50 protein-coding genes and 5 pseudogenes (2 of these 55 running past the window's edge) are annotated in these 57,671 nt (G+C 59.4%); 26 read left to right on the top strand and 29 right to left on the bottom strand.

Features of this window, described 5'->3' with window-relative positions; genetic code table 11:
• A protein-coding gene (locus tag ACZ1HN_RS12060) for a lytic murein transglycosylase (protein ID WP_472727677.1) crosses the window boundary here: on the top strand, positions 1–598 show its 3' portion. 212 nt of this gene lie to the left of the window's left edge; 598 of the gene's 810 nt are visible here — the last part of the coding sequence; its start codon lies beyond the left edge, outside the window; the stop codon is at positions 596–598.
• Positions 599–830: 232 nt separating this feature from the next.
• On the top strand, positions 831–1,274 hold the full coding sequence (locus ACZ1HN_RS12055) for a glyoxalase superfamily protein (protein WP_472727676.1): 444 nt from the start codon (positions 831–833) through the stop codon (positions 1,272–1,274).
• 25 nt (positions 1,275–1,299) lie between these two features.
• Here ACZ1HN_RS12055 and ACZ1HN_RS12050 read toward each other — a convergent pair whose 3' ends face one another.
• The gene (locus ACZ1HN_RS12050) at positions 1,300–2,046 is read right to left on the bottom strand and encodes a heme-dependent oxidative N-demethylase family protein (protein WP_472727675.1); all 747 of its coding nucleotides are present in this window, start codon (positions 2,044–2,046) and stop codon (positions 1,300–1,302) included.
• A gap of 121 nt (positions 2,047–2,167) precedes the next feature.
• Here ACZ1HN_RS12050 and dddP point away from each other — a divergent pair, with 121 nt between their 5' ends.
• The 6 genes from dddP (at position 2,168) to ACZ1HN_RS12020 (ending at position 11,707) form a co-directional block, all read left to right on the top strand.
• Positions 2,168–3,508: a dimethylsulfonioproprionate lyase DddP gene (gene dddP / locus ACZ1HN_RS12045; RefSeq protein WP_472727674.1), complete on the top strand. Its 1,341-nt coding sequence runs from the start codon at positions 2,168–2,170 to the stop codon at positions 3,506–3,508.
• Positions 3,509–3,816: 308 nt separating this feature from the next.
• Positions 3,817–5,766, top strand: coding sequence for a LodA/GoxA family CTQ-dependent oxidase (locus ACZ1HN_RS12040; protein ID WP_472727673.1), 1,950 nt, complete (start codon positions 3,817–3,819; stop codon positions 5,764–5,766).
• Positions 5,766–6,842 carry an NAD(P)/FAD-dependent oxidoreductase gene (locus tag ACZ1HN_RS12035; RefSeq protein WP_472727672.1) on the top strand — a complete coding sequence of 359 codons (1,077 nt, stop codon included), beginning with the start codon at positions 5,766–5,768 and terminating at the stop codon, positions 6,840–6,842. The genes ACZ1HN_RS12040 and ACZ1HN_RS12035 overlap by 1 nt, the downstream gene beginning before the upstream one ends.
• A 93-nt stretch (positions 6,843–6,935) precedes the next feature.
• A complete protein-coding gene (gene lodA / locus ACZ1HN_RS12030; protein WP_472727671.1) occupies positions 6,936–8,984 on the top strand; it encodes a CTQ-dependent lysine 6-oxidase LodA in 2,049 nt (682 codons plus the stop codon).
• A gap of 2 nt (positions 8,985–8,986) precedes the next feature.
• Positions 8,987–10,294, top strand: a complete 1,308-nt coding sequence (locus ACZ1HN_RS12025; protein ID WP_472727670.1) for a tryptophan 7-halogenase — start codon at positions 8,987–8,989, stop codon at positions 10,292–10,294.
• A gap of 177 nt (positions 10,295–10,471) precedes the next feature.
• Entirely contained in the window at positions 10,472–11,707 is a 1,236-nt protein-coding gene (locus ACZ1HN_RS12020; RefSeq protein ID WP_472727669.1) for a bifunctional alpha/beta hydrolase/OsmC family protein, read from the top strand.
• 95 nt (positions 11,708–11,802) lie between these two features.
• Here the strand turns inward: ACZ1HN_RS12020 and ACZ1HN_RS12015 are convergent, their stop codons facing one another.
• The 3 genes from ACZ1HN_RS12015 to ACZ1HN_RS12005 all read right to left on the bottom strand — a co-directional run bounded on the left by ACZ1HN_RS12015 (position 11,803) and on the right by ACZ1HN_RS12005 (position 13,223).
• On the bottom strand, positions 11,803–12,402 hold the full coding sequence (locus tag ACZ1HN_RS12015; RefSeq protein WP_472727668.1) for a biotin transporter BioY: 600 nt from the start codon (positions 12,400–12,402) through the stop codon (positions 11,803–11,805).
• A gap of 91 nt (positions 12,403–12,493) precedes the next feature.
• The gene (locus ACZ1HN_RS12010) at positions 12,494–12,901 is read right to left on the bottom strand and encodes a DUF6314 family protein (protein WP_472727667.1); all 408 of its coding nucleotides are present in this window, start codon (positions 12,899–12,901) and stop codon (positions 12,494–12,496) included.
• The gene (locus ACZ1HN_RS12005) at positions 12,891–13,223 is read right to left on the bottom strand and encodes a hypothetical protein (RefSeq protein WP_472727666.1); all 333 of its coding nucleotides are present in this window, start codon (positions 13,221–13,223) and stop codon (positions 12,891–12,893) included. Before ACZ1HN_RS12005 ends, ACZ1HN_RS12010 begins: the two co-directional genes overlap by 11 nt.
• Positions 13,224–13,304: 81 nt before the next feature.
• Between ACZ1HN_RS12005 and purB the strand changes: the two genes are divergently transcribed.
• The 6 genes and pseudogenes from purB (at position 13,305) to ACZ1HN_RS11975 (ending at position 18,687) form a co-directional block, all read left to right on the top strand.
• Positions 13,305–14,612: an adenylosuccinate lyase gene (purB, locus tag ACZ1HN_RS12000; RefSeq protein ID WP_472727665.1), complete on the top strand. Its 1,308-nt coding sequence runs from the start codon at positions 13,305–13,307 to the stop codon at positions 14,610–14,612.
• A gap of 149 nt (positions 14,613–14,761) precedes the next feature.
• On the top strand, positions 14,762–14,926 hold the full coding sequence (locus ACZ1HN_RS11995) for a carbohydrate-binding module family 14 protein (protein ID WP_299206715.1): 165 nt from the start codon (positions 14,762–14,764) through the stop codon (positions 14,924–14,926).
• 86 nt (positions 14,927–15,012) lie between these two features.
• Entirely contained in the window at positions 15,013–15,618 is a 606-nt protein-coding gene (locus ACZ1HN_RS11990) for a tetratricopeptide repeat protein (RefSeq protein WP_472727664.1), read from the top strand.
• 71 nt (positions 15,619–15,689) lie between these two features.
• A complete protein-coding gene (locus tag ACZ1HN_RS11985) occupies positions 15,690–16,769 on the top strand; it encodes a flagellar motor switch protein FliG (protein WP_299206719.1) in 1,080 nt (359 codons plus the stop codon).
• 122 nt (positions 16,770–16,891) lie between these two features.
• Positions 16,892–17,749, top strand: coding sequence for a DMT family transporter (locus tag ACZ1HN_RS11980; protein ID WP_472727663.1), 858 nt, complete (start codon positions 16,892–16,894; stop codon positions 17,747–17,749).
• Positions 17,750–17,774: 25 nt separating this feature from the next.
• Positions 17,775–18,687 (top strand): annotated as a pseudogene (locus ACZ1HN_RS11975) (lysophospholipid acyltransferase family protein).
• Here ACZ1HN_RS11975 and ACZ1HN_RS11970 read toward each other — a convergent pair.
• Positions 18,680–19,261 (bottom strand): DUF1223 domain-containing protein, encoded by a 582-nt coding sequence (locus tag ACZ1HN_RS11970; protein ID WP_472727662.1) that lies wholly within the window; start codon positions 19,259–19,261, stop codon positions 18,680–18,682. The pseudogene ACZ1HN_RS11975 and the gene ACZ1HN_RS11970 sit on opposite strands and share 8 nt — an antisense overlap.
• A 361-nt stretch (positions 19,262–19,622) precedes the next feature.
• Here ACZ1HN_RS11970 and acnA point away from each other — a divergent pair, with 361 nt between their 5' ends.
• The 3 genes from acnA (at position 19,623) to ACZ1HN_RS11955 (ending at position 23,946) form a co-directional block, all read left to right on the top strand.
• On the top strand, positions 19,623–22,310 hold the full coding sequence (gene acnA / locus ACZ1HN_RS11965; protein ID WP_472727661.1) for an aconitate hydratase AcnA: 2,688 nt from the start codon (positions 19,623–19,625) through the stop codon (positions 22,308–22,310).
• A gap of 62 nt (positions 22,311–22,372) precedes the next feature.
• Positions 22,373–23,074 carry an SDR family NAD(P)-dependent oxidoreductase gene (locus ACZ1HN_RS11960; RefSeq protein WP_472727660.1) on the top strand — a complete coding sequence of 234 codons (702 nt, stop codon included), beginning with the start codon at positions 22,373–22,375 and terminating at the stop codon, positions 23,072–23,074.
• Between the two features lie 197 nt (positions 23,075–23,271).
• Positions 23,272–23,946 (top strand): VPLPA-CTERM sorting domain-containing protein, encoded by a 675-nt coding sequence (locus ACZ1HN_RS11955; RefSeq protein WP_299206729.1) that lies wholly within the window; start codon positions 23,272–23,274, stop codon positions 23,944–23,946.
• Between the two features lie 59 nt (positions 23,947–24,005).
• Here the strand turns inward: ACZ1HN_RS11955 and ACZ1HN_RS11950 are convergent, their stop codons facing one another.
• The 10 genes and pseudogenes from ACZ1HN_RS11950 to yajC form a co-directional block, all read right to left on the bottom strand.
• Positions 24,006–24,545 carry a DsbE family thiol:disulfide interchange protein gene (locus ACZ1HN_RS11950; protein WP_299206731.1) on the bottom strand — a complete coding sequence of 180 codons (540 nt, stop codon included), beginning with the start codon at positions 24,543–24,545 and terminating at the stop codon, positions 24,006–24,008.
• Complete coding sequence (ccmD, locus tag ACZ1HN_RS11945; RefSeq protein ID WP_299206732.1) at positions 24,538–24,693, bottom strand: heme exporter protein CcmD; 156 nt, start codon at positions 24,691–24,693, stop codon at positions 24,538–24,540. The genes ACZ1HN_RS11950 and ccmD overlap by 8 nt, the downstream gene beginning before the upstream one ends.
• Positions 24,693–25,445, bottom strand: coding sequence for a heme ABC transporter permease (locus ACZ1HN_RS11940; RefSeq protein ID WP_472727659.1), 753 nt, complete (start codon positions 25,443–25,445; stop codon positions 24,693–24,695). Before ACZ1HN_RS11940 ends, ccmD begins: the two co-directional genes overlap by 1 nt.
• Before the next feature lie 47 nt (positions 25,446–25,492).
• The gene (gene ccmB / locus ACZ1HN_RS11935) at positions 25,493–26,149 is read right to left on the bottom strand and encodes a heme exporter protein CcmB (RefSeq protein ID WP_472727658.1); all 657 of its coding nucleotides are present in this window, start codon (positions 26,147–26,149) and stop codon (positions 25,493–25,495) included.
• Positions 26,146–26,759: pseudogene (ccmA, locus tag ACZ1HN_RS11930) on the bottom strand (heme ABC exporter ATP-binding protein CcmA). Before ccmA ends, ccmB begins: the two are co-directional and overlap by 4 nt.
• Before the next feature lie 115 nt (positions 26,760–26,874).
• On the bottom strand, positions 26,875–27,228 hold the full coding sequence (locus ACZ1HN_RS11925) for an Mth938-like domain-containing protein (RefSeq protein ID WP_472727657.1): 354 nt from the start codon (positions 27,226–27,228) through the stop codon (positions 26,875–26,877).
• The gene (locus tag ACZ1HN_RS11920; RefSeq protein WP_472727656.1) at positions 27,218–27,988 is read right to left on the bottom strand and encodes a TSUP family transporter; all 771 of its coding nucleotides are present in this window, start codon (positions 27,986–27,988) and stop codon (positions 27,218–27,220) included. The genes ACZ1HN_RS11925 and ACZ1HN_RS11920 overlap by 11 nt, the downstream gene beginning before the upstream one ends.
• A gap of 70 nt (positions 27,989–28,058) precedes the next feature.
• Positions 28,059–29,237: a protein translocase subunit SecF gene (gene secF / locus ACZ1HN_RS11915; RefSeq protein ID WP_472727655.1), complete on the bottom strand. Its 1,179-nt coding sequence runs from the start codon at positions 29,235–29,237 to the stop codon at positions 28,059–28,061.
• A gap of 1 nt (position 29,238) precedes the next feature.
• A complete protein-coding gene (secD, locus tag ACZ1HN_RS11910) occupies positions 29,239–30,903 on the bottom strand; it encodes a protein translocase subunit SecD (RefSeq protein ID WP_472727654.1) in 1,665 nt (554 codons plus the stop codon).
• Positions 30,903–31,181, bottom strand: coding sequence for a preprotein translocase subunit YajC (gene yajC, locus ACZ1HN_RS11905; protein WP_299206748.1), 279 nt, complete (start codon positions 31,179–31,181; stop codon positions 30,903–30,905). The genes secD and yajC overlap by 1 nt, the downstream gene beginning before the upstream one ends.
• A 153-nt stretch (positions 31,182–31,334) precedes the next feature.
• Here yajC and ACZ1HN_RS11900 point away from each other — a divergent pair, with 153 nt between their 5' ends.
• The gene (locus ACZ1HN_RS11900) at positions 31,335–32,057 is read left to right on the top strand and encodes a trypsin-like serine peptidase (RefSeq protein ID WP_472727653.1); all 723 of its coding nucleotides are present in this window, start codon (positions 31,335–31,337) and stop codon (positions 32,055–32,057) included.
• 178 nt (positions 32,058–32,235) lie between these two features.
• Positions 32,236–33,528, top strand: a complete 1,293-nt coding sequence (gene serS / locus ACZ1HN_RS11895) for a serine--tRNA ligase (RefSeq protein ID WP_472727652.1) — start codon at positions 32,236–32,238, stop codon at positions 33,526–33,528.
• Here the strand turns inward: serS and ACZ1HN_RS11890 are convergent.
• Positions 33,525–34,598 carry a DUF2235 domain-containing protein gene (locus ACZ1HN_RS11890; RefSeq protein WP_472727651.1) on the bottom strand — a complete coding sequence of 358 codons (1,074 nt, stop codon included), beginning with the start codon at positions 34,596–34,598 and terminating at the stop codon, positions 33,525–33,527. The genes serS and ACZ1HN_RS11890 overlap by 4 nt on opposite strands.
• Positions 34,599–34,688: 90 nt before the next feature.
• On the opposite strand from ACZ1HN_RS11890, the gene ACZ1HN_RS11885 reads away from it, so the two are divergent.
• Positions 34,689–35,384, top strand: a complete 696-nt coding sequence (locus tag ACZ1HN_RS11885) for a hypothetical protein (protein ID WP_472727650.1) — start codon at positions 34,689–34,691, stop codon at positions 35,382–35,384.
• A 60-nt stretch (positions 35,385–35,444) separates the two neighbouring features.
• On the opposite strand, the gene der is transcribed toward ACZ1HN_RS11885, so the two are convergent.
• From der to ACZ1HN_RS11870, 3 genes are all read right to left on the bottom strand, one after another.
• On the bottom strand, positions 35,445–36,902 hold the full coding sequence (der, locus tag ACZ1HN_RS11880) for a ribosome biogenesis GTPase Der (RefSeq protein ID WP_472727649.1): 1,458 nt from the start codon (positions 36,900–36,902) through the stop codon (positions 35,445–35,447).
• Between the two features lie 74 nt (positions 36,903–36,976).
• Positions 36,977–38,305, bottom strand: a complete 1,329-nt coding sequence (locus ACZ1HN_RS11875; RefSeq protein ID WP_472727648.1) for an outer membrane protein assembly factor BamB family protein — start codon at positions 38,303–38,305, stop codon at positions 36,977–36,979.
• Positions 38,306–38,337: 32 nt separating this feature from the next.
• A complete protein-coding gene (locus ACZ1HN_RS11870) occupies positions 38,338–39,009 on the bottom strand; it encodes a hypothetical protein (RefSeq protein ID WP_299206761.1) in 672 nt (223 codons plus the stop codon).
• A gap of 246 nt (positions 39,010–39,255) precedes the next feature.
• Here ACZ1HN_RS11870 and ACZ1HN_RS11865 point away from each other — a divergent pair, with 246 nt between their 5' ends.
• The 3 genes from ACZ1HN_RS11865 (at position 39,256) to ACZ1HN_RS11855 (ending at position 44,828) form a co-directional block, all read left to right on the top strand.
• On the top strand, positions 39,256–40,557 hold the full coding sequence (locus ACZ1HN_RS11865) for an efflux RND transporter periplasmic adaptor subunit (protein WP_472727647.1): 1,302 nt from the start codon (positions 39,256–39,258) through the stop codon (positions 40,555–40,557).
• The gene (locus tag ACZ1HN_RS11860) at positions 40,554–44,444 is read left to right on the top strand and encodes an efflux RND transporter permease subunit (protein WP_472727646.1); all 3,891 of its coding nucleotides are present in this window, start codon (positions 40,554–40,556) and stop codon (positions 44,442–44,444) included. Before ACZ1HN_RS11865 ends, ACZ1HN_RS11860 begins: the two co-directional genes overlap by 4 nt.
• Before the next feature lie 165 nt (positions 44,445–44,609).
• Positions 44,610–44,828: a hypothetical protein gene (locus tag ACZ1HN_RS11855; protein WP_472727645.1), complete on the top strand. Its 219-nt coding sequence runs from the start codon at positions 44,610–44,612 to the stop codon at positions 44,826–44,828.
• A gap of 8 nt (positions 44,829–44,836) precedes the next feature.
• Here ACZ1HN_RS11855 and ACZ1HN_RS11850 read toward each other — a convergent pair whose 3' ends face one another.
• Together ACZ1HN_RS11850 and ACZ1HN_RS11845 are read right to left on the bottom strand one after the other, a co-directional pair.
• Positions 44,837–46,696, bottom strand: a complete 1,860-nt coding sequence (locus tag ACZ1HN_RS11850; RefSeq protein WP_472727643.1) for an ABCB family ABC transporter ATP-binding protein/permease — start codon at positions 46,694–46,696, stop codon at positions 44,837–44,839.
• A gap of 80 nt (positions 46,697–46,776) precedes the next feature.
• Complete coding sequence (locus ACZ1HN_RS11845; RefSeq protein WP_472727642.1) at positions 46,777–48,114, bottom strand: LysM peptidoglycan-binding domain-containing protein; 1,338 nt, start codon at positions 48,112–48,114, stop codon at positions 46,777–46,779.
• A gap of 126 nt (positions 48,115–48,240) precedes the next feature.
• Between ACZ1HN_RS11845 and ACZ1HN_RS11840 the strand changes: the two genes are divergently transcribed.
• Positions 48,241–48,792, top strand: a complete 552-nt coding sequence (locus ACZ1HN_RS11840) for an LOG family protein (RefSeq protein WP_472727641.1) — start codon at positions 48,241–48,243, stop codon at positions 48,790–48,792.
• A gap of 56 nt (positions 48,793–48,848) precedes the next feature.
• On the opposite strand, the gene ACZ1HN_RS11835 is transcribed toward ACZ1HN_RS11840, so the two are convergent.
• From ACZ1HN_RS11835 to ACZ1HN_RS11805, 7 genes and pseudogenes are all read right to left on the bottom strand, one after another.
• Entirely contained in the window at positions 48,849–49,448 is a 600-nt protein-coding gene (locus tag ACZ1HN_RS11835; RefSeq protein WP_472727640.1) for a superoxide dismutase, read from the bottom strand.
• A gap of 96 nt (positions 49,449–49,544) precedes the next feature.
• Entirely contained in the window at positions 49,545–49,976 is a 432-nt protein-coding gene (locus tag ACZ1HN_RS11830) for a hypothetical protein (protein WP_472727639.1), read from the bottom strand.
• Between the two features lie 146 nt (positions 49,977–50,122).
• Complete coding sequence (locus ACZ1HN_RS11825; RefSeq protein WP_472727638.1) at positions 50,123–50,539, bottom strand: hypothetical protein; 417 nt, start codon at positions 50,537–50,539, stop codon at positions 50,123–50,125.
• A 39-nt stretch (positions 50,540–50,578) separates the two neighbouring features.
• Positions 50,579–51,127 carry a sarcosine oxidase subunit gamma gene (locus ACZ1HN_RS11820; protein ID WP_472727637.1) on the bottom strand — a complete coding sequence of 183 codons (549 nt, stop codon included), beginning with the start codon at positions 51,125–51,127 and terminating at the stop codon, positions 50,579–50,581.
• 13 nt (positions 51,128–51,140) lie between these two features.
• Positions 51,141–54,154, bottom strand: a pseudogene (locus tag ACZ1HN_RS11815) (sarcosine oxidase subunit alpha family protein).
• Between the two features lie 70 nt (positions 54,155–54,224).
• Positions 54,225–54,555, bottom strand: a pseudogene (locus ACZ1HN_RS11810) (sarcosine oxidase subunit delta).
• A gap of 87 nt (positions 54,556–54,642) precedes the next feature.
• The gene (locus ACZ1HN_RS11805) at positions 54,643–54,861 is read right to left on the bottom strand and encodes a hypothetical protein (RefSeq protein WP_472727636.1); all 219 of its coding nucleotides are present in this window, start codon (positions 54,859–54,861) and stop codon (positions 54,643–54,645) included.
• 200 nt (positions 54,862–55,061) lie between these two features.
• Between ACZ1HN_RS11805 and ACZ1HN_RS11800 the strand changes: the two genes are divergently transcribed.
• The gene (locus ACZ1HN_RS11800) at positions 55,062–55,247 is read left to right on the top strand and encodes a hypothetical protein (protein ID WP_299206784.1); all 186 of its coding nucleotides are present in this window, start codon (positions 55,062–55,064) and stop codon (positions 55,245–55,247) included.
• Positions 55,248–55,312: 65 nt separating this feature from the next.
• On the opposite strand, the pseudogene ACZ1HN_RS11795 reads toward ACZ1HN_RS11800, so the two are convergent.
• Positions 55,313–56,555 (bottom strand): annotated as a pseudogene (locus ACZ1HN_RS11795) (sarcosine oxidase subunit beta family protein).
• 204 nt (positions 56,556–56,759) lie between these two features.
• On the opposite strand from ACZ1HN_RS11795, the gene ccmI reads away from it, so the two are divergent.
• A protein-coding gene (gene ccmI, locus ACZ1HN_RS11790; protein ID WP_472727635.1) for a c-type cytochrome biogenesis protein CcmI crosses the window boundary here: on the top strand, positions 56,760–57,671 show its 5' portion. 306 nt of this gene lie beyond the right edge of the window; 912 of the gene's 1,218 nt are visible here — the first part of the coding sequence; the start codon lies at positions 56,760–56,762; its stop codon lies beyond the right edge, outside the window.

Here is a 57,671-nt window from a genome sequence, read left to right as displayed (position 1 = left end):
AGATCGCAATCAAAAGTCGTTCCGCTACTCGCTTGATAAATTCATGCAGGTCCGTGGCGCGGATACAATCGTTGCGCAAGGACGCAAGCGCAAAGCCCGCAACCCCGATTTCTATGCAGCGCTTGAACGTCAATACGGTGTGCCATCCGGTGTGCTGATTGCCATCCACGGGATGGAGACCGCGTTTGGCGGATTCATGGGCGACAGCTCTGTCGTGTCAGCCATTGTGACGCTGACCTATGATTGCCGCCGTTCGGACTTTTTCGCACCGCACGCCATCGGCGCGTTGAAACTGGTAGATCAAGGGTCGATCACCGGCGCAACCAAAGGGGCGAAACATGGCGAGTTGGGGCACACACAGTTCCTGCCCGGCAACGCGCTGACATACGGTGTGGATGCAAATGGCGATGGGCGTGTCGATCTGTACAATCAGACCGATGCCTTGGCCTCGACCGCCAACTTCCTCCGGCAGAAGGGCTGGAAACCCGGACAGGGTTATCAGCAAGGGCAGCCAAATTTTGCCGTCATAAAGCAGTGGAACGCGGCAACGGTCTATCAACAAGCCATCGCCATCATGGGCGCGCGCATCGACGGGTGACCTGCGCGCAGGCCGTCGCGCTTGGCCACCTTTGCGATGCTCTGTGGATGCAAAACCAGCTCAACGCGCTTGTCATTGAGGCAGCCTCATCATAGATGGTCGGCCATAGGGTTCAGGCCCCTGCCCTCCGCATTTTGGTGAAGCCTGACGATCCGACCTAAATTTCGGTCGCGGGCATGGCAACGCGGAGACCCAGCTGCCCAGATCACGCGACCGGAGAACGGAGACGGATATGGACATCCCACTTCCCTCACGCGCAGCGCTCAAAGCGCAAGCCAAGCGATTGCGTGCGGCCATGAACGATGCTGGCACCCCTTGCACCCATTCTCAGGCGCTGGAAACGGTGGCACGGCAATGGGGTGCGCGCGATTGGAACACCCTGCATGCACGGGCGCAGGACGACAGCCAACACGGGTATCATCCCGGACAACGCGTGTCCGGTCGCTACCTGGGGCATCGCTTTGCGGGTTTCGTGAAATCCGCGCGGCTCATGCCGAACGGGCGTCACGCCCTGACCCTGCGCTTTGACAATGCAATTGACGTTGTCGCGTCGCGGCACTTCTCGGCGTGGCGCAAGCAGGTGAACTGTGTCGTGGATCAGCGCGGGCGCACGTTGCGCACCACGTCAAACGGGCAACCGCATGTGGTTATCCACGATGCCTGGTGCGGCAGATGATTGGGTAAGGCGGTCCTTGGCCCGCCTAACTCAGCCCTGACACGTCTTCGCGCGCCAGCACATAGGTGTGAATGGCAAACACCACCGCACGACTTTGCGGCAGACACAGCAGCGTTTGCCGTTCGCTCCTATAATATGGCCCCTCGGTCAGGCCCGCCCCCACCCGTCGCGGTTCTGACTGAGACCGGGGCTGGAACAGTTCTGGGTCCTGATACCAAAGCTGGTTGAACCGCCACAGCGGACGCCCGACCTGAATCCCGTCAAACAGGCGCTGCACGCGGCGTGCAAGGTCACCGGTGTATTCCGAGACGGGTATGTGAATGTCGACCAGAGGCCGGCCAGCTTTCTCGCTCAGCCGCCACGAGGCCGGAAAACACAACACAGCGCCAGTCAACACATGTTCGTCGCCACGCTTCTGCATCAATACAAAGTCGTTCTGGCACAGCCGCCCCAATGTCTTCATCGGCGCGGAATGATCCAACGATACAATGCGCCCATCCGGACAGGTGACGTCATTGCCGTCCCGCCGGAACCCTTGCGCAGGCAGGATGTCGAGAACGGCATTCAGCAATTCCTTTGCAGCGTCACACGCCAACGGGTCGAGGTACAAAACATCAGCCGTGCGTTCGGCCAACAAGACCTCGCGCCGGGCCATCTGTTCGGCATAGGCATCATCAACGCGCAGCCACGGCCCGCCCTCGGGCTGGATACCCGGCAAGGCGCGGCTGACGCGCATGTCTTCGGGCAATTCACGCTGCAAAATCACGGTCATGGCGCACATTTGCACGGGGTTCGATCAACACGCCACAGCAAAAAAACGCCGGTTCCCTGTCGGAAACGGGCAACTGCACCGCACGAATCCACGGCACCCTGCCCTCAGGGAAGGACGCACCATGAACCAGCATTACCGTGACACACGCAAAATCGACCCCAATCGCGGCGCCGCGTTGGGCGATGGCACACCGAATGATGCCGACCGTATCGAGATCGGCCCAACGCAACTAGCCTTTGCCGAATGGGAGGCCGCGGGCCTGCAGCTGCCCAACCTCGCTAAGATGCGCGAATACCGCTGGCGCAGGCTGACCCAGCACATCGTTGATCGCGGCTATGCCGGCCTCTTGATGTTTGACCCGCTCAACATTCGCTACGCCACCGACTCGACCAACATGCAGCTTTGGAACACGCACAACCCGTTCAGGGCCGTATTGCTGTGCGCGGATGGTTACATGGTGATCTGGGATTACAAGAACGCCCCCTTCCTGTCCTCCTTCAATCCGCTGGTCAAAGAGGTGCGGCACGGGGCTGATCTGTTCTACTTCGACCGAGGTGACAAGATCGACATCGCCGCCGATGCCTTTGCCAATGCCGTGCGCGAGATTTGCGCGGAGCACGCCCCCGGCCATACGCGCCTCGCTGTCGACAAACCGATGGTGCATGGGCTCCGCGCGCTTGAGGCGCAGGGGTTCACCGTCATGGATGGCGAGGAAGTCACTGAGAAATCCCGCTCCATCAAAGGCCCGGACGAAATCAAGGCAATGCGCTGCGCGGTCAACGCCTGCGAAGCGTCGATCAAAGCGATGGAGGATTTCGCGCGGGCCAATGTCGGCGATGGCAAGACATGTGAGGATGATATCTGGGCTATCCTGCATGCCGAAAACGTCAGACGCGGCGGCGAATGGATCGAAACCCGGTTGCTGTCCTCCGGGCCACGCACCAATCCATGGTTTCAGGAATGCGGCCCACGCATCTGCCAACCAAACGAGATCATCTCTTTCGACACCGATCTTGTCGGCTCCTACGGCATCTGTGTCGACATCTCGCGCAGCTGGTGGATCGGTCCCGACAAACCGCGCCCCGACATGGTCTATGCGATGCAGCACGCGCACGAACACATCATGCAGAACATGCAGATGATCAAACCCGGCGTCACGATCCCCGAATTGACGGCCAACACACATGTGCTGGATGACAAGTTCCAGGCCCAGAAATACGGCTGCCTCATGCATGGCGTTGGCCTGTGCGATGAATGGCCATTGGTCGCCTATCCCGACAAGGCGGTGCCGGGCGCATTCGACTACGCGCTTCAGCCGGGCATGGTGCTGTGCGTCGAAGCTGCAGTGGGTGAAGTCGGTGGGGACTTTAGCATCAAGCTGGAGGATCAGGTGCTGGTTACGGAAGACGGGTTCGAAAACCTGATTGGATACGAGTTTGATCCCGCGTTGATGGGTCTCTGATTTTTGAGGACGAGCGGGCCACCCAGGCGCGCCTCTTGGCCCCCACCTCTGCCGTGCGTGGTGTGGGCAGACCGCAGGTCGTCCTGCATCCATGCCACCCCCGACAACCTGGAAAAGCGTTTCTGCCCGGCCCCAACTTGCCCAGTCTCGATACAGGCAGGTCCGTTTCAGTCTTCACCCAAGACAAACATGAAAACTGTATGCGGAACCGTATTTCTCGCATAACGTGAATGTATCAACCGAATCTACGTTGGGTTGAAACTGCATTTTTTTCGCTCATACGCGAGCAAAGTTATTTTGGGGACCACATGAACGCCGACGATATTGAAAGCATCGCAATCCATCCGGCAATCGGTGTCGCCCGTGTCGGGAATGCGAAAGACGCATATTTCCTTGCCCCCGAGGTGATTGGGGAAACACCGAAAGACACAGATGGTTTTCGCGACGCCCATGGTCACCTCAAACGCCAGGTGGCGCGTTTCCGAGTGTACGCGACCCTCAAATCCGGGGAAGTGCGCGAAATCACGGCGTCCGAAGCCCAGATCAACTGGCGGGTGGAAGTGGCCAATCTCAAGGCCGGGTGGTACGAATTCCAGCACGCGATGGACCTGCCGCCTGATCAGGTGTTTGAACCGCCCAAACGCAATGCAGATTTCAATGGCGATGACCGCGAACGGCTGAGCATTCGGCCCAGCGCACGCCATGTCAGCGGTCCCAACACAACGTCCGACGCCTTCGACGACGGGACCTTTTTCGGCAAGCCCGTGTATCTGGGTGAACTGCGCACCGACGACCAAGGGCGGCTTTTGTTTTTCGGTGGGCACGGCAAGTCCGAGCCACTGGTGCCCGGCATCGCGCCCACCACCTTTGCCAACAATGATGGCTGGCACGACGACACATGCGACGGCCCGGTGCGCGCGACAATCACCATCGGTGGCCGCGATTTCGAAGCGCAGCCCGCCCACGTGATCGTCGCGCCCCCGAACTTTGGCCCGGGTCTGTTCGGTGTTGTGACGATGGACGACGTGGTACGCGATCTGTTCTTCGGGCTTGGCATTCTGGACGCCCCGGACCACACCAGTTTCACCCGCGACATCTGGCCCATCTTCGACAGGATGACCGGGCATCAATGGGTGTGCGACGGCATCTTGCTTCTTGCTGGTCAAGGGACACCGCTGGATGCACGCGACCCGGCGATCATTGCGCAGATGGGGGACTCTTCGGACGCCAGCGCCGCGTACCGTCAGGCTGTGTTCAATCTGTTCCGCGACAGCAAGACAGAAGCCCTGAAACATGCAGGCCTGCCGCCCTTCTATGGGGACACATACGGCGATCGGTATCTTGATGGCCCTCGCGAGGGCGAGCTGGTCAATCCGGCGCGGGAGGACCTGTTCCTGACCAAGACCCAGTATCAGCACCTCGAAAACTGGGCGAATGGCGACTTTGAAGCCGACTGGGATGGTATCCCCGCAATCCCGGATTTTGACAACATCGCCGTTGCGGATCAGCCTCGGGAACTGGATCGCGCTGCGTTGCACGAATGTCTGGGTGGCCCGTTTCACCCGGGCATCGAACTGACCTGGCCCATGCGCCTCGCCTCAATGTGGGACCCCGAAAGACCCTATCGGTTGCGTCCCCTGCCCGAGGGTGAGCCAGTGCGCCAGAACTACGGCGTGACGCTCAGCCGTGAACAGGCGCTGGCATCAGATGGCCCCTGGGGACCAACCGGCGCAGGCAGCCTGACGCGCTGGATGGGTGTGCCATGGCAAACAGACGAGGCATCGTGCAACTCGGGCCTCGTCTATACACCAAGCCTGTATCTTAGTTCGCCCAGTTTCTGGGGCGCGCGCGTCCCGAACCAAGTGCTGCCCATTGAAGCTTACAACATAGCCACCACTCCGGACCTCGCCCCGCTTCAGGTACAGCGCCACTTCAGCAACCGCCGCTTCTGGCTGCGCGATCTGCAGGGTACAGGCTATGCAGCACGCATCAACAACATGGTGCACAAATGGTGGATGACTGGACTGGTCGAAGCCCACACGCCACCAGAGGGCGCGGGGCTGCCCGACACATGCTTCGTCGAAACCGGGCGCTCACCCAGTTTCACCAAGGGTGATCCCAGCCTGAGGTTGGCAAAGGGTGTCGTGGCGCTTCAAGCGCAAGAGGACAAGTCCGCTGAGCCATTGGGCGCTGCGCCAGGCACCGAGGACACCTTCGAAGAACAGACCTTCGAACGGCTGGGCCGCGGCGAGGTCTAGTGCCTGCCGTTCTCATTGCCGGTGGCGGGCCCGCGGGGCTTGCCGCTGCTATTGCGCTTGCGGAACGCAAAGTGCCCGTCACTGCTGTCGACCCATCAGGAACAACAGCCGAAACACGCGGCGAGCTGCTGGCCCACGGTGCGGCGCAGATTGTGCAGCGTTTGGGCTTAGGCCACGTTCTGACGGACGCGCTGTTGATCAGCGATGTTGTCAGCCATTGGGGTGCCGCTGGCCTGCAATCCCACGGCGCGCATCCGGGTCTCGGCCTGCACGGCTGGGGTATCGACCGCCGCGCGCTCGCCAATGCAATGCGGGAGCGGGCGCTTGATCTGGGCGTGACACTGCAAAAGGCGCGCGTCGCCCAAAGCCACCCATCTGAAACAGGGTGGCAGGTCGTGGTGAAATCACCCGTAGGCACGGGCACTCGGTATGCAGACTACGTGATTGATGCAACGGGCCGCCCGGCCCATATCGCCAGACGTCAGCAGGCCACTGTTTTGCATGGGCCCGCACTGGTCGCCGTTCTTTGGCAAACAGGCGCACCGCAACATGCAACAATGAAGGCCGAAGCCGCGCCGAATGGATGGTGGTACACGGTTCCGCACAAAACCGGCGGGACTGTCGGGTTTGTCACAGACGCCGCCACCGCCAAACGCATCAGTGCCAGACCAACCGCCTTCCTGGACAGCGTGAAGGACACACTGTCGCTTGTATCGCTTAACGGAATATCCACTCCGCCCTGGTCGATGGATTGCCGCAGCGCGGTTCTGGATCACACCTCTGGCCCCAGATGGCTTGCAACGGGCGATGCTGCAGCCGCCTTTGACCCGATCACATCCCAAGGGCTTTTCAATGCGTTATCCGCAGGTTTCTTTGCAGGCAACGCTGCCGCAGATGCGGTTTCGGGCGATGCAGAGGCCCCCAAAGTATACGATGCCCTACTGACCCGGACGGTCGAACGCACGCATGCCACAACCCATCTGCAATATGCCGCTTTACCCTTTGACACGCCGTTTTGGCGACACCACGCACGGGCCGGTCTGGAAAAGAGCAAAACGTCAGCAGTTCCCGCTTGAGTAGAATCTGCCGCATATGCAAGCTGGCCCTATTCAGGTGCCGCATTCACGAATGGTTATTCAGATCATTCCACATTTCTGGGAGGAACGCAGTTGCCCACATTTGAAATTCACCCCCGTATCGGAGTTGCACGGCTTGGGAACAGCTTGACGGACTTCTACCTGTCGCCGACCGAAACCGGTGGCCTGCCCGTTGCCTGCGATGAATGGGGCAATGAAACGCCGGACGCCGGGCCTGTCACCGTGTTCAAGGACGCAACCGGCGCGATCAAGCGGCAAGCCGCGAAATTCCATGTTTTTCAAAAGGATGACGATGGAGCTGAACGTAAGGTGTCATTGGACGACGCAGAGATCGACAAGATCGAATGGGTGGCCCATGTCGCGAACAAGAAGCCGATCTGGTACACGTTCTCTGAACTTCTGGGGGACCTCGAATTCGGCGAAAGCAACAGCTACGACAACAACCACGTCCCGTGGAACAACCCGGATGTGACCAGCAGGAAAAAGCGGCAAAAGCTGATCATCGACCCCGGCCCTCGCCACATCTCAACCCCGCAAACCAACATTGGTTTTTCGCGCTACAATATCCCCGAAAACTACAAGCACGGGTCCTTCCCCGACCCATCAAATGGTGGCCAGCAGATTGACACGCTGGGCGAGTTGAAGATGGATGCGCAGGGCAACCTGATTGCATTGGGTGGCTTTGGTCGCGTCACGGGCAGCGCAGAAATCTCCAGCTTCCGTGGGGCCGCAGGCTATTGGGACGACATCGCGGATGGTTATGTTTTTGCCCGCGTCACCATGGCCGATGGCACGGTGCACGACACATCATCGGCCTGGCTGGTCGTGGGAAGCCCGAAATACGCGCCCGAAATCGTGAACATCACAACGCTCGCCGACACGATGGACGACGTGGCAATCCGCAAACGGAATGCACGGCCTGATATCTTCCCCGGTGGGGATACCTCCTCGGATTGGCCCCGCGACCCACGCAATGGCTATACACCCCTGCAAGGCTTCAACCCGGACTATGTCGTGAACTTCGAACGGGATGTGCAGCCCATCGTCGACCGCATGGGCCTCTACAAATACGTAGCCAACGTCCCCACCATGGATGATTTCGCCAATCCGAAATTCGATATGCGGGATGCCAGCGACGGCAACGCCGATCACCGCATGCGTTATTTCGAACTGTTCCGCATGCCCCTTCTGCCCAAGGATTATGCCGAGTTCTATGCTACGATGTCCAAAGGCCCCGGCCAGCTTTACGCGCTCAAGGACAATGATCCCGACACCTTGTCGGGCCTACCAATGATGCCGCTCAATTCCGGCGACAACTCGGTCACCAATACTGGCCCCATCTACAAGTTCGAAACGCTGTCACCAACGCAGTATTTCTATCTGTACCAATGGGCATGCGGGCGGTTCACGACCGACAAGCCCGACCCGCTGTCACTGACCGAACATATGGACCGGGTGGACGCCAGCAACTGCGTGGGTGCCCCGTTCAGTCCCGGCATCGAGGTCACGTGGAGCGTTCGTAGCCCACTGATCTATGACGCCCCCCTGCATCTGAAGCTGGCCCATGACAAACGCGGCTACGCCAAGATGTCCAAGCATTATGAGAAAGAGGGCCTGAGCGTCGATCACAACGAATGTGCCGGCGGCGGGTGTGAACCCGGCGACCTGACCAAACGTATGGCGATCCCGTGGATGGCCGATTTCCACGAATGCACGGTCCAGACGCCGAACCTGACCAACATCCATGTCAACCAGCTGGCAGACGGATCGGGGATCGAGGTGCCACCGGCCTTCTATGTCTACTGGTGGCCGCCACAAAGCCCGTTCAACGTGACCACTGGCACGCAATTGCCGCAGGATCAGGTGCTCGACGCCTTTGTCAGCGACATTGACGGGCAGACCATCGTGCCACAGGGCCAGAATGTCGAATTCCAACGCGGTATTGATTCCGCACAAAAGATGATCGACTCGTGGTTCATGCTGGGCTTCCTGCTGAACCGCGGCACCGAAGAGGTCCCGTATATCGTTGAAACCGAACGAAACTTCGGACAACTGGCGCAGGCGCACATCACCGAAATCGCGTCAGCGGCGGCCGCGGCCTCTACAGCGGCCAAGGGCTGATTGTGGATCAGCATGTCGATGTCGCAATCATCGGCGGCGGGCCTGCGGGCACTGCCGCCGCACTGACACTGTGCAAACGCAACGACATCTCTGTCACCGTCCTTGAACGGGGTGCCTATGCGCAGCCGAAAGTCGGCGAATCCCTGTCACCGGGCGTCCGTGGGTTGCTGCAATATCTCGACCTGTGGGACCGGTTCGAACAGGAACAGAGACTCAGCTTGCTGGGAAGCGAGGCGGCGTGGGGCAGCGACAAGCTTGGCACCATGGACTTTATCCTGACCTTGCATGGTGCGGGCTGGGCGCTCGACCGCCAGCGCTTTGAACAAATGATGGCGGACGAGGTTGACCGGCGGGGAGTGCCCCTGCAAACCGAAACAAGCGTTGTAGCCTGCCATCACGATGGCACGGTCTGGCACCTGGACTTGGGTGAGCGCGTGATCACGGCGCGTTACGTGATCGATGCGGCCGGACGAACATCGCGGTTTTCATTGCGCGACGGGGCGCATCGACAACGCAACGACACGCTGACGGCCATTAGCACACGCTTGCCACGCGCGGACGATGCCCGACAGATGACACGCGTCGAAGCCTTCGAAGATGGCTGGTGGTATGCTGCCCCAGTGCCCACTGGGGACACCATTCTGTGCCTGTTCTCGGACGCCGAACGCATACATGCCTTGCGACTGTCGGACCCGCAGGTGTGGGCAGACCACCTGTCACAAACACAGCATATCAAGCCGCTGATCAAAGCGGGTCAGACACAGCCATCACGGCTCGAAACCCTGCCCGCCTTCTCCAGCCTGCTGAGCCGCAGCGATCCAAACATCCCCATGGTGGCCGCTGGGGATGCAATCGCCGCGCGTGACCCGCTATCGTCCTCCGGCATACCCAACGCGATCGGCAGCGGCATCCAGGCGGCCCGCGTAGCCGCCGACTGGCTCTTTGGAACCGGCGCATTGAAACCCGCCTATCTGGACGGTGTGGCGCAGGATCACGCGGCGTATCTGAAAACACATTGGCGGACCTACCGGACCGAAGACAGGTGGGCGGACGCACCGTTCTGGCGGTTCCGGTTGGCGCAGGTGACAAGAGGACCCGGTGCAAGAGTTTGCGCCGCTCCCAATGGGGATGCCTCGCTTTTTGTGCCGGGCCATGTTGCCCGCTGGATTGCAGGCGAAGCGCAACGGCCGACATCACAGCTTGATCTTGTCAGACAGGCCCGCCAGACCTTTCCCGACATCCCGGACGAACGACTGCTGCTTGCCATCGAAGACCTGACAATCGTTGCTGGTACAGCCCCGTCAGCCTGACATTATCCCGGCAAACCCCGTGTTGTCCGTTCCCGTTTGCGCGCAGTTTCTCACCCGCGCGGCTCGGGTTCCGGATGGCACACCATATGTCACGGCAACACCTGTGCGTGAGAACTATGTCACGCCCCTTCTTTCCAAAGGCATCCTGTACCATTCTCCCAGTCAAGGAGACAGCATATGCCCACTGAACGCATCACATTCCCCGGTCATGCCGGAACCCTCGACGCCCGGCTCGACATGCCCGATGGGCCACATCTGGCCACAGCCGTCTTTGCTCACTGTTTTACCTGCGGCAAGGATATCCCGGCCGCACGTCGGATTGCGGCGCGGTTGACCACGATGGGCATCGCCGTGCTGCGCTTTGATTTTACCGGTTTGGGCCACAGCGAAGGTGAGTTTGCCAACACATCCTTCACCTCGAATGTCGAAGATCTTGTGCAAGCCGTCGCATATCTTGAGGGGCGCGGTCTGCCACCCACTCTGATGATCGGCCATTCTCTTGGCGGCGCTGCCGTGCTCAAGGCAACCGCACGGCTGGACCAGATCAAAGCTGTCGCAACCCTTGGTGCGCCTTTCGACCCCGAACATGTGACGCACAACTTCTCTGACGCCCTGCCCGAGATCATCGCGCAAGGGGAAGCCGAGGTGAACCTGGGTGGCCGTCCCTTCCGCATCGGCAAAGGCTTTGTCGAGGACGTGACCGACGAAGCCCTGCAGCCTGCCATCGCACGGCTCAACGCCGCCCTTCTGGTTCTGCACGCCCCGCGGGACACCATCGTCAGCATCGACAACGCGAGCGAGATATTCCTCGCCGCCAAACATCCCAAAAGTTTCGTGACGCTGGACGACGCGGATCACTTGGTGACAAAGTCTGAGCATGCGGAGTACGCCGCCGACATCATCGCCACATGGGCCAAGAAGTACCTGCAGCTCAAACCACCCGCCCCGCCCATCGGCGCACCCGAAGGCATCGTGCGCAGCTCGGAAGCCGATCCAAAGGGGTTCCTGCAGGACATCACCCACGGCACGCGCCACCACATACTCGCGGATGAACCCCGCGCCTATGGCGGCACCAATCAGGGTCTGTCGCCCTATGGCCTGCTGTCGGCCGGTCTGGCAGCCTGTACGTCCATGACCATCCGCATGTATGCGCGACGTAAGGAATGGCCGCTAGATCATGTCCATGTTGATGTCAGCCACAACAAAGTGCATGCGCAGGACGCGGGAACAGGTTCGGGCGACAAGATCGACGAGTGGAAACGCAGGATCAGCCTGACCGGCCGCCTCGATAATGCACAGCGGCAACGACTGCTCGAAATCGCCGATAAATGCCCTGTTCACAGGACATTAGAGAGAACTTCTAAGGTTTTGACTGAGCTCGCACCCGTGGGTGAGGTCTTGGAGGTCACCTAACCCTTTACGGGCTCAGACCGGCAATCCGACCCCAAGAATGAAATGAGGCGCGGACCCGTCAGGGACCGCGCCTCTCATTTGGATCAGGAGAGTGATCAGCCGCGTGCGCGGCCCACCAGTTTCCATGCTGCCGGCAGAACCAGAGCGGCCAGCGCCAGCTTCAGCGCATCACCGATCAGGAACGGTGTCAGACCCCACTCGAGGATCGGCTTGTCCCAGCCGTAAAGCTGACCCAGCCACGCAAGGCCCGGAACGTAGATCAGCACGTTGCCGATCAGCATCGCCAGCGCCATCCACAGCACCGACCGGTCCCAACCGCGTTGGGCCAGTGCGCCCAGCGCAACGGTCGCCATCACATATCCAACCAGGTAGCCGCCTGTGCCGCCCATCATGTAGGTCAGACCGAATTTCTCGGCCGACGATCCGGCAAAGACGTCAAAGCCAAGCGCGCCGACAATCATGTAGCCGAGGATCGTAACCAGACCCAGGCGCGCGCCATAGGCCGCGCCAATGGTCAGAACGGCAAAGGTCCCCATCGTGATCGGAACGGGCCACATGGGCACCTTGATCTTTGCTGCAACTGCAAGAAAGGCAATGCCCAGCACCACTAGGGCCGCCTGCTTGACGCGCAGCGCCGTGCCCTCTGTCGCGCCGAACATATCGCTCAGCACCTTGTTATTCCACGTCGATTCCATGAGGCCTCACCTGTCAGGACAAAAAGAAGTGCGCGTGTTGTGCCAAGGGGTCGCGGTTTCTGCAAGTGCAAAGCGGATGTTTGCGATCACATCAGCCTATGCGGCTATATCGGGTCACGCTCAAATAGCCCTTGCGTGGTCCACTCACGTCCCACGTCACATTGAAGGAAGGCCAGGCCGTGAAATCATAGGTTCCGACATAAGTGTCCGGATCGCAAAAGTGCTCGGTGCGACCGCCCGAGCACGGCACTCTGTGAAAGAAACGCCCATCGTCAAAGAATACGGACAGATCTGTTTTCCAGTGGTACTTGCGTTCCGCCTGCATCGGGGCGGCACCTTCCATCTGCAAAACACCTCTTTCGAAATAGTCCAACCCATCTGACACAGGCACCCATCGGGCGGTTCCTTCAAGGCGGGCCACAGGCCCGACGGTGGGAGTGATCGTGCGTTCGATGGCCCACGCACCGGCAAAACCTGCCAACGTACGATCAGTTGGCATAGCTGGCTTCCTTGAAGTCCCCGCCCTGCCCCATAAAGCGCAACATGTCCCCCTTGCGATCCATCGTGTAGCAGGCCCACATGTCATTCGGCGGCCATTGACTGCAGTACCGATCATCTTCGATGCGCCAATAGCCCCAGCTTTCACGCCCTTTGAATATATATAGGGTTCGACCTGAATCGCAAAAATCCTGCGTGGTGTCAGGATAGGCCAGCGTCCGCCCGGTCAGGGCGTCGCGAATCTGCTCGCCCGTCATAACCTCCCAATCCTCGGCAGCAGCAGGACTGCCCATCAGGGTCAAGATCAGGGCAAAGCGTCTCATATGGGGGCCTTCGTCTTGTCGTTCGTCGGGCCTCAGTCTAAGGACGCGGCACGATATCCGACAGTCACAAAAAGGTGCCCCATGATCCCACGTTATTCCCGCCCCGACATGGTTGCGATCTGGGACCCGGCCACCAAGTTCCGCATCTGGTACGAGATCGAGGCGCATGCCTGTGACGCGATGGCCGATCTGGGTGTGATCCCCCGCGAAAATGCCGAGGCCGTTTGGAAAGCCAAGGATGTCGAGTTCGACGTCGCCCGCATTGACGAGATCGAAGCGGTGACCAAGCACGACGTGATCGCCTTCCTCACGCACTTGGCCGAACATGTGGGCAGCGACGAGGCGCGGTTCGTCCACCAGGGCATGACCAGCTCGGACGTACTTGATACCTGTTTCAACGTGCAGCTCACCCGCGCCGCAGACATTCTGATTGCCGATCTCGAAGGGCTGCTGGCCGCCCTCAAACGCCGCGCGTTCGAGCACAAGGACACGCCACGCATCGGGCGCAGCCACGGCATCCACGCCGAACCCACCACAATGGGCCTGACCTTTGCCCGCTTCTATGCAGAAATGGACCGCAACCTCAGCCGCATGCGCGACGCGCGGGCCGAGATTGCGACGGGCGCCATCAGCGGTGCCGTTGGCACCTTTGCCAATATCGACCCTGCTGTCGAAGAACATGTCTGCGACAAGCTGGGTCTCGTCCCCGAACCTATCAGCACGCAAGTCATCCCACGCGACCGTCACGCAGCCTTCTTTGCGACGCTCGGCGTTGTGGCCAGTTCGATCGAGAACGTCGCCGTCGAAATCCGCCATATGCAGCGGACCGAGGTGCTGGAAGGGGCCGAGTTCTTCTCGATGGGCCAAAAGGGTTCATCAGCCATGCCGCACAAGAAGAACCCGGTTCTGACCGAAAACCTGACAGGCTTGGCACGCATGGTCCGGTCCGCCGTGATCCCGGCGATGGAGAACGTGGCTCTTTGGCACGAGCGGGACATCAGCCACTCCTCGGTCGAGCGCATGATCGGCCCCGATGCCACCATCACGCTCGACTTCGCCCTTGCCCGTCTGACCAGCGTTGTCGACAAGATGCTGATCTTCCCCGAGAACATGCTGGACAACATGAACAAGTTCCCCGGCCTGATGATGAGCCAGCGTGTGCTGCTTGCCCTGACCCAAGCCGGTGTCAGCCGCGAGGATGCCTATACCCTGGTGCAGCGCAACGCTTTGAAGGTCTGGGAACATCGTACAGATTTCAAAGAGGAATTGCTGGGCGACGCAGACGTGACCGCCGCACTGAGCAAGGAAGAGATCGAAGAGAAATTCGACCTTGGCTATCACACCAAGCATGTCGACACGATCTTTGCCCGGGTGTTTGCCGAAGGTTGACCTGCGGGGCGGACGACACGTCCGCCTTACTCATTTTTGATCACACAGCATGCAATAAGGCGCATCAGGATGCGCCTTACCTCGTTTTTGTTTTGCGGAACGGCATCTGTGCCCTACCCTTTGCCCACCCAAGACAAAGGAGAGGACAGATGAAGACCAAGACCCTTGTGGTGGCACTGGCGTTCACCCTCGCCCCCACGCTCACACTCGCCATGGGCTGCAACTATGGCAAACACGAACAGCAAGCGATGTCCTGCGCGTCTGGCACTGTCTACGATGCGGACACCAACAGCTGCGTGGCCACGACCGGATAACGCTCACGATTTCGTGATCGCATAAAAATCGGAGGCGCCGGGTTGTCTCTGCATCATACCCGACGCATCCAATACGGAGACTTCCAATGCTGCGCACCTTGATCCTGACCACGGCCATCGCCCTTCCGCTGGCCTTGCCCACAAGCAGCTTTGCCGCCGGCGGCAACGACAATGCAAAGCCCAAGAAAACCGAAACCACACAGAACTGTCTGCAGGCGCGCCAATGGGATCCCGACAAGAAAGCCTATGTTCGCTTTTCGCAGCCCGTGAACGGTGTGTGGGACGCGGCGATCGGCAAATGCGTGCGCCCCGACAAGACATCCTATCTGGATGCGGATGAGCTCTACAAAGCTGTGCGTGAACTGGCCTATGCCGGGCGCTACAACGAAGCCAACACCGTGCTCGACCAGATGCCCGACCAAGCGGAAGACCGGGTGCTGACCTATCGCGGCTTCACGGCGCGCAAGACTGGCCAGCTTGAACTGGCGAACGTCTACTACCAGCAAGCCATCGATGCGAACCCCGACAACATCCTGGCCCGGTCCTATATGGGCCAAGGCAAGGTCGCCGAAGGGGACAAGGTCGCGGCGCTGACCCAATTGCGCGAAATCCAGGCGCGCGGCGGTGCCGGCACCTGGGCCGAGCAAAGCCTGCGCGACGCCATCGAAAGCGGGACAACCTACAACTACTGATCCCGGATCGGGGTTGAGGGATTCTCAACCTTTGCCTGCCACAACGAGATCAAATCGTTTCGAGGCAGGACATGACCGATCTGGTACCCGTGTCCGCCACCCCTGCCCCGGTGCAGCAGGGTGGCGGTTTCTCTTCTACCCGCACGCCCCCCTCGCTGTCTCGTCGAGCCAAGGCCGCCATCGTTGTGCGCCTGCTTCTAAACGAAGGGGCTGACATCCCTCTCGAAGAACTGCCAGAAGACCTGCAGGCCCACCTGACCAAAGCGATGGGGTCCATGCGTGTGGTCGATCGCGACACGTTGCAGCTGGTGGCGGCCGAATTTGCCGAAGAGGTTGAGCGGATTGGCCTCAGCCTGCCGGGCAGCATGGCGGGCGCGCTGGATGCGCTCGATGGCAAGATCAGCGCACAAACAGCGGCACGCCTGCGCAAGGAGGCTGGTGTGAAACGCGGCGGCGATCCCTGGCAGCGCATCCGCGAGATGGGGCCAGACACCTTGTTGCCTGTGCTGGAAGAAGAAGCCGTCGAAATCGCAGCTGTCATGCTGTCGAAGCTGGATGTGACCAAGGCGGCGCAGCTTCTGGGTCTTCTGCCCGGTCCGCGCGCACGCCAGATTACCTACGCCGTGTCACAGACCGGGGCAGTGACGCCCGAGGCGGTAGAACGGATTGGCCTGTCGCTGGCCACGCAAATGGAGGCACAGCCGCTACGCGCCTTTGACAACGGGCCGGTCGAACGTGTCGGCGCGATCCTGAACTCCTCGACCTCGACCACACGGGACGAGATGCTGGCCGGGCTGGAGGAAACGGATGAAGGGTTTGCGACAGCCGTTCGCAAGGCCATCTTCACCTTCGAAAACATCCCGACCCGGATTGAGCCACGCGATGTGCCGCGCATCCTGCGCAATGTCGAACAGGACGATCTGATCATGGCCTTTGCCGGCGCACCGGCCATGGGGCTCGACACATCGGTCGAGTTTGTCCTGACCAACATGTCCGCCCGCATGGCGGATCAGATGCGCGAAGAAGTGGAGGAAGCAGGTACGCCAAAACCGGCCGATGTTGAAACGGCAATGGGCAATGTTGTCAAAGCGATCCGCGATATGGAAGCCAGCGGCGACCTGATGCTGATCACTCAAGAGGAAGAGGAATAGGGTCAATACAAGGCCTTATCATAACGCCCCGCCTGATCGCCTGAAGCGATGCTCGACCAAGGCAAGCCTTGTCGCGAAGCGACGCACTCGACACCAATCATGGCACCGCGTAAGCGGCACGAATGCAATCGCCAAATCCATCCCGTGCCATCCTCCTGACCATCACCGCCATCCTGTGCTTTGGCGTTATGGACGTGGCGGTCAAGACGGTCTCCCCCGCCACAGGCACCCTACCTGCCTTGTGGGCGCGTTATGCCGGTCAGATGCTGATTGTGCTGATCCTGATCGCACCCCGACTACGACAGGTGGTGCGCAGCAGGTATCCAAAGCTGCAAATCGCGCGGTCTGTCCTGCTGATGCTGGCCACTTTCTTTTTCTTTTCGGCCCTTGGCCATATCGGTCTGGCCGAAGCAACCGCAGTCATGGCCCTGAACCCGGTGTTGATCACGCTGGGCGGCGCCCTGTTTCTGGGTGAAGCACTGGGACCGCGCCGGATCGGCGCGATTGCCGCCGCACTTGTCGGCGCGCTGATCATCATCCGTCCGGGAACGGATGTGTTTCAACCCGCCGCCCTTCTTCCGCTTGTCGCCGCCTTCTGCTTTGCCAGCTACACACTGATCACGCGACGTGTCGGCCCGGATGAAGATGTCTGGACCTCCCTGTTCTATACTGGGCTGATCGGGTCACTGATCATCAGCGGTCTTGTCCCCTTTCACATGACGGTGCCGACGTTCCAATCCATCGCCCTACTCAGCGTGATCGGCATCTTTGGAACGATGGGACAGTTGATGCTGATCCGCGCCCTGTCGCAGGCCGAGGCCGGACTGCTGGCACCATTCAACTACGTTGGCCTGATCACAGCGGTGATCTGGGGACTGCTCCTGTTCAATGAGTGGCCAGACGCGCCGACGCTTATTGGCGCGCTTGTGATCGCGGGGGCCGGGATTTATGTCTGGCATCGGGAAACGCGGGCCAACTGACGGCACGCCCAGAACAGGGACCTCAATGCGATACGATCCCGAAGACCTGCCCTGGCGCGTCAAGCTTGCCTACCTCGCCACCAACGCGGTGGCGCGCACCTGTATCGGCGCGGCTCTGGCATTGCCCTATCGCTGGCGCGTGCCCTTCATGGGATGGATCATGTCGCGCGTGGTGGGACCTCCGGCAGGTTTCAATCGGCGTGCTTTTGAACATGTTGCATTTGCGATGCCGCATCTCTCACCTGCCGAGCAACGGCGTATTGCACGCGACAGCCTTGAAAATGTCGGGCGCACCCTGATCGAAAACTATTCGACGCGCATTCTGCTGGAACGTCAGAAAGACACCCCCATAACCGGCTCTGGATTTGACGCGATGGTCCAAGCCGCTGAAACAGGACAGCCCGTTATCCTCGTCACGGGACATTTCGGAAATTACGAAGCGCTACGCGCTTCGCTTGTCGGGCGCGGGTTTAAAGTGGGCGGGCTCTACCGCGACATGTCGAACCCATATTTCAACGCTCACTATGTGCGCACGATGCAAGCCTTTGGCGGGCCAGTCTTTCCGCAAGGACGCAAGGGTACGGCAGGATCTCGTCCGCCATCTCAAAGCAGGCGGCCAACTGGTTCTTCTCTTCGACCAGCACGTGTTTCAGGCACCAGTCCTGGATTTTCTCGGACACCCGGCCCACACAGCGGTTTCAGCGGCGGAACTGGCCCTTCGCTACAACGCATTGCTGATCCCGTTTTATGGTATTCGGAATGCGGACGGGTTGACCTTTGATTGCGTGATGGAGAGCCCAATTCCGCACTCTGATCCGACAACAATGACGCAAGCCATGAACGACAGTATCAGCGCGCAGATCCGCGCGCGCCCGGATCAGTGGCTTTGGGTCGCGCGCCGTTGGCGGGTAAAGGCCCGGCGCAAGCCCGCTACCTGATTTGCGCGGCCGCGAGGATCGGACCACTCAGCCCCTTCTGAACCATGACGACCAGTGGCTTTTCGCCGGGCGCATCCGCTTTGATGCTCAGGTCGGTAATGCCATCCCATTCCTGCAGGATTTTCCAATCCTCGGTCACATTGGCATAGGAAATCGTATGGCCCGCGTTCTCACCCCGCGTGATGCGTGCCGTCCGTTCCGGCGTGTAGCGCAGCATCTGCACAACCAGTGGACCATTTGACGCGCTGCTCTGGGCGACGATCTGCACGCTTTCGCCATCGCGGGTAACTTCCAATGAAACGGGCGTCGACTTTTCCGCATATTCCATAATCAAACGCGACAATTCCATGGGGCGTGCGCCAACGATATCGGTCTGACCGTTGATGATCATCTGCGGGGTGTAGACAGACCGGCGCCCTGCCTCAACAGCGTAACCGCGCTGACGCTTGGCATAAGCCGGGTCCGCAAACTCGTCCTTCCAGCCGATGTAGTCCCAGTAGTCCACGTGCAACGCCAGGGCGATCACGTCGTCCCGCTTGGCCAGCTCATGCATCAGCTTGTCAGCCGGGGGCATGACGAACACCCCTGCGAGGTGAACAGTTCGACCACCACGGGCGACTGCGCTGCCGCGGGACTGATCAGACTTGCAAATGCCGCGAAGGCAACGGGGATCAAACGATGCATCAAGGGGGCGCACTACCTGTTTGGTTCGGTTTTGAACTGTACCGCCTAATTATGAAAGACTTTCACGATTCACCAATCAAGGTTTGTTGAGCGTATGTGACAGCCGGATCACGACAATGCGCACAGAAACTGTATGCAATGGTATACAAAATCGTCGCACACCCCCTAAATGCAGTTGATCGCAGACATCGTTTCAGGGCATGACGAACCCAAGTCATTGCCCCATCCGTTTCAGGAAAGGAAGATAGCCCATGCCCATCACCGTAGGTCAAGACACCGCAAAGACGCGCAAGACGCTGACCGTTGGCGATCAATCCATCGACTATTATTCGATCCCCGCTACCACGGACGCGGGTCTGGGAGACTTTTCCAACCTGCCTGCCGCGCTCAAGGTAGTGCTGGAAAACATGCTGCGGTTTGAGGACGGCAAGACCGTCAGCGTCGATGACATCAAGGCCTTCGCTGAATGGGGCGCCAAGGGCGGCAAGAACCCCCGCGAGATTGCCTACCGCCCGGCCCGCGTGCTGATGCAGGACTTTACCGGCGTGCCTGCCGTTGTGGACCTTGCCGCCATGCGCGACGGTCTCGTGGCCCTCGGTGGCGATCCGGAAAAGATCAATCCGCTGAACCCCGTTGATCTGGTCATCGACCACTCGGTCATGATCGACGAGTTCGGCAATCCCCGCGCCTTCCAGATGAACGTGGACCGCGAATACGAACGGAACATGGAACGCTACACCTTCCTCAAATGGGGTCAGTCCGCGTTCAACAACTTCCGCGTCGTGCCCCCCGGCACCGGCATCTGCCACCAGGTGAACCTTGAATATCTGGCGCAAACCGTATGGACGGACACCGACCAAGACGGCAACGAAGTGGCCTACCCTGACACGCTGGTCGGCACCGACAGCCACACCACCATGGTCAACGGCGCCGCCGTTCTGGGCTGGGGCGTCGGCGGGATCGAAGCCGAGGCCGCCATGCTGGGCCAACCGATCTCGATGCTGATCCCCGAGGTTGTGGGCTTTGAACTGACAGGCTCCATGGTCGAAGGCACCACCGGCACCGACCTCGTGCTGAAAGTCGTGGAAATGCTGCGCGAAAAGGGCGTTGTGGGCAAATTCGTCGAATTCTATGGCGAAGGCCTGAACCGCCTACCGCTGGCCGACCGCGCCACCATCGCCAACATGGCCCCCGAATACGGCGCCACCTGCGGCTTCTTCCCCATCGACGGCGAAACCCTGCGCTACCTGCGCAACACGGGCCGGGATGAGGCACGCATCGCTCTGGTCGAAGCCTATGCCAAGGAAAACGGGTTCTGGCGCGGCGACGATTACGCGCCAATCTACACCGACACCCTGCACCTCGACATGGGCACCATCGTGCCTGCCATCTCGGGCCCCAAGCGCCCGCAGGACTATGTCGCACTCACCGACGCCAAAACCGCCTTCCTCAAGGAAATGGAAGACACCTTCAAACGCCCCATGGGCAAGGAAATCCCGGTCGAAGGCGAAGACTACACCATGGAATCGGGCAAGGTCGTGATCGCCTCAATCACGTCCTGCACCAACACCTCGAACCCCTACGTGATGATCGGCGCGGGCCTTGTCGCACGCAAGGCCGCTGCGCTGGGTCTGGACCGCAAACCATGGGTGAAAACCTCGCTGGCCCCCGGCTCGCAGGTTGTATCCGCCTATCTCGAAGCCGCGGGCTTGCAAGAAGATCTGGACAAGATCGGCTTCAACCTCGTGGGCTACGGCTGCACCACCTGCATCGGCAACTCCGGCCCCATTCAGGCGGAACTGTCCAAGGCCATTGCAGACGGCGATCTGGTCGCCACCTCTGTGCTGTCGGGCAACCGCAACTTCGAGGGTCGGATTTCGCCCGACGTGCGCGCGAACTATCTCGCCTCCCCACCCCTCGTGGTGGCCTATGCGCTGGCAGGCACGCTCGACATCGATCTGACATCCGAACCGCTGGGACAGGACAAGGACGGCAACGACGTCTTCCTGAAAGACATCTGGCCGTCCAGCCACGAAATCGCCGAGCTGGTCGAAGCAACCGTGACGCGCGAGGCGTTCCTGACCAAATACGCGGACGTGTTCAAAGGGGACGAGAAATGGCAGGGCGTCGAAACGACCGACCAGAAAACCTATGACTGGCCACCGCAATCCACCTATGTCCAGAACCCGCCCTACTTCCAAGGCATGTCGCCTGAACCAGGCGTGATCACCAATATCGAAGGGGCCAAGGTTCTGGCACTCTTGGGTGACATGATCACAACCGACCACATCAGCCCGGCAGGGTCGTTCAAGGAAAGCACGCCCGCAGGCCGCTACCTGACAGAACGGCAAGTTGCCCCGCGCGAGTTCAATTCCTATGGCTCGCGTCGCGGCAATCACGAGATCATGATGCGCGGCACATTCGCCAATATCCGCATCAAGAACGAGATGCTGGACGGCGTCGAAGGCGGCTACACCAAGGGGCCCGATGGCGCACAAACCTCGATTTTCGACGCGTCCATGGCGCATCAGGAAAACGGCACACCACTGGTGATCTTTGGCGGCGAACAATACGGCGCCGGATCGTCACGCGACTGGGCGGCCAAGGGCACAGCCCTGCTGGGCGTCAAGGCGGTGATCGCGGAAAGCTTCGAACGCATCCACCGCTCGAACCTCGTGGGCATGGGTGTCATTCCGTTCGAATTCACAAACGGTGACACCCGCAAATCCCTCGGCCTGACAGGTGACGAAACTGTCTCCATCTCCGGCCTCGACACGATCCAGCCGCTGCAAGAGGTGCCCTGCACGATCACCAAAGCGGACGGCACAGTGCACGAGATCATGCTGAAATGCCGGATCGATACCGCGATCGAGATCGAATACATCGAACATGGCGGCGTTCTGCACTACGTACTGCGCAACCTTGCATCTGCCGCGTAAGCCGGATTTTATACTACCAGAACGGGCGTCCCTCGGGGCGCCCTTTTTGTTGGGAGCTGCCCATGAAAACCGCACTTGTCACCGGCGCCGCACGCGGGCTGGGCCGCGCCATCGCCGCCGACCTCGCACAAGATCATCATGTCGCCATCACATGGCGCGGCACCAACCCGGCAAGTCTATTGGCCGACCATCCCGACATTGCCGCCTTCCAAGTGGACCTTGCAGACCCCGGTGCCACAGCAGCCCTGCCCCGGAAAGTCATCGACCGGTTCGGTCACCTCGACCTGATCGTGAACAATGCGGGCAGCATCCTGACCGATGATGCGGAAAACTACGACGCCAAAACGGTCGAAACCAACTTCAATGTCAACGTGAACGCCCCCATGGGGCTGGTCGCGGCGGCCCGCGACCACCTGCAACCCGGTGCCGCCATCGTCAACATCTCTTCGCAAAACGCCCGCATGCCTGCAATGATCGCGCACAGCTATTCCGCCAGCAAAGCCGCCGTCGACACCTGGACCAGGATCGCAGCCAAGACCCTGGGCCCGAAAGGTATTCGCGTGAACGCGGTCGCCCCGGGTGCCGTCAACACACCCGAAGCGACCAGACCAGAGGACGTGACCGAAATGATCGCAAAGGACACAGCACTCGGCCGACTTGCCACACCCGAGGATATCGCCGCCGCCGTCCGCTTCCTCGCCTCCGACGCCGCAGCAGGCATCACGGGCGTCATCCTCGACGTCAACGCAGGCTACCGTCTCTGACACACACCCGTCGTTTTCATCGTTGCTGATCGCCCGTTGCGGATACGCACATCAATTGGGCAAAAAACAACAACCCAAAATAGAATTTCAAAGCGCTGAATTGACCTGAAATACAAATCATTGCGAAAAATCCGGAATCAATTTAATAATTAAGTATAAAAAGATATATTTTTTACTTTTTTTGACTGGGGAAGGTTATGAAAAAGCTATTTGCCACCGCTCTTTTTTGCACTGTTTTCGCAAGTGCAGCATCAGCAGTCACCATCAACTTCGAAGACTTTGACGAAGGCGACGTGCTGGGTATTGGCACGGATCTTGGTGGTGGTATCCTTGCCGACGTCACCGCAATCGGTGGCATCGCACAAGCTGTTGTGTTCGACACCGCCAGCGGGACCGTCAGCGCCGGAAATGACCCGGACTTGACGTCGCCCTTCACCAATGCCGAGGACAGCAGCGATCGCCGCGGCTTTGGAAATGCGCTGATCGTTCAGGAAAACGCAACCGGTGGACCAGACGATGTTGTCGGAGGATCTCTGATCTTCAACTTCGACGCGCTGTGGTCTTTCGCCTCGCTGTTCCTGCTCGACGCCGAAGTGGGCACAAGTGCGACCCTCTTCAACGGAAGCGACGAAGTGGCATCGTTCACTTTGGATAGAAGCAATGAGTCCGAAACGGGCAGCAACCCAAACAACAACGAATTCACGCTGCTTGGTTTTGCCGGGGCCGTCGGTGATACTCTTCGGATTGATTTCGCTGGGTCAGGCGCACTTGGTGAGTTCGAACTCAGCGCCGTGCCGCTTCCGGCAGCATTTTCGCTGCTTCTGGCGGGGCTCGGCGGGCTGGTATTGGTGCGGCGACGCCAAACGGCCTAGACAACCTCGGAATACAAACAGAAAACACCGCAGCATCGTCTGCGGTGTTTTGCGTTGGGCTATTTCCCTTGAGCCTCCTCAAGCGCAGGCAGGAACCGGTTTTCGTAGTCTGACCCCACGAGCGGCCCCTGATAGCGGAACAGCACGGTCCCCTCACCGTCCAGGATAAAGGTCTCTGGCGGGGCCGTGACCCCCCAGTCGATGGCCGATCGCGCCGCCGGATCAAACGCCACAGCGACAAAAGGATTGCCATCCTCATCCAGATACCGGGACGCAGGCCCTTCGGTATCGCGGAAATTCACGCCAATGATCGGAATACCGTCCGCCGCCATCTCCAACAGCTTCGGATGCTCGGCACGGCATGGCGGGCACCAAGACGCCCAGAAGTTCACCAGCGTTACCTCACCCCGCGCCAGATCTCCCTCGGCAACGGGTGTGTAATCCGCCAGTTGCGCATCCGTCAGCGGCGGCGCTACCGCACCCACCCGGGTCGAGGGCAATTTATCCGGGTTGTCCCGGAACATCCCCACCGCGGCCAAAGCAACGAAGCCAGCAAAAATCCCGATGGGGGCCAGCATGAGCGGAGAGATTTTAGCCATTCCGCCCGCTCCGCTTTTCCACCGCATCCATCTCGGCCCGCACTCGACGGCCTCGCCACAGGGTCAGCACCACGATGCCCACCAGCAACACAATAGACACGGCATAGGCCGACAGCACGGCATCGGCGTATTTCCCAAGATCAGGCATCACGCCCCCTCCGCATGCAGGCCGGCGCTGCGCGCCTCCCGTGCGATCAATGCCCGCGTCCGACGCAGCCGGATTTCGGTCCCCGTGCGGTACAGAACCAGCGCCAGAAACAGCAGGACAAATCCCCCGATGCATACCAACAAGGGGATATAGAACACGTCGGCCACGTTCTCTTCCTTGTCCAGCGACAGCGACGCGCCCTGGTGCAGGCCCTGGTTCCAGAACAGCACCGCATAGCGGCTCAGCACAGCAAAGACGGTGCCCACCAGACACAGGATCGATGTCAGATCCGCCGCAGTATCCGGGTCCTCGATCGCCTCCCACAAGGCGACATAGCCAAGATAGAAAAGGAACAGGATCAGAAAGGATGTCAGGCGCGGATCCCACGCCCACCATGTCCCCCACATCGGCTGCCCCCAGATTGCCCCGGTGAACAGCGCAATCAACGTCATCACGATGCCCACAGGGGCCGCCGCCTTGGCCGCCAGTGCCGACACGTGGTGCCTCCGCACAATCCAGATCAGGGACGCCACCAGCATCATGAACCACGCATTGATCGCCATCAGGGCCGATGGCACGTGCAGATAGATGATCTTGACGGTCGATCCCTGCCGGAAATCATCCGGCGTGAAAAAGAACCCCCAGACCAGCCCTATACCCAGACAGATCGCGGCCCCGGCCCACAGCCATGGCTGCACCCGTTCGCTCAGGCGCAGAAACTTGACCGGATTGGCATATTCCCAAAGTGACATGGCTTGTTCCTAAACCCTCGCTTGTCCCTTCTCAATCGACAACGACGTTACCGCAGGTTCACCCGCAGCACAGCCCCTGCGGCAAATGGCATCGCCGCCAGTACGGCCAGGGTGATCCCGGCCAAAAGAAACAGCGGCGTATTGGGATCAAGACCGTGCGCCGCCCGCCGCGCCGCCTCTGCGCCAAAGATCAGCGTCGGCACATAAAGCGGCAACACCAAGAGTGACAAGAGCAGCCCGCCGCGCTTGATCCCCACGGTCAACGCCGCACCAAAAGCCCCGATCATCGACAAGGCAGGCGTCCCAAGCGCAAGGCTCAGCACAAGCACACCATAGCCCGACGGGGCCAGGTTCAACAGCACGCCCAAAACGGGTGCGGCCAGCACCAAAGGCAAGCCAGTGGTTACCCAATGCGCCGCCGCCTTCACGGCAACGATGCCCTCAAGTGGCAGGGGGGATGTTGCAAGCAAATCCAGCGCCCCATCCTCCCAATCCACGGCCAAAAGCCGATCCAGCGACAGCAGGCACGCCAACAACGCACCCAGCCACAGCACCCCCGGCGCAATCTGGGTCAACAACGCCGATTGCGGCCCCACGCTGAACGGCACCAACACGACGACGATCAGGAAAAACGCCAGCCCCAGGCCAAAGCCGCCCCCAGCCCGCAGCGCCAGCGCGAGGTCACGGAAAAACAGCGCTCTCACAGAAACGCCTCATCGGCCGACGCCATCTGTGCGGCCGCCGCGCGAAAGCCCGAGACATCCAATGTCTCCGCCTCGATCCCCAGATCGATATGGGTCGCCATCAACGCCGACCCGCCGCGCGCCAAATGCCCACGCACCGCATCAGCAAAAAGCGCAACCGAAGCGGCATCCAAGGACACCGTCGGCTCATCCAGAACCCACACATCACGGCCCGTCACCATCAACCGCGCAAGACCCAAACGCCGCTTCTGCCCCGCCGACAACTGTCCAGCCCGGCGCTCCACCAAATCCTCAAGATCAAAGGCGGCCAATGCAGGTGCAATATCCGACTGCCCAAACACCGACGCCCAAAACCGCAGGTTCTCGGCCACCGTCAATGATGCCTTCAACCCATCCGCATGGGCGGCATAGGCGATCCTGTCTTCGGCCCCATGCACCTGCCCGGCCATAGGCACCTGCAAACCAGCCACGGTGCGCAACAACGTGGTCTTGCCCGACCCGTTCGGCCCCCGCAACACCAGCGCCTGCCCCCCGGCAGGGAAAAAGACACACCAGCCAGCACCGGCACACCGCCACGGCCCACGGCCAGATCAGTGACTTTCAATTCCATGCCACAGCCGTAACCTATTGCGCGCAAGCACAAAACCCCGCGCGATCCTTCCCTGTTTCAAAAAATCCTCGGGGGGATGCGTCAGCATTGGGGGCAGACAGCCCCCTCTCCGCTCTCAAACAGGCAGAACGGCCAGCGCAATGCGCCGTCCCTCACTCAAAAGCACGTTATAGGTCCGTGCCGCCGACGGGGATGACATCACCTCGACCCCCAGACCGGCCCCCTCCAATTGGGACCGCAGCTCAGACGGAATATGCGCAATCTCTGCCCCGGTGCCCATAAACAGGACATCCACCTGCCCGGCCAGGTCAAGCAGCGGCTCAAGGTCATCATACCCACCCCAACCGCCGGTCCCGGTCGGCGCAGTCAACAAACCACCCTCTACGACCTTTCCGCCAATGCGGAAAAAGCCGGGGCCATAGCCCTCGACCGGCTGGGCGTCGGTATACGTGATCTCGTTAAGGCGCATGCCCCATCTCCCAAATCGGCAGTCCAAGGATAGCGGAAACCGCGATTACGATATAGGCTACGGCGCGAAAAAGTCGCTCGGCCTTCGGGTCAAACAGCCACGCGCCTGCAACATTGGCGAGCATGTAAAGCGGCACCAGCACAAGCCCGATCAGCACGGCCTGCGCATCCAGCAATCCGAACACCAAAAAGATGCCCAGCATCATCACATCGATGCCCAGAAGGTACAAAAGAAAGTTGGCGCGGATCACGGCGATGGCCTTGGCCGACGCCATGTACAGCAGGATGACCGGCGGCCCCGGAATACCGGCCAAACCACCCAGAAACCCGCCAAAGGTGCCGACCCCCGCAATCATGCGCGGCCCCATAGGCCCGGAATAGCGCCAGCCCGACAGCAAAGCGCCCAGCAGGATCAAAATGGCGACCGACACGCCCCAGCCGAACATCTCCGGCTCGACAAAGGACAAGGTCCACAGCCCAACAGGCAAACCGACAGCCACGCCCAGCAACAAGAATTTCGCTTCGTTCAGATCTCCGTCGCGCCACGCGGCGCGCAGGTTGGGCAACGGTCCCCACAGCTCGACCACGACAAGAAACGCAAGGGCGGCAAAGGGCGACAGAACCGAACTGGCCGCTGCCATGATGATCATGCCCGACCCGAACCCGGCAAAGCCACGCACCAGCCCCGCCGCAATGATCGCCACCACCAGCCACCACAGCCCGGGCAACGCCAGTGTTTCCGTGATCAGTTGCGCCATCATACCCTACGCTCGCAGCGTTGCGCGCTTGGGCCTAGGGCCAGTTTGGGAACGTGACTAAGCCAAGGAGGCTTCAAGCGTCCACATTCGCAAACTGGTTTCCAGCATTGGCATCCGGTTTGGACCAGTCCCGCTTGACGCCCAACCACAACAGAATGGTCGATGCGACAAAGACGGAGCTATAGGTCCCCACGATCACACCCCAGATCATCGCAAACACGAACCCACGGATCACGTCGCCACCCAAAACATACAGTGAAATCAGCGCCAGCAGCGTGGTGACAGAGGTCATGACGGTCCGGCTCAGCGTCTCGTTGATCGAGATGTTCAGCACCTCGTTCAGCGGCTTCTTCTTGTACTTGCGCAAGTTCTCCCGCACCCGGTCGAACACAACAACGGTGTCGTTCAGCGAATAACCCACAATGGTCAGCAGGGCCGCGATAATGGCCAGATCAAACTTGATCTGCAGTTCCGAAAACACCCCGATGGTCAGGATGACGTCATGCACGAGGGCCACCACGGCCCCCAGCGCAAACTGCCACTCAAAACGCAGCCAGATGTAGATCAGCACCGCTCCGATGGCGAGAATGACAGCAATGGCCGCCGTCTGGATCAGCTCGCCTGACACTTTGGGGCCAACCGATTCCACTGAAGGGAAGGTGATCTTGTCATAGGAAAAAGAGAGGCTGTTTACGGTGATACCCGAGCCAGAGGCGCTGTCACTGATCTGATCAAGAATGGCAAATGTACTCCCGGTCGGAAACAGGTACCGCTGTGTGTCCACACTTGTGTCGCGAATTCCGCCGAATTGTTCAAATCGTACAGGGAGCTGGGTTTCATCTCCAGACTGCAGGCTGATGTCCAGAACGAGCCGACTGCCCGTCGCGTTCCCGAGAGCATGCTGCACCTCGCGGATGGTCTCGGGCGTCACCGCCTCCTGCCCCTCTTGCGCCTGGATACGGATCATCGCCACGTTCTGATCGGCGTCAAAGGTCGGGTCAAACACCTCGGTGATTGAAATATCGCCCAGCTCCAGCACAGCCATCGCGTCGCGGTACACACCGATGTCGACCGGCTGCGTGCTTTCGGTCCGCACCGTGGTGCCGCCCCGAAAGTCGATGCCAAAGTTCAAACCCTGAATGGCAAAGGACGCAAAGCCAACCACCATCATCAGTGCCGAAATACCCAGCCACAGCTTCCACCGGCTGAAGAAATCGAAATTGGTGCCCTGTTTGACCAGCTTCAGTCGCATCTTACACCTCGATTGTCTTGGGGCGGCGGCGTTCAAACCACATCACCACCATCAGCCGCGTCACGAAGATCGCGGTAAACACGGACGTCAAAATGCCCAGACCCAGCGTGATCGCAAAGCCGCGCACCGGGCCAGAGCCCATGGCAAACAGGATCACAGCCGTGATGAAAGTCGTGATGTTGGCATCCAGAATGGCCGACAGCGCCTTCTCGTACCCAAGCTCGATAGCCCGCGCAGGCCCCCGCGCCGATTTCAACTCTTCGCGTATCCGCTCGAACACCAGCACGTTGGCGTCCACCGCCATACCGACAGTCAACACGATGCCCGCAATCCCCGGCAAGGTCAGCGTGGCCCCAATCATGCTCAGCAAACCAAAGATCAGGCCAATGTTGATGATCAGCGCGATATTGGCAAACAGCCCAAAAAGACCATAGCTCAGTCCCATGAACACCAGCACGGCGGCAAAGGCGATCATGGTCGCGATCTTGCCCGCGTCAATGCTGTCCTGCCCCAATTCCGGCCCAATGGTCCGTTCCTCAAGGAAGGTCAGTTCCGCAGGCAAAGCCCCCGCACGCAACAGAATGGCAAGGTTCGTCGACTCCTCGACATTGAAGTTGCCGGCGATAATCCCCGACCCACCCGGAATATGGCTCTGGATCACGGGCGCGCTCACCACCTCGTCATCCAGTACAATGGCAAAGGGCGACCCGATATTCTCCGCCGTGTAGTCCCCAAAGCGACGGGCACCGGTCGTATTGAAGCGGAACGACACCGCGGGGCTGCCATTCTGGTCAAAGCTCGGCTGCGCATCCACCAGATCCTCACCCGTCACCACAGGCGCACTTTCAATGATGTAGAACAAACCCGGCTCGTCCAGCGATTTCACTAGCTTGTTGCCAATGCCCGGGGTTGCGTTTTCGTCCGACGTCCGGTTCACAACGGGGTTAAAGGTCAGCTGCGCGGTCTGTCCGATCAATATCTTCAGCTCGGCCGCCGATCCGATACCCGGCACCTGAATAAGAATACGGTTACTGCCCTGGCGCTGAATGGTCGGCTCACGCGTCCCGGCTTCATCAATCCGGCGGCGCACGATCTCAAGCGATTGCTGCACCGTCCGCTCGTCACTCGCCAGCTTTTCCTCGTCGCTCAGGCTGACAACAATCACATCCGCCCCATCAGCACGGACCACGATGTCATTCGCGCCCACACCGGTCAGGGTCTGCACCGGCTGCGCCAACGTCCGCACCACCTGCAAGGCACGCTGCAAGCCCGCAGGCTCGCCAATGCGAATGCGCAGCTCGTCAGATGCCGAAGGCTGCAAGCGAATGGTGCCAATGGTTGCCCGTTCAGGGCGCAGAATATCCCGGATCTCGGGCCAGCTCGCCTCCATGCGGCTGGCATAGACATCCTCGACCTGCACCTCGGCCAGCAAATGCGCCCCGCCCCGCAGGTCCAAACCAAGGTTCACCAGCGCCGACGGCATAAAGCCCGGCCACTGCGCCAGTATCTCCTGGTTCGCGGGCGTATCAGCGCCCAACTCGATGGCCTGTGCGGCATCATTGTGCTGCTCAACCCGGGTGTAAAACCCGTTCGGCAGGGCCAGGATCAGGCCAAGCGCACACAGCGCCCAGATCAGAACCCGTTTCCAGCTCTCGATCTGAAGCATTACTTCGCGGGCTCGGTCTTGTTCAGAACCTGCGCGATGGTGGATTTGACGACGCGCACTTTCACGCCCTCGGCCAGCTCCACCTCGACCTCATTGTCTTCCTTGACCTTGGACACTTTGCCGATCAGGCCACCTTGGGTGACGATCTGATCACCCCGGCGCAGTTGCTCCACCATGGCGGCATGCTCTTTGACCTTCTTTTGCTGAGGGCGGATCAGCAGGAAATACATGATCGCAAAGATCAGGATCAGGGGAATAAACTGGCCGATGGCTTCCATGGGAATTGTCCTTGGTCTTGGGGCGGATTCTAGGCCCGCTTCAGAGTTTGGCAGAACCTATGGTCGGGGGCGGGTCAGCGCAAGGCGGAAACTCTTGCGAAAACGGGTTTTGACCTGCTTTGCATTGAGTATTCCCCGTGCCATCCTGCGCCAATGCGGGCTGTCCGACAGTTTGGTTTGCTTCCAATCGTTCTTGTGCTTCTTCTGTTGCAGGACCCAGTGGCGCGCGCAGAAACTGCGGGTTTGCCCCTGCTGCCGGAAAAAGATCACGCTGATTGGACCGCCATCGGGCGGCTCAACATTGCTGGCTTTCGCATCCGGCGCGCGTGCACAGGCACATTGATCGCTCCCCGTTGGGTTCTGACTGCGGCGCATTGTGTGGTCGAATCTGACGGCGTCCCGGAACAACCCGGAAATGTGCATTTCGTCGCCGGCTGGCTGCGGGGGGATTTCGTTTGGCATGGCCGTGCAAAGTCCGTTCACGTACACCCTGATAGTGCGCGCGGTCCGGCAGGTGATCTGGCGCTCATAGAATTGCAAGGCCCAGCCCCCACGGAGATCATTGAGCCGATCCCGATTGCGATGCACGCCCCGCACTTGGATGAAGCAAGCGCCATCATCGGCTACCAATCTACCCGCGCAGCGATGCTCAGCGCGGCGTTTGAGTGTCCCGTGACACAGGTGCTGGGCGCTGTCCGTATCCTGAACTGTCTCGTCATTCCTGGTTTGTCGGGAAGCCCCGTCCTGTCCCGAACGGCTCAGGGGTGGCAGGTCCAAGCCGTGGTCTCAGCCCGCGTCGAACGCGACGGACGCGCACAAGCACTGGTTGTTGCGCCAGGCGTATGGGCATCCGAAACGATCAATCAATCGCCCTAAATCGCGAGCGTCTGGACATGGTCAAACCTTAACACCCCCTTACCCCACCCTCACGATGGGGGTGCACAGGGGGTGTACGGATGCTGCACCGGGGGTGACACCCCGTTTGCCCCCCTTTTCCCGGACCGCATGATGGGGCATATGACCTCCACCGAAACACCAAGACCAGAGGCCAGACATGCACGACATCCGCGCCATTCGCGACAATCCCGCCGCCTTCGACGCCGCCCTTGCGCGCCGTGGGGACGCTGCGATGTCGTCGTCTCTTCTGGCCTTGGACGAGGCCCGCCGGGCCAAGATCCTCGCCGCCGAAACCGCGCAGGCCGAACAGAACAAGGCCAGCAAGGAAGTGGGCGCCGCCAAGGGCCGTGGAGACGAGGACGAATTTCAACGTCTCCGCGCCTTAGTGTCTGAAAAGAAAGCAGAAATCGCACAGATGCAAGAGGAGGCCAAGGCGCTCAACGCCGAGCTGACCGACGCCCTTGCGCGCATCGCCAACCTGCCTGCAAGCGACGTGCCGGACGGCGCGGACGAGCATGACAACGTCGAAATCCACCGTTGGGGTAACCCGCAAAACTTTGATTTCGACGCAAAAGAGCATTTCGATATCGCGGGTGTTACGGCCTCGATGGACTTCGAAACCGCTGCCAAGACCTCCGGCAGCCGCTTCGTCATGCTCAAAGGATCGGTCGCCCGCATCCACCGCGCACTGGCGCAATTCATGATCGACACCCATGTCGATCAGAACGGTCTGACGGAGGTGAACAGCCCCGTGCTCGTGCGCGACGATGCCATGTATGGTACTGATAAACTTCCCAAATTTGGCGAAGACAGCTACCGGACCGAGGACGGCATGTGGCTCGTTCCCACCTCCGAAGTGCCCCTCACCTACACGGTCGCAGGCGACATTCTGGACGAAGCCGCCCTGCCCATCCGCATGACCGCCCACACCCTTTGCTTCCGCTCCGAAGCGGGCAGCGCGGGTCGTGACACGGCAGGCATGCTGCGCCAACACCAGTTTGAGAAAGTCGAGATGGTGTCGATCACCCATCCCGACGCCTCCGAGGATGAACAACAGCGCATGCTCGGCTGTGCCCAAGGTATCCTTGAAGCCTTTGAAATTCCTTATAGAACGGTGGTTCTCTGCACAGGTGACATGGGTTTTGGCGCACGCCGCACCTACGACATCGAGGCGTGGTTGCCCGGCCAGAACACCTATCGCGAGATCAGTTCGGTCTCAACCACCGGCGACTTCCAGGCCCGCCGCATGAACGCCCGGTTCAAGCCTGCAGATGGCGGAAAACCACATTTTGTTCATACACTTAACGGCTCTGGCCTTGCCGTGGGTCGCTGCCTGATTGCCGTGCTGGAAAACGGCCAGCAGGCCGACGGTTCGGTTTCTCTGCCCGCGGCGCTGACCCCCTATCTTGGCGGCAAGTCAACGTTGTCAGCAGACGGAACGCTGGCCTAAATCTTCAAGGAGCCGGGGCGGTAATCGCCCCGCTTCTGCCTGCGCTCGTCGACCGAGGCATGAATTTCCCATTTGGAAAGAGGGCCTTGGCGCCACTTCTTCAACAAGGACCAACCTGTGTCGATATCCACATCCGCCAGCGGATCAGGATCGCTGGGTGGAAACCTTGTGCCCGGTTCAAGCGTCAAACGCCCGGCCCCCTGCACCACCCAATCCAGCGCAATCATCGACAACGGTTGGGCCGCACCCGATCCACCCACAATGCTATGATCGCCGACAAACCAAATCTGCTGATAGGGGCGCAGCGGCCCGGTATCCCCGTGGTTCAGGCCCTTGTCGCCATCCAAGTTGTCCCACTTCGCAGGCCTGTACATCACCCGCCGTTCATCCAATGCCAGCGCATGCCGGGCCGATTGCACAAGGCTGGACAGCGCCATGTCATGGAACTTGTACTGCCTGTTCCACATGGACGCGATCGGCCCCAGCAGTGACGGGGGAATGCCCCGCGCGCCCACAGTATCCCAGACGCCAAGGTATGAAATCTCGACCAATCGGGAGGTATCGTTGCGCCATGCCAAGTCACTGACAGACGTACCGAATTTCGGCGACATCGCGCGCCGTGCTTCGCGGATATGAGGGGCATCCGGATGATTGCGCTTGCCCCGCTTGCGATAAAGGTCGAATGCGGCATTCACACCCTCGGTGCTTGTATCGGTAATGATCCCGCACTTGCGGATCATCCCCGCGACCGACCGCGCTGTGAATGCGCCCCTTGAAAAGCCGAACAAATAAATTTCGTCCCCTGCCTGATAGGCTTGAGCCAGAAACTGATAGGCCTGTTTGACCTTGGCATCGAGACCCCAGCCGAACGCCCCGCCGCCCCACCTGTTCAGGAACTTCTTGACCGGGCCATCGAACCGACGGTCAGTGCCAATCCCGGCAAAATAGGCAGCCACTTGTTCCTTGCTCGGATCGTTAACAAGCGCGCGTTTGAGTTTGTGCACGCTGGTGGGTTCTTGCATATCGGGAGAGTTCCATGTCCCATCACAAAAGATCGCAATGCGTGTCATATCTATTCAAGTCCTTGAAATACGGTCGAAAGCACTAAACTATGACAGCAAGGTTACCGGCCTTGTGAAATTTGTAAACGGTGGAAAACCATGCCTGCGGTTGTGTTGATCCTTGCCCTGGCCTTTGCAGCGTCCCCATTTTGGGTGCCGGGGTTCGGGGGGTTTGATGCCGATCAGTTCCCGATCCCGCAGGTTGATCCGCCGGTACAACCCGAAGGGTACGCGTTTGCCATTTGGGGCGTGATCTATCTCTGGCTCATCATTGGCGCGGCCTTTGGTGTGTTGCGCCGCTGGAATGCGCCAGACTGGGCAGAGATGCGCATCCCTCTTGCCGTTTCGCTGACCGTCGGCAGTATCTGGTTGCCAGTGGCGGTCCGCAGCCCGGTTTGGGCAACAATACTGATCTGGGTGATGTTGGTCAGTGCGTTGATCGCGCTTTGGCGCAGCCCTCGCCTTGATCCTTGGGCTGCCGCCTGGCCCGTTGGGCTTTACGCTGGTTGGTTGAGCGCGGCGAGCTGCGTCGCTTTGGGCTTGCTGCTGGCAGGGTACGGACTGACATCCGAGCAAACGGCTGCGTGGCTGATGGTGGCTACTGCGGTTGCTCTGGCATTCATAGTCCAAAACGCGCTGGGTCGTGCGCCAACTTATGGCATTGCCGTGATCTGGGCCTTGGTAGCCGTGACAGTTCAGAACGGGTTTGACCTGCGGTCTGTGGGCGCACTGGCGCTGCTTGGGTCCATCATCATGGTGTATCCGGTGATCCAGTCTACGACACAGAAAACATAGTGTCCCCGCGGGGACAGCTTTGTTTTCAACATTTTAGGTGCTTTAAATCTGGTTAACGCACTAGCTGCGTCGCCCTTCGGTGTGTTTGCGCAGCTTTGACGGCCCCGCCTTCTTGCGCCCCTTGTACGGGTTTGCATCATTTTGCCCGCGCATGAACAGACGGATTGGCGTACCGGGCATGTCAAAGTCCAGCCGCAAGCCATTCACCAGGTAGCGATTGTAGCTTTCGGGCACCTTGTCGGGGTGCGAACACATGACGACAAACCCCGGCGGCCGGGTCTTGGCCTGCGTCATGTAGCGCAGCTTGATCCGCTTGCCCTGGGGTGCGGGTGGTGGGTGCTGTTCCAACATACCCGTCAGCCAGCGATTCAGTGCCGCCGTAGGCACACGGCGGTTCCAGACGTCGTAGGCACGCATGATGGCGCCGTGCAGCCGATCCAATCCACGTCCAGTTTTGGCCGAAACGGTAACCAGCGGTGCACCTTTGAGTTGCGGCAACAGCCGTTCGAAACTCTCCTTCAGTTCTTTCAGCTTGGCTTGCTTGTCGTCCTCGATATCCCACTTGTTAATGGCGACAACGACGGCCCGCCCCTCACGCTCAGCCAGATCGGCAATGCGTAGGTCCTGCTGTTCAAAGGGAATGGCCGCATCAAGCAAGACCACCACCACTTCGGCAAACTTCACGGCGCGAAGACCGTCGCTGACAGACAGTTTTTCCAGCTTTTCCTGCACCTTGGCCCGCTTGCGCATGCCTGCGGTATCGAAGATGCGCATGGGCGTGCCGTCCCAATCCGTGCGCAAACTGATCGCATCGCGGGTGATCCCCGCTTCCGGGCCGGTCAACAGGCGATCTTCGCCAACGATCTGGTTGATCAAGGTGGACTTGCCCGCGTTCGGTCGCCCCACAACGGCAACCTGCAGGGGCTTGGCGTTGGTGGGCTGCGGGACGTAATCGGGATCGTCTTCATCCTCGTCCACGGTTACATCTGTTTCCGGGGCCTCTTGGGCGTTCGTTTCTTCGTGGAGATCCGCCAAGGGTTGCAGTTGGGCATAGAGATCGTTCAGCCCTTCACCGTGTTCAGCAGACAGGCGGATCGGTTCCCCAAGCCCGAGCGAGAACGCCTCAAGCACGCCCGCATCCGCTGCGGACCCTTCCCCCTTGTTGGCTGCCAGCAACACGTGATCCGCGCGCTTGCGCAGGATGTCGGCAAAGATTTCATCGGTTGGCGTCACACCGGCCCGTGCGTCGATCATGAACAGGCACACATCGGCCATGTCCACGGCACGTTCGGTCAGCCTGCGCATGCGGCCCTGCAGGCTGTCGTCGGTCGCTTCCTCAAGCCCGGCCGTATCAATGACGGTAAAGCGCAGGTCAGCCAGCCGCCCGGCCCCTTCGCGCAGGTCGCGGGTCACACCGGGCTGATCGTCAACCAAGGCAAGGCGTTTGCCCACAAGGCGGTTAAACAGCGTGGACTTGCCCACATTGGGACGTCCGACAATGGCGAGGGTCAAGGTCATGAGGTTTGTATCCGAAAGATCAGATCGCGCACATAGACCATTCACGCCCCTACTTAAAGGGGTGTGACTTTGACTTATCGATAAGCCAGCAATTGGCCCTTGCGCGACACGACGTACAGGGTTTGGCCTGCCACCACGGGGGCCGTGGTTGCCCCGCCGGGAATCTCTGTCCGACCTGTAAGCCCGCCAGAGACCGGGTCAAAGCTGCGCAATGTGTCATCTGACGATGCGACCAGCAACCGGCCACCCGCCAATACCGGTCCATGATGCGCAAACACTTCAGATTGCCGCAGGGGGCGATCCTTGACGAAGTTTGGCAGGCGCGTGCCCCAGACACGACTGCCGTCTTCAGCGTTCAGACGGACAAGCTCGTTCCGGTCGGAAATCAGGAAAACGCTTCCGGCCACGGGCAACACGGTATCAATCGCCCCTTCCGGGCTGGTCCAGATCGGCGCGCCAGATCCGGCGTTCACCGCGACCGTGCGACCCGATTGGTTACCAGCGTAGATCACGCCATCCTTGGCAATGGGACGGCCTGTGACATCATCCACCTTGGCAAGAGCGCGGCCCTGACGTTCGCCCAGCACGGATGCATCCCAGCGGCGCAGACCACCTTGACGGAACACGGCCTGCATTTCACCCGAACCGAAGGAGAACACTGCGAGGCCATCCGTCACGATAGGCGCAGGCCCACCCAAGACGTTTGTGCGGGTTTCGGAACTGCTGACCTGCCACGCGATGCGGCCACTGTCTTTCTCCAAAGCCCAGCCAGTGTCGTCCCCGGCCATGACATAGACGAGATTTTCAAAGGCGGTTGGGCGCCCAACGCCGATGGCTTCCAGTTCCTGTTCCCAAATCGTGCCGCCGGTTCCGACATCGAGGGCGGTCAGCGTGCCCAGCCCGCTTGAAACGAACAGGATGTTGCCATCAACGGCAAGACCACCGCCCGTTCCCTCGCCACTGTTGGCGCGATCCGTCAGGACGTCCCGTTGCCACAGCACCTGGCCAGACGTGGACACCGCCGTAACCGTCGTTTCGGCATCAAGTGTGAACACACGCCCGCCCGAGACGACAGGGTCGGCAACGATGCGGTGTTTGCGGCTGTCGCCCGCGCCAATATCCACGGACCAGATCGGCGTCAGTGTTTGACCCAGCTGCGGGTGATCGGTTCGAAATGCAGGTGTGCCAAAGCTTTGTGCCGCATCGGTGTTTGCCACTTGTGGCGGAAGGGCGATGTCGCGCGCAGCATCTGTCAAAGCCTCAGCTTCGGCGGTATCGGCCGTCAAAACTGCGGTCACAGGTTCGCGCTTGCCCGGCAGAATGATCTCCCGCTCGGAACAGGCCGCAACAATCGTCAGCGCCACGGTTGCCAACAGGATACGTTTACGGGTGTTCCAAACCATACCCAAATCCCCCATCGTCCGGCCCATCTTGCTTATTCTCCAGCGGTCTCTGTGGCTTCTGGCGCGCCGCCCAGCGCCACCATTGCCTGTAGGGCACGACGTTGCAAGCCCGGGGTCGCCTCGGCATCATCCATGATGGACTGGAAGCGGGCGATGGCCGCATCCGGGTTGCCGGTTTCGATATCGATCAGCGCAAGCTGTTCTTCGGCCAGAAGGCGCATACGAACGCCCGGAACGGCCAATGCCTCGAACCCCTGACGACGCGTATCTGCATCCTGCGTTTCACTTTGCAACATCAGCGATTTGAACGTGGCGATCTGGCGATAGATCAGCGGCAGCTCGGGCGATTGTGCAATAGGTTGCAAGGTCTGGATCGCATCGTCTGCGCGACCTGCTTGCGACTGCGCACCTGCTGTCATGAAAGCGAGAATCGCGGCGCCTTCTGCTGTGTCGGCCGTAACCCCGGTCAGTGCGTCGGCGCGCGCGTCATCTTCGTTTGATGCCAATGCGGCCAGCATTGCGTCACCCAGCGCTTGTGCGTTGGATTCTGCCTGCGCCCGGCGGTATTCATTGAAACCCGCAGCACCAACGATGCCCACAATCACGATGGCTGCAATCCAGCCATAGCGACGCACATAGCCATACAATCGGTCGCGACGCACCTCTTCGGTGACTTCGTCAATAAAGCTGTCGGTATCACTCACGCCCGCGCTCCCAATATCGTGGCGGATTGGCTCCGCCTCACCCTTGTTTTCCGAGCCGTCTTACAGGGATGCCGCGCCCAAGCCAAGAGCATGCATCCGCTGCTTGCACTGCGTCAATTGGGCATCATTGCGATGCCGCCTCAAAAAAAGTAATCTGAACTGGTTAGTTTAGACGTATGAAACTCTATATAGCACCCGACCCGTCATCACGTTTTGGGTCATTGGTCTACCAAGGAAGAACACAAGATGCGGATTGTTTCGATGATCTTGGCCATTGCAGTTGGCGCAGGATTGTATTTTTGGGTCATTGAACGTGAGTCGACTCTTGCCTTTATTGCCGAATTGACCGGCGGGGCGGAAACAGAAGTCGAGGAAGTCGCAGAGGAATTGGCCCCTGCGGAAACTGAGGATGCGGCTCAGGATACCGACGCGTTGATCAAGGTCGTTGTGCGCAAATCTCTTGCGCGCGAAATCGACAACGCGGTCACATTGCGTGGCCAGACACAAGCCGCCCGCGAAGTTGAAGTACGGGCCGAGACGTCATCCACCGTCATCTCTCCACCGCTGCGCAAGGGCGCGTTCGTCGAAGCGGGTGAATTGATGTGTCAACTTGATCCCGGGACCCGTGCATCCAGCCTTGCAGAGGCGCGGGCGCGTTTGGCCGAGGCCATCGCCAGCAAGGCCGAGGCCGAAAGCCGCGTACCCGAAGCCGAATCGCGGGTGATCGAGGCGCAGGCGCGCATTGATGAGGCAGTGGTCAACCAGAACGCGGCCCGCAGGCTGAGCGAGGGTGGTTTTGCTGCTGAGACGCGTGTGAAAAACGCCGAAGCAGCCCTTGCCGCCGCCGAAGCGAGCTTTGAAGGGGCCAAGGCCAGTGTAGTTGCCGCCAAATCCGGGCTTCAAAGTGCCGACGCCGCGATCGAAAGCGCGGCTGCATCCATCGCCACGGCAGAGAAGGAATTGGAACGGCTCGACATCCGTGCACCTTTCGCGGGTTTGCTGGAAAGCGACACGGCAGAGTTGGGTACGTTGCTGCAACCGGGATCGCTTTGCGCCACGATCATTCAACTTGATCCAATCAAGCTGGTTGCGTTTGCCCCCGAGACCGAAGTCGCGCGCGTAGCGGTCGGTGCCGCCGCCGGCGCGCGCCTCGCGGCTGGCGGCAGAGAGGTCACTGGAAAAGTTACATTCCTAAGCCGTTCTGCTGACGAAACCACCAGAACCTTCCGGGTTGAGATCGAAGTTCCGAACGCCGATCTGAGCATCCGTGACGGACAGACGGCAGAAATCGCCATCTCAGGCGCAGGGACCAACGCGCACTTGCTGCCCCCATCTGCGCTGACCCTGAGTGAAGATGGCGTGTTGGGCTTGCGGACGGTTGATGACGCTGGCCTTGTTGCTTTCAACCCGGTCAATGTCGTGCGCGATACCGCACAAGGTATTTGGCTGACCGGATTGGCTGATGAGGTCAATGTGATCGTCGTTGGACAGGAATTCGTGACAGCGGGCGTGACAGTCGCGCCCACTTATCAGGAGCAGACCCAATGACCGGTATCGTCGACTGGGCCGCGTCACGAGCGCGAATGGTTGTAGCCTTTATCTTCCTATCCATTCTTGCAGGCGGCTTGGCCTATGTCGTGCTGCCCAAGGAGGGTGAACCGGATATTGAAATCCCAACTTTGGTGATTTCACTGCCCTTCCCCGGCATCTCTGCCGCGGATTCGGAACAGTTGCTGATTCAGCCCATGGAAACCGAGTTGTCCGACCTTGACGGTTTGGATCGAATGACGTCCACAGCGGCCGAGGGCTACGCCAACATCGTGCTGGAGTTCGAGTTCGGTTGGGACAAGACTAAGGTTCTGGCTGACGTTCGTGATGCCATGGACAAGGCCGAAGCGGATTTCCCGGATGGGTTTGAACAATACACGGTCGATGAATTCAACTTCTCGGAATTCCCGATCATCATCATCAACCTGTCTGGCCCCGTCCCCGAACGCACAATTGCGCGGGTCGCAAAGGATTTGCAGGACGACATCGAGGGGCTTGATGCCGTTCTGGAAGCCAACCTTGTAGGCAACCGCGACGAGATGGTCGAAGTCCTGATCGATCCGCTGCGCCTTGAAGCCTACAACGTAACCGCTGGCGAATTGATCAATGTGGTTCAGAACAACAACCAGCTGATTGCAGCTGGCGAGATTGAAACTGCGCAAGGCGCATTTGCCGTCAAAATCCCGTCGTCCTTCGACGAGGCGCGCGACATTTATGAACTGCCGGTCAAGACGAACGGCGACCGCGTCGTAACTCTGGGTGATTTGGCCCAGATCAACCTGACATTCGAGGACCGCGACTCAACAGCCCGCTTCAACGGAAGCGACACCGTGGCCCTGCAAGTGGTCAAGCGGAAGGGGTTCAACCTGATTGACACCGCGAGCGAAGTGAAGGTGCTGGTTAATGAAAAGGCCGCTGAATGGCCTGAAGGATTGATTGCCGCCGTCGAGGTTGGCACGTCCAACGACATGAGCCGCGAGGTGGCATCGATGGTCGGTCAGCTTGAAGGGTCCGTCCTGACCGCGATTGCGTTGGTCATGATTGTCTCTCTTGCTTTCCTTGGACCGCGCGCCGCGACGCTTGTGGGCTTTGCCATTCCGACGTCGTTCCTGCTGTGCTTTGTGCTGCTGGCAATCATGGGGATTTCGATTTCGAACATCGTGATGTTCGGTCTGATCCTTGCCGTGGGTATGTTGGTCGACGGCGCCATCGTTGTTGTCGAGTACGCTGACAAGCGGCAGCAGGCCGGTGTCGGTCCGATGCGATCCTATGTCGAAGCCGCGAAACGGATGTTCTGGCCTGTTGTTTCATCTACAGCGACGACGCTTTGTGCGTTCCTGCCCATGCTGTTCTGGCCCGGCGTGCCAGGGGAATTCATGGGCATGCTGCCTGTAACGCTGATCTTTGTTCTGTCAGCATCACTGATCGTTGCTCTTGTGTATCTGCCTGTTATGGGCGGTGTTCTGGGTCGCATCATCCAGGCACTCGGCAATGCAAACATCAGTATCGCAGGCATGCCAATTTTGGCCCATCTGCTGTTTTTCTGTGTGGCGGCCGCAATGATGGCCGGTCTCACCGCCATTCCGCTGCTGCTTGAAGGTGCGGGCACCGCATTTGCCATGATGGACCAGCAAGAGATTTGGCGCTCCGTGCTGCCCACATTCCTTGATGTCTTCATGTTCGGGTTGGGCATGCTGATATTGGCCGCTCTGGGCTTTGCCGGCGCGATCATGGCGCTCCTGTCCGTCACGGCCTTGTTCCTGCGCTTGGGATTGGGTGTGAACTCGGGCGTTCGCAAGGTCTTTGGCACGCGTAACCGCAAAGTGCACGCGGGCTATCAGCGGTCGACGTTCGGTTATGTCATTCAAGGCATTGTCGGAAACCCGGTGATGCCGCTTGTGATGATTGGCGTTGTGTTTGTCTTTGTCGGCACCACGCTGATCTATTTCATCAACAACAACCGCGGCGTCGAGTTTTTCGTCGAGACGGAACCAGAGCAAGCCATTGTTTACGTGCTGGCGCGCGGGAACATGTCACTGGACGAAAAGGACGCGCTGCTGACGCAGGCCGAAGAGATTGTGCTGGGCCACCCAGGCATCAAGAGCGCCTTTGCCTTTGCGGGTGCGGGCGGGTTGAACGCCAATACCGGCGGAGCGCAATCGCCCCGTGACACTGTTGGTCAGATCCAGCTTGAAACCATAGCGTGGGAAGACCGCCCTGACGCCTCCGAACCCTGGTTTAACATCCCGTTCACTGACTACACGGTGATGCGCGAGATCAAGGCAGAGGATTTTGACGGCAACACCGTGCTGGACGAGTTGTCGGTCGAATTGGCACAGATACCGGGCATCCGGGCAGAGGTTTTTCCACTGTCACAAGGGCCGGCCTCGGCCAAGCCTGTGCATCTCAGGATCAAGGGGGACAATTGGGAGGACCTGGTGCAAGCCGCAGGTGCGGCGCGCGCGCAGTTCGATACCCTGCCCGGGTTGACGCGCATCGAAGATACACGCCCCCTGCCCGGCATCGACTGGCAGATCGACGTGGATGTTCAAAAGGCGGGCCGCTACGGGGCCGATGTGGCAACCGTGGGCGCAATGGTACAGTTGGTGACCCGTGGCCTGTTGCTGGACACGATGCGTGTCGACACGTCTGACGAAGAGATCGAGATCCGTGTCCGCTTGCCCGAGGATGATCGGGTGCTGTCCACGCTGGACACGCTGAAAGTGCGTACTGCGGATGGACTTGTTCCGCTTGCCAACTTCATCACTCGCACCCCCGTGGCCGAGCTGGCGCAGATCAGCCGTGTGGATCAAAAGCGCTATTTTGACGTGAAGGCGGATGTGCTGGATGGACTGCAGAAAGTGGTACGGACAGTGGACCAGGATGGTGCACAAGTTGAGCAGATCGTTGCAACCGTTCGACCGTCAAGCGATGCGGACCTGACGGCAAATGATCTGGACTACGGGATCTTTGCGGCAACGCCCGAAGGCCGGTCACTGGATCTGCAGGCTGGTCTGAATGCAGGTGAGTTCCGCCTGATCCCGGTCAATCCCAACGAGCGTATTGCAGAGTTGACCAAGTGGATCGACACCGCCCCCTTCCCGATCGGTATCGACAGCGAATGGACAGGTGACCAAGAAGATCAGGAGGAATCGGGTGCCTTCCTGATGCAGGCCTTTGCCGGTGCTCTGTTCTTGATGTTCATCATCCTGCTGGCGCAATTCAACTCGATCTACAACGCGCTGCTTGTTCTGGGCGCTGTGGTTCTTTCCACGGCAGGGGTGCTGATCGGTATGCTGGTGATGAACCAGCCGTTCTCGATTATCATGACCGGCACGGGCATCGTCGCGCTTGCGGGGATCGTGGTGAACAACAACATCGTGCTGATCGACACCTATCAGGAGTACGAGAAGTACATGCCGCGGATCGAGGCCATCATCCGCACGGCGCAGGACCGTATCCGACCAGTGCTGCTGACAACGGTCACCACTATGGCTGGTCTTGCCCCGATGATGTTCGGCCTGTCGCTCGACTTTGGTGGCGGCGGCTATACCATCGACAGCCCCACTGCGCTGTGGTGGAAGCAGTTGGCCACGGCAGTTGTCTTTGGCCTTGGCATTGCGACGGTGCTGACCTTGGTTGTCACCCCCTCACTGCTCGCAATTCGGGTCTGGATCGTCACATATGTGCGTTGGATCAGCCAATTGCTGGCCAAACTGTCAATGGGCCGCGCCAGCCGGGCTGCACGGGACTGGGCGTTGACACGAGACACGCGCACGGTCGGCAACCACGAACTGGTCTGGGATTTCGGTGACGAACCAAGCCACGCCGAGGCGACGCTGTCACAGGCATCGCTTGGGGCTACGTCGCTGAAGGCCGCGGAGTAAGTTCAAAAGGAAACTGTCGGTGGCAGGTGTTCGAATGCCACCGACACGACATTCTTTCGCCGGAGTCGTGATCCTTATTGCCCGCATCACGTGTGGGAGTATTTTCATGTTCCGATTGATCTACCGACAACGACTTTGCCATCTGTTTGGTGCTTTTTTGCTGCGTTGACAGCTTCCAGCTTTGCCGTTCAGCCGGTCACTGACACAGATCGCTGCGAGATCACGCTGACACTCAAACGGCAATCTCTGCTGATCTGGGAAGGGCTGCTCATGTGGTTCGACGCGCTGGGTGATCAAGCGGACCACATGTGCGCCGAATGTAACGACGGATGGGACTGGAGCATGGCGAGCACGTTCCGACGTCAGGCCTTGGCCTTGTTATAATGCGCCGATCAGGTGGGTGCCTCATCCGCCTGCTGGCGATACCACAGCTGGGCATATCGACCATCCTTCGCCAGCAGTTCGTCATGGGTGCCGGTTTCGACAATCTCGCCCTGCTCCAGAACAATGATCCGGTCGGCCTCGGCAATGGTGCTGAGGCGATGGGCGATGGTCAGCACCGTGCGGCCCTGCCCTGCCGCATGCAACGCGTCCTTGATATCCTGCTCCGTCTCGGTGTCGAGCGCGCTTGTCGCTTCGTCCAGCAGCAGGATGGGCGGGTTCTTGAGCAGGGTCCGGGCAATGCCGACACGCTGCTTTTCGCCGCCAGATAGCTTCAGGCCCCGTTCGCCCACGGTCGTGTCATAACCTTCGGGCAGTGCATGAATGAAATCGTGGATCTGGGCGGCTTTGGCAGCGGCTTCGATCTCGTCGTGGGTGGCGTTGTCGCGCCCGTAGGCGATGTTGTATCGGATCGTGTCGTTGAACAGCACGGTGTCCTGCGGCACGACACCAATGGCTGCATGCAGGCTGTCTTGCGTGACATCGCGCACGTCCTGTCCGTCGATCCGAAGTGCCCCGGCACCCACATCATAGAAACGGAACAAGAGCCGACCGATGGTCGACTTGCCCGAGCCGGTAGAGCCTACGATTGCGACCTGCTGCCCCGGCTCCGCCGCAACGGAAACGCCCTTGAGAATGGGTCGCGCCGGATCGTAACCGAAATGCACATCATCCAATTCAATACGCCCACCCGTGACGTTCAGGGCCTTGGCGTTTGGAGCATCCACGACCTCGGCAGGTTGTTCCAACAGATCGAACATCTCACCCATATCCACAAGCGCCTGCCTGATCTCGCGGTAGACCGTACCAAGGAAGTTGAGCGGCATGGTGATCTGGATCATGTAGGCGTTCACCATGACGAAATCGCCGACAGTCAGCGTGCCATTCTGAACACCGATGGCTGCCATGACCATCACACCGACAAGGCCGGATGTAATAATGACGGACTGACCGAAATTGAGAAACGCGAGCGAATAGCTGGTCTTGAGCGCCGCAGTCTCGTACCCTTCCATTGCCTTGTCGTAGCGGCCAGCTTCGCGTGCTTCGGCGCCAAAATACTTGACCGTTTCGAAGTTGAGCAGACTATCGATAGCTTTTTGGTTGGCGTCGGTATCTTGCTCGTTCATGACCCGCCGCAGCTTCACCCGCCACTCAGTCACCGCAAATGTGAACCAGACATAGAGGCCAATAGTCACGGCTACGACGACCAGATACCAAATATCGAACAGGATGGTCAGCACGACCCCGATCAGCAGAAGCTCCAGGATCAGCGGCCCAATTGAGAATAGAAGGAAGCGTAGTAGAAATTCGACCCCTTTTACGCCCCGTTCGATGATGCGGCTCAGCCCCCCGGTCTTGCGTGTGATGTGATAACGCATCGACAAGCGGTGGATGTGCTGGAATGTCTCCAGCGCCAACATGCGCAAGGCACGTTGGGCCACGCGAGCAAAGATGGCGTCCCGCAGCTGCTGAAAGCCAACGTTCATCAGGCGCGCCACGCCATAGGCCACGGTCAAACCGATGGCACCCAGCGCAAGATCGGAAACGCCTTCGCCCCCCAGCACGTTCACGGCATCGCGGTAGAGGATGGGCGTGTACACCGACACCAGTTTGGACAGCACCAACGCCAGCATCGCGAGTACAACACGTTGCTTTACCCAAGGCTTGTCAGCTGGCCAAAGGTACGGTGCGACCTTGCGGATTGTGCGCATCCCCGAGCTGCGCTCGACTTGGCTCACATCCTGATTCGGATCATTGGACGGCGTTGTCGGATCGGCGGGTGTAGCCGAGGCCGAAGTGTCTGCGGGCATAGAAAAGCATTCCTGAGGTTCAGGTCTGACTATTTAGGACACTGATGCCTGACTTGCCAGCGTCAGAGCGCCAGTAGTGATTAATTCGGTAGGGCAAATACCTGACCAGGGAAAATCAGGTCCGGATTGCGGATGCGGTCGCGGTTGGCTTCAAACACCTGCACATAAAGCGTTCCTTCGCCATAACGGTCGCGGGCGATAGCCCAAAGCGTGTTGCCTGCTTGAACAGTGATCTGCGTCGCTGGTGTGTCCTCACCGTCAGCTTCCGCCAAAACCTCAGGATCTTCGCGTCGAAACGGTGTTTCAACCCGGCTTGTCACCTGTCCGGCGTCATTAAGCTCGTCCACGCGCAGCGTGTAGGTGCCCTTGTCGATCTCAGGCAGTTCACCTTTCCATCTGCCATCTTCGCTGACGTCGATATCGGCAACAGGCGTGTTGTTGACATAGACCCTGACAGCCTCTGCCTCGGATTGCGCGCGCCCGGCAAGTTCCACATCGCCGGTGTCAGAATAGCTGATGCTGTCCAGCGCGATGTTGTCCAGCGCCTCGGGCGCAACGTTGCCCAAAACCTCCACACCTTCGGCGGTCGATTTGAGAACGGTCACTTGGGTCTCAGGTTCCGAAGCGCTTGCGCCTGTCTCCGCTGAAACGGAGGTTACCGCGTTGCTGTCATCGGGCGCCACCTCATCGGATACCGGTATCTGCGGTTCCTGAAAAGGTTCAACCTGAGCAATGTCTTCGCTGGGCGCTGCGGTGGATGCCGGTGCTGTGATCGCTCCTGCGACATCGGCCTCAACAGGCGTCTGCTCGGCCACCGAAAACGTTGACTGGTCTGTGGGTTCGGCTGCAACCACGTCCTCGGTCTGAGGTTGCTCCGGCGCGCTTTCGGCTTCGGCCAAAGCTTCGGGTGCCGCAGGTTCTGCTGATTTGGGCGTGGGTTGCGCTTGCGGGGCGAGGATCACCTCGTCCACCGATGCGATCTCATCCTGACCAACACGTTGGACGACCGTCAACACTTGCGTCTTCGGGCTTGGTGGAAGGATGGTGATTGCTGCAAAGCTGCCGCCATCATCCGTTGTTGTTTCCGTGTTTTCAGTCCCATCCAAAAACACGGCCACCTTGCTTCCAGGGGCCGCACGACCAGCGATCACCATCAGCCCGTCTGGTTCGATCCTCACCTCGTCAATAGAAGGCGGATCGGGTTGCAAAAGCTCTTTTGGTTCTGGAGCGGCCGCCGGCTGCACTTCAGTTGTTTGTTCGACATCGGTCGTTTCAGTGACAACAGTCTGCGGTGCTTGAACCGTGTCAGATCGGTTCGCGTTGATGTACAGCCCAGCCCCGACTGCCACCGCAACTACGACAATCACAGTACCCGCCAAGGCGCCGTTCGATCCGGCAAATGCCGACCATTTGGACATGTTCACCCTTTCCACCGCACCGGTTGGCCCGGTTTCGTTGCGCTTGCATAACAGGCAGCGCTATAGCGGTCAAAAGAACGGCGTCACAAAACCTTCACTTTCGCGCGCCCGTTACAGGAGCACCACATGTCCCCATTTTCCGTCTGCGTCTACTGTGGCTCGCGCCCTGGCAATACCCCCAGCTACACAACCGAAGCCGAAGCCCTTGGCGCCGGGATTGCTGAACGAGGATGGCAGCTTGTGTATGGCGCGGGCGACGTGGGGCTGATGGGATCGGTTGCGCGCGCCGCACAGGCGGGCGGCGCTGATACGTTTGGCGTCATCCCTCGCCATCTGGTCGATTGGGAGGTCGGCAAGACCGACCTGACCCGATACGTCGTGACCGAAACGATGCACGAGCGCAAAAAGGTCATGTTCATGAACTGCGATGCCGTCGTTGTGCTACCCGGAGGCGCGGGGTCGCTGGACGAGCTGTTTGAAGTGCTGACGTGGCGACAACTTGGGTTGCATGAAAAGCCGGTCGTGCTGGTCAACGTGGGCGGCTATTGGGATCCGCTCATTGCGCTGCTGGATCACGTGGTCGCCGGCGGGTTTGCCGACGCATCGCTGCTGGGCTACTTCGAAGTGACCGACAGCGCGGAGAATACATTGTCTGCGCTTTCCAAGACAGCAAGGTAAAACAAAAAAGGCCAATCTGTGTGATCGGCCTTTTTATTCGTTCAATACGTACCGGCTTACATCCGGCTGGCGACATTTTCCCAGTTCACCAGGTTGTCCAGGAAGTTGGTCAGGTAGGCCGGCCGTTTGTTGCGGAAGTCGATATAGTACGAGTGTTCCCACACATCGCAGCCCAGAAGCGCTGTCTGACCAAAGCACAATGGGTTCACACCGTTTTCGGTTTTTGTGATCGCCAGACTGCCGTCTTTTTCTTTGACAAGCCACGCCCAGCCAGAGCCAAACTGCCCGGCACCAGCTGCAGAAAACTGTTCTTTGAACCCATCAACCGAGTCAAAGTTTTCAGTCAGCGCCTTTTCCAACTCGCCGGGCATCGCACTGTCGCCGGGGCCCATCATCTCCCAGAACTGGTTGTGGTTCCAGAGCTGGCTGATGTTGTTGAAAATGCCGTTCTGCGCCACGGCGTTCGCATCATAGGAGCCGACAATGATTTCTTCGAGCGACTTGCCAGCCCATTCTGTGCCTTCAATGGCCTTGTTGCCATTCACAACATAGGCGTTGTGGTGCAAGTCGTGGTGATACTCCAGCGTTTCCTTGGACATGCCCTTGGATGCAAGTGCATCGTGAGCATAGGGAAGGTCGGGAAGTTCAAAAGCCATGGGGGCCCCCTCGTTTTCGTATTTCAGTCTGCTCCCTGACAGATTGTGCGGAATGCTGCAAGTTCAAGGCGAAGGTGTACGAAATGTCTGTACTGCTTACGATCCCAACAAAGACCGACCTGAAGAAACCACGCAAGTGCCGTCACCAAAGGGGCGATTGTCGAACCCGCTAACACGCGCACGCATGCTAAAACCCTTGTCGCGCGGACGATACTGCAAGGTGTAGTCAAGGTTGAAGCTCTGTGAGCCCGACTTGAGATTGTCCACTTCCCACTTAAGTCGGTACTGCCCGTTGCCAAGCACTTCGAAGTCAGCTGCGATTGGCTTTTCGTAGACATACATGACGATCCCGTCAGCGACAGCCGCCTGCCCGGTGTCCAGATTAACGGAGAAAATGACGCGATCCTGAATGAACCCCCGCCCTTCTAGTGAAGCCACCGAACAATCGTATGTCGTTGTTTGTGCAAAAGCCGCAGGAGCAGTCAGAGCCAGCGCCACAATCGCCGCTTTCAAAGTATTACGCTTCACAACTTAAAATCCTTATGTTTCCGTTGATGATTGATAGCGGTTCAAACAATTCACAGCTAACAAGACTTGGATCGCCCGACGGCAATGAATGCGTCCTATAAACGCTTGTGCCAATCATTGTTACCGGCATCACCCCACTCGGTGAATTATTCAATTTTGCAGGTGCCGCGTCCCTGCACGGTATTGTCGGCGGCAAAAATGTTACCCCGTACGTAAACCTGTTTAGTGCTGATGTCGATTGTAGCACGGTAGCTTACCCTTGCAGGCGTACTCGTGGTTGGGATACCGCTGACAACCCATTGCAAACGATACTTTTCGCCTGCCATCTTTTTGACCTTGGCTTCGATGGGTTCACCATGCACCTCGTGAACGAACACATCGTAAACCAAAGCGCTTTGCTGTCCTGGCACCAGCTCAAATGCCAAAACCGGCGAAACAAAGGAATTGCGCACCGCCTTGATCTCACAAACATACTGTTCCGCAACAGCAGTTGTCGCGATTCCAAACATAGCTGCCACAGCCAAAAACAAAGACTTCACATCACACTCTTTTATTAGATTCATGAAAGTCTTTTAAATATGATATCTGTGCTGTGATCCAGATTAAAAACAATCAATGTCTGATCCGCTTGCAGACGCTGTTTTTAATAAATCGTAAACGTATTGGGCTTGAGATCGGAAACAGACGATTCGGAGGCGGTCTGAATCGTGCAACCAAAAGGCAGCCGGTACCTGCGCCATACGCGTGCGTCGAAACATGCCTGACGTGAATTGATCCCGGGCAAGATCCACCGGCACCAATTTGGCAAGCACTTCGCGGGCGTGAGAACCAGCCAAGTCAAACACAGCGCGCGCGTCGGACACGTCGACAACCAGGCTGTGCACCGCACCAAGAATAGTCTGCATCTTTTCCAAATTGGTGGATACACTGCCATAGGGGCACAACACCAATACTTCGTCCGGTGACATCCAGCAGATACCGCGATCTTCAACACAGTTAGCCTGTCCCTGTCCTGGCATATCCACACCAGCCGCACCGGTTGCTGCCTTCTTGACCTTCGGGTCGGTCAGTGAACCACGCAACGTGATCATACCTTGCAATGGCACCTCGGTAACCGTTGCGATACCTTGGTCCCATGTGACGCCATTCAATGCGCTGACAGCCTTAGACATTCTGCTTCTCCCCGTCCGGGTCGTAGAAGACCGGGCTGACAATCCTGGCCTTGTAGGTCGTGCCATCGGTGCCGGGGAAATCGATCACGTCACCCATACGGTCCGGCCCGTGCAGAACAAGACCCATGGCGATCCCTTTGTTCAGGTTCGGCGAATGATAGGATGACGTCACCCGCCCTTGCATGTTGCGCTGCCCGTTTTCGTTGGAGCCATTGGCAACCGCGTAGGCACCATCCGGCAGAACAGAGCCGTCCAGTGTTTCAAGGCCCACCAGTTTCCAGCGCTCTGGATCAGTCATATGCGTGCGTTCCTGTGCGCGCTTGCCAAGATAGTCTTCTTTCTTCTTGGACAGTGCCCAATGCAAACCCAGGTCCTGCGGGATGACGGTTCCGTCCGTCTCGTCCCCGATCATGATGAAGCCCTTTTCGGCCCGCAAAATGTGCAGTGCTTCAGTACCATACGGCATGACACCCAGATCAACACCAACCGCCATGAGCGCATCCCAGAAGGCCTGTCCTTCCGAGGCGCGCACCGCAATCTCGTAGCTGAGCTCCCCGGAAAAGGAGATGCGGTAGGCACGCACGTCGAAACCGCCAAGCGTGCCGTCGGCCCACTCCATAAAGCCCAGACCTTCGGCGGAAACATCCATACCACCGAGCGCCTCAAGCGCCTTGCGCGCGTTCGGGCCGACCACCGCAACCTGCGCGTATTGCTCGGTCACATTGGCGACATAGACCTGCATGTCCCACCATTCGGTCTGAAGCCATTCTTCCATGTGGCCGTGGATGCGTTCGGCTCCCCCGTAGTGGTGTGACAAAGAAACGTATCGTCATCGATCCGCGCCACAACGCCATCGTCTATGAGAAAGCCATTTTCGCTACACATCAGCCCATAGCGACATTTGCCGGGTTTCAGCGTGCTCATCATATTCGTGTAGAGCATGTCGAGGAATTTGCCCGCATCGGGCCCTTTGACAACGAGCTTACCGAGCGTTGATGCATCAAGAAGCCCGAGATTTTCTCTCACATTCCGCGTCTCGCGCATGACCGCATCATGCGCGGTTTCCCCGTTGCGAACATAAGCGTACGGGCGGCGCCAGTGGCCTACCGGTTCCCAATCAGCCCCATTTTTATCGTGCCATTCATGCATCGGTGTGCGGCGTATGGGTTGGAATACTGTGCCCCGCGCTTCCCCCGCAATCGCCCCCATTGAAATTGGCGTATATGGCGGCCGGAAGGTGGTTGTACCTGTCTGGGGAATGGGTTGATTAAGCGCATCAGAAAGGATCGCAAGACCATTGATGTTACTCAGTTTTCCCTGATCCGTTGCCATGCCCAACGTTGTGTATCTCTTGGCATGCTCGACGCTTTCAAATCCTTCCTGCGCCGCCAGTTGCACGTCCGAGACTTTGACATCGTTTTGATAATCAAGCCATGCTTTCCCTCGTAGGGCTGCACCTGCGCCTTGGGGCATCAGCCATACGGGTGCCATGGCGGCCTCTTCCACACTGCTTGCGTCCGGTGCCGAGACCTTTCCTGGCTTGTGCCCTGTGGCACGCGCCGCCGCATGCCCCATCGCATGCGCGTCACCAACCAGCTCAGACAATCCGAAGTGTCCGTTTGCTGACCCAGCCGGGCTGACAAACGCGCTACCGTCCGCGCCCGTCGGTGCTTTATCCACATCCGGACGGAACATGGCGAAATCGTTGTCCCAGAGCAGTTTGCCACCGCAGTGCGACCACAGGTGGACAACGGGTGACCAGCCGCCCGACATAGCGACTGCGTCGCACGCGATTTCTTCCAGTACGGCGCCCTCGCCCGCCTGCGAACACACGGCAACACCGGTGACCCGTTTGCCGCCCAGAACCTTGGATACACCATGGCCCATCAAGACACGGATTCCAGCCGCTTGTGCCTCGGCGATCAGCGGGCTGTCGACCGGCAGCACGCGCGCATCAAGTATGGCGGCAACGTCCAGTCCAGCGGCTTTCAAAGCGCTTGCGGTGCGATATGCGTCATCATTGTTCGTCACGATGACGGTCCGGTCGCCCGGGCTGACACCGTAATTCACGACATAATCCCGCACCGCGGATGCCAGCATCACACCGGGGATGTCGTTGCCAGCAAATGACAGCGGGCGTTCAATTGCGCCGGTGGCTGTAACCACGTGCCCTGCCCTGATGCGCCACAGCCGATGACGTGGGCCATCCAACTCGGGAGCATGGTCGGTCAGGCGCTCGTAACCCAAAACATATCCGTGGTCATAGACCCCTGCCCCCATCAGGCGCGTGCGCATCGTGACATTTGGCATGGCCTTCAACTCAGACACGAGTTCGTCCACCACGTTATCCACAGGTTTGCCGTCAACTTCGCCACCATCAACCGGTGCGCGACCACCCCAATGTGCGGTTTGCTCGACAAGCAGGACGCGCGCACCGGTCTTGGCCGCCGAACGTGCAGCGATCAGACCTGCAATTCCGCCGCCCACGACAAGCACATCACAAAACGCGTGAAAGTGCTCATAGGTGTCCTGATCACGGCCTTTGGGGGCCTGCCCAAGTCCAGCGGCCTGACGGATGAATGGCTCGTAGACGTGCTTCCACAGCGGACGCGGATGGATGAACATCTTGTAATAAAAACCAGCCGGCATGAAGCGCGACAGCTTGGCGTTGATCGCCCCCATATCGAATTCCAAGCTCGGCCAATGGTTTTGCGACGTGGCAAGCAACCCCTCGAACAGCTCCGTTGTCGTGGCACGCTGGTTCGGCTCGAACTTGCCCTCGACACCAAGGTTGACCAGCGCATTCGGTTCTTCGGGCCCAGCGGCGACAATACCGCGCGGCCGATGGTACTTGAAGGATCGACCAACCAGCATCTGGTCATTGGCCAGAAGGGCGGAGGCAAGCGTATCGCCCTCGAACCCGCGCATCTGCTGCCCGTTGAAAGTGAAACGAACGGCCTTGTCCTTGTTCAGAAGGCGACCGCCTGTGGCGAGACGTGTGCTCATATGTGGGCCTCATCGCGGCGGCAGGCGTCGGAGCCTCCGGCGGTGGTATTTTCAGTCAGAAGAAACAGGGTCACGAAAACGCCTTCCATGACCAGCTGGGGCGCTTTTTTGCTGATCTTGTCGCAGATCTCTTTCGGAGGTTCGGCAACTTGCGCGGAATAGGTGCCAAAGACTTCGAGCGTTGTCGTGCATCGGGCAGCGTGGAACCACTTGCCACAGCCATAGGCATGGCGCCAGCGCTCGAAATGCACACCCTTGGGGTTTTCGCGCATGAACAGATACTCTTCGAAGTCACCATCCGATGACCCGGGGCCGAAACGTTTCAGGTGCGCCTCGCCTCCGGCATGGAATTCGGTCTCTTCTCCAGTCTGGCCACAATTGGGGCAGGTCAGGATCAGCATTGGCGCACTCCGATCATTGGAGCGGACACGCAAAAGGCGGACGTCTGAAGACGCCCGCCTGATGCGGTCCGAATAGTTTGGGAGGGGTTATTCGGTTGGCATCGCCGTACCTGTTGTCCCGGTCGTTTCGGTTGCCGCCGGTGTGATGGCATTTTGTGTTGGGCCGCCTTCACCACCGCCCGAGCCGATGGAGCCAAGCAGTGCAAGAAGTGCCACAACAGCGACAATGACCGCGAATGAGATAAGGAGCCCGCGGCCTGACACGCCGTCGCCACGATGGATGTTCGGGTTTGGATAGTCTGACATGTGTAAGCCTCCGTTCTATGGGCTTCTATGTCATCACGTGGATACGCTGGCGCAATACCTGGGACCTTGGGTACGGAAAACGGGCTGAGCACAGCCGGTTTGCCCCCAATAGAACGGCTGCATCCCGCCTGTTTTGCGATTTTTCGTGACGCAGCGGTCGTTTCTGTGCAAATGTCAACTAAAGTTGACAGGAGATCATTATGGATCACACGACTGGCGCCATCCTGGTCTTTGGCGCGATTGCTGCGGGCGCAATCATCATGTTTGTTCTCGAGCGGCGTGCGGCCGCCAAACGGCTGGAAGCGCGCGGCGGAAGAGAGATTGATGTCGCCAACCTGATCGCCTTCGGGTCGGCCGCAGGCGAAGGGAAGAAGACGCACGAATGATGTGCAAGACGGATTGAGCAAGCCTCGCCAAAAATCTGCACCTGACTTTTGCATAACTTGCTGCATCAATGGGCCACCCCGGCGGCCACGCTCTCATCAATGAACCGCCCCTCACGGAACCGGTCCAGTCCGAACTCATCGGTCAGCGGTGATCGCCCCTTGGCCATCAGTTCGGCCATAGCCCAGCCTGATCCCGGGATCGCCTTGAACCCGCCCGTGCCCCAGCCGCAATTGATGAACACACCATCCACCGGCGTGGTCGACAGGATGGGAGAACGGTCGCCCGTCACATCCACGATGCCGCCCCACTGACGCAGCATCTTGAGACGTGAAATCATGGGGAATGTTTCGATCAGCGCGCGCACCGTTTCCTCGATATGGTGGAACGAACCACGCTGCGTGTAGTTGTTGTATCCGTCGGTACCACCGCCGATCACCATCTCGCCCTTGTCGGACTGGCTCATGTAGCCATGAACCGTGTTGGCCATGACCACCACGTCCATACAGGGTTTGATCGGTTCGGACACCAAAGCCTGAAGTGCAACGGATTCGATGGGCAGACGGAAGCCCGCCATGTCGGCCAGATGCCCCGAGTGCCCTGCAACGACGACACCCAACTTGTCACAATCAATAGCGCCCTTGGATGTATCGACGCCAACGACCTTACCACCCTCTCGCCGGATCGCCGTTACTTCGCATTTTTGGATCACGTCCATGCCCATGTCCGAACAGGCACGGGCATAGCCCCAAGCTACGGCATCATGGCGGGCCGTGCCACCGCGGGCTTGCCAGAGGCCACCCATGACGGGGTAACGCGGGCCATCGAGATGGATAATCGGCACCAGTTCCTTGACCTTTTCAGGACCGATGAACTCAGTCTTCACACCCTGCAGTGCATTGGCATGGGCCGTGCGCTGATAACCACGCACCTCATGATGGGTCTGGGCCAGCATGATGACGCCACGCGGGCTGAACATGACGTTGTAGTTCAGGTCCTGGCTCATCGTCTCGTAAAGCGACCGCGCCTTCTCGTAGATCGCAGCCGACGGATCCTGCAGGTAGTTCGAACGGATGATCGTTGTATTCCGCCCGGTGTTGCCGCCCCCAAGCCAACCTTTCTCAAGGATAGCAACGTTCGTGATCCCGAAATTCTTTCCGAGGTAGTAGGCTGTCGCCAGACCGTGCCCACCTGCCCCAACAATGATCACATCGTATTTCTTCTTTGGCTCGGGCGCGCGCCACGCGCTCCCACCCGGTGTGGTAACGCGCGGCCTCTCGGGCAATGGCAAAGGCAGAGTATCGTTTCATGGGCAGCCGTCCGGACTGTGGAATCGCAAAGCGTATACGTGCGGTTTTAATCGCCTTTGTGTCCGAAAAAGGGGTCGCGCTGGCGGCGTTTTTTGACGGATTTGCGACACATGTCCCTGCCTGCGACATCACGGGTGTGCCATGGACCCTTTTGCTGGTCCTGCGCAGGGGTTAAATGACGACGAACGAACAAGTGTGGTGCGCATGTTATTCTGGATAATCACGGCCCTGTTGACGCTCGCGGTCCTCGCAACATTGGCCCGCGCAATGCTGCGTGGCTCTGTCGGAGATCGCCCGCCCGCAGCCTATGATCTGGATGTCTACCGGGACCAGTTGCGTGAAGTGGACCGTGACCTGACCCGTGGTGTGGTGTCGGAAGCAGATGCGGGTCGCATTCGCACAGAAGTGTCGCGCCGTATCCTGGCTGCCGACGCAGCCTTGCAAAAACACGAACAGAGCGCCGGGACGTCAGGTGGGCTGGTCAGTCTTGGCGTAACGCTGGCGGTGATCATCGTGGGGTCATATGCCGTTTACACTCAATTGGGTGCGCCGGGTTACGGTGATCTTGCTCTGGCCAGTCGGATCGAGGCCGCCGAGATCCTTCGCGAAGAACGACCCAGCCAGGAAACGGCTGAAGCCAGCCTTGATGAACCGTCCGCGCCGCCAAATGTCGATCCCGATTACGTGGTCCTTGTCGAACGCCTGCGGCAGGCAGTTGTGACCCGCCCTGATGACGTGCAAGGCCACGAATTGCTAAGCCGCGCCGAGGGGCGTCTTGGAAACTATGCGGCAGCGCATACCGCAAAAGCGCAGGTTCTCGCGCTTAAAGGGGACAAGGCCACCGCGACTGACTTCTCGGAATATGCGGATCTGCTGATCCTGGCCGCTGGTGGATACGTCTCGCCCGAAGCTGAAGGCGTTCTTGAACGAACGCTCTCCATGAATCCGGCAGATGGGCCTGCGCGCTACTACTTTGGGCTGATGATGTCGCAAACCGGGCGACCGGACACGGCTTTGCGCGTCTGGGATCAACTGTTGCGTGAAGGGCCTGCCGATGCACCCTGGATCGCGCCAGTGTCGTCACAGATCGAGGAAATGGCCTTTCGCGCGGGTGTG

Source organism: Tateyamaria sp. GN1-10 (assembly GCF_055693845.1).
Note: the sequence above shows the minus strand (reverse complement) of the source record. Positions and strands in the feature narration are given on the sequence as shown.

What these genes read in the sequence shown, in the direction of transcription:
- ACZ1HN_RS11800 (WP_299206784.1), top strand. Translation starts at nt 55,062, where the DNA reads ATGGATCACACGACTGGCGCCATCCTGGTCTTTGGCGCGATTGCTGCG.
- ACZ1HN_RS11875 (WP_472727648.1), bottom strand. Translation starts at nt 38,305, where the DNA reads ATGGTTTGGAACACCCGTAAACGTATCCTGTTGGCAACCGTGGCGCTG.
- ACZ1HN_RS11885 (WP_472727650.1), top strand. Translation starts at nt 34,689, where the DNA reads ATGCCTGCGGTTGTGTTGATCCTTGCCCTGGCCTTTGCAGCGTCCCCA.
- ACZ1HN_RS11900 (WP_472727653.1), top strand. Translation starts at nt 31,335, where the DNA reads ATGCGGGCTGTCCGACAGTTTGGTTTGCTTCCAATCGTTCTTGTGCTT.
- ccmD (WP_299206732.1), bottom strand. Translation starts at nt 24,693, where the DNA reads ATGCCTGATCTTGGGAAATACGCCGATGCCGTGCTGTCGGCCTATGCC.
- ACZ1HN_RS11850 (WP_472727643.1), bottom strand. Translation starts at nt 46,696, where the DNA reads ATGCCCGCAGACACTTCGGCCTCGGCTACACCCGCCGATCCGACAACG.
- dddP (WP_472727674.1), top strand. Translation starts at nt 2,168, where the DNA reads ATGAACCAGCATTACCGTGACACACGCAAAATCGACCCCAATCGCGGC.
- ACZ1HN_RS11865 (WP_472727647.1), top strand. Translation starts at nt 39,256, where the DNA reads ATGCGGATTGTTTCGATGATCTTGGCCATTGCAGTTGGCGCAGGATTG.
- ACZ1HN_RS12055 (WP_472727676.1), top strand. Translation starts at nt 831, where the DNA reads ATGGACATCCCACTTCCCTCACGCGCAGCGCTCAAAGCGCAAGCCAAG.
- ACZ1HN_RS11920 (WP_472727656.1), bottom strand. Translation starts at nt 27,988, where the DNA reads ATGATGGCGCAACTGATCACGGAAACACTGGCGTTGCCCGGGCTGTGG.
- ACZ1HN_RS12020 (WP_472727669.1), top strand. Translation starts at nt 10,472, where the DNA reads ATGCCCACTGAACGCATCACATTCCCCGGTCATGCCGGAACCCTCGAC.
- der (WP_472727649.1), bottom strand. Translation starts at nt 36,902, where the DNA reads ATGACCTTGACCCTCGCCATTGTCGGACGTCCCAATGTGGGCAAGTCC.
- ACZ1HN_RS11980 (WP_472727663.1), top strand. Translation starts at nt 16,892, where the DNA reads ATGCAATCGCCAAATCCATCCCGTGCCATCCTCCTGACCATCACCGCC.
- yajC (WP_299206748.1), bottom strand. Translation starts at nt 31,181, where the DNA reads ATGGAAGCCATCGGCCAGTTTATTCCCCTGATCCTGATCTTTGCGATC.
- ACZ1HN_RS11955 (WP_299206729.1), top strand. Translation starts at nt 23,272, where the DNA reads ATGAAAAAGCTATTTGCCACCGCTCTTTTTTGCACTGTTTTCGCAAGT.
- secD (WP_472727654.1), bottom strand. Translation starts at nt 30,903, where the DNA reads ATGCTTCAGATCGAGAGCTGGAAACGGGTTCTGATCTGGGCGCTGTGT.
- ACZ1HN_RS11890 (WP_472727651.1), bottom strand. Translation starts at nt 34,598, where the DNA reads ATGACACGCATTGCGATCTTTTGTGATGGGACATGGAACTCTCCCGAT.
- serS (WP_472727652.1), top strand. Translation starts at nt 32,236, where the DNA reads ATGCACGACATCCGCGCCATTCGCGACAATCCCGCCGCCTTCGACGCC.
- ACZ1HN_RS11825 (WP_472727638.1), bottom strand. Translation starts at nt 50,539, where the DNA reads ATGAATCTAATAAAAGAGTGTGATGTGAAGTCTTTGTTTTTGGCTGTG.
- ACZ1HN_RS11805 (WP_472727636.1), bottom strand. Translation starts at nt 54,861, where the DNA reads ATGTCAGACTATCCAAACCCGAACATCCATCGTGGCGACGGCGTGTCA.
- ACZ1HN_RS11960 (WP_472727660.1), top strand. Translation starts at nt 22,373, where the DNA reads ATGAAAACCGCACTTGTCACCGGCGCCGCACGCGGGCTGGGCCGCGCC.
- ACZ1HN_RS11950 (WP_299206731.1), bottom strand. Translation starts at nt 24,545, where the DNA reads ATGGCTAAAATCTCTCCGCTCATGCTGGCCCCCATCGGGATTTTTGCT.
- ACZ1HN_RS11990 (WP_472727664.1), top strand. Translation starts at nt 15,013, where the DNA reads ATGCTGCGCACCTTGATCCTGACCACGGCCATCGCCCTTCCGCTGGCC.
- ACZ1HN_RS12040 (WP_472727673.1), top strand. Translation starts at nt 3,817, where the DNA reads ATGAACGCCGACGATATTGAAAGCATCGCAATCCATCCGGCAATCGGT.
- ACZ1HN_RS12050 (WP_472727675.1), bottom strand. Translation starts at nt 2,046, where the DNA reads ATGACCGTGATTTTGCAGCGTGAATTGCCCGAAGACATGCGCGTCAGC.
- ACZ1HN_RS11995 (WP_299206715.1), top strand. Translation starts at nt 14,762, where the DNA reads ATGAAGACCAAGACCCTTGTGGTGGCACTGGCGTTCACCCTCGCCCCC.
- secF (WP_472727655.1), bottom strand. Translation starts at nt 29,237, where the DNA reads ATGCGACTGAAGCTGGTCAAACAGGGCACCAATTTCGATTTCTTCAGC.
- acnA (WP_472727661.1), top strand. Translation starts at nt 19,623, where the DNA reads ATGCCCATCACCGTAGGTCAAGACACCGCAAAGACGCGCAAGACGCTG.
- ACZ1HN_RS11970 (WP_472727662.1), bottom strand. Translation starts at nt 19,261, where the DNA reads ATGCCCCCGGCTGACAAGCTGATGCATGAGCTGGCCAAGCGGGACGAC.
- ACZ1HN_RS11845 (WP_472727642.1), bottom strand. Translation starts at nt 48,114, where the DNA reads ATGTCCAAATGGTCGGCATTTGCCGGATCGAACGGCGCCTTGGCGGGT.
- ACZ1HN_RS11985 (WP_299206719.1), top strand. Translation starts at nt 15,690, where the DNA reads ATGACCGATCTGGTACCCGTGTCCGCCACCCCTGCCCCGGTGCAGCAG.
- ACZ1HN_RS11840 (WP_472727641.1), top strand. Translation starts at nt 48,241, where the DNA reads ATGTCCCCATTTTCCGTCTGCGTCTACTGTGGCTCGCGCCCTGGCAAT.
- ACZ1HN_RS12010 (WP_472727667.1), bottom strand. Translation starts at nt 12,901, where the DNA reads ATGCCAACTGATCGTACGTTGGCAGGTTTTGCCGGTGCGTGGGCCATC.
- ACZ1HN_RS11860 (WP_472727646.1), top strand. Translation starts at nt 40,554, where the DNA reads ATGACCGGTATCGTCGACTGGGCCGCGTCACGAGCGCGAATGGTTGTA.
- ACZ1HN_RS12005 (WP_472727666.1), bottom strand. Translation starts at nt 13,223, where the DNA reads ATGAGACGCTTTGCCCTGATCTTGACCCTGATGGGCAGTCCTGCTGCT.
- ACZ1HN_RS11835 (WP_472727640.1), bottom strand. Translation starts at nt 49,448, where the DNA reads ATGGCTTTTGAACTTCCCGACCTTCCCTATGCTCACGATGCACTTGCA.
- ACZ1HN_RS11940 (WP_472727659.1), bottom strand. Translation starts at nt 25,445, where the DNA reads ATGTCACTTTGGGAATATGCCAATCCGGTCAAGTTTCTGCGCCTGAGC.
- ACZ1HN_RS12015 (WP_472727668.1), bottom strand. Translation starts at nt 12,402, where the DNA reads ATGGAATCGACGTGGAATAACAAGGTGCTGAGCGATATGTTCGGCGCG.
- purB (WP_472727665.1), top strand. Translation starts at nt 13,305, where the DNA reads ATGATCCCACGTTATTCCCGCCCCGACATGGTTGCGATCTGGGACCCG.
- ACZ1HN_RS11925 (WP_472727657.1), bottom strand. Translation starts at nt 27,228, where the DNA reads ATGCGCCTTAACGAGATCACGTATACCGACGCCCAGCCGGTCGAGGGC.